The organism is Bradyrhizobium sp. HKCCYLRH3061 (assembly GCF_051168015.1).
GTDB lineage: Bacteria > Pseudomonadota > Alphaproteobacteria > Rhizobiales > Xanthobacteraceae > Bradyrhizobium.
Map to the genome: position 1 here is coordinate 508,662 of NZ_JBNPUE010000002.1, position 55,846 is coordinate 564,507.

Here is a 55,846-nt window from a genome sequence, read left to right on the forward strand (position 1 = left end):
TTTCGGCAGGATCATCTGCTCCATCTCGAAGCTGACGATCGCCGCGGGATCCTCGCCCTCGGAGACGCGCGGCACCTTCATCAGGATGGGCCGGTCGATGTCCGGATGGGTGACGCTCCACAACGTCGCCATGCCGCCGGAATGCACGCATTCGCCGACCGTGAAGCCGTCGATCACGACGCCCGGCTTGAGCTTTGATTTCGTCATGCTCTAGCGCCCCATCGAGAGCCGCTGCGCCAGCCAGGGCGGCAGGCCGTTGTCGCGAATGCGCTGCGCCGCCGCCTCGACGTCATAGGGCACGCGGCAATAGGTCAGCTCGCGGGTCTTGGTGTCGAAGGTCACGAACGACGCGGCCGGATCACCGTCGCGCGGCTGGCCGACCGAGCCGACCACGGCCAGCCATTGCCGGCCGCGCAACAGCTGAATGGGCATGTTGGCGGTCGGGGTAAAGCTCGTCATTTTGGCGGTGGCGGACATCGAGTACAGCGCCGGACGGTGGATGTGGCCGCAGAACGTCACCTGCGCCTCGGTCGCGATCATGCTGCGCGCGGCATCGGCCGACGACTGGACATAGCGCCAGCGCGGCGGACTGGACGCTTCCGCATGCACGAACAATCGGTCGTCGTCACCGATGCTCATCGGCAGTTCGGCGAGAAAGCGGCGCTGCTCGGCGCTGAGCCGGCCGCGCGTCCACTCCATCGCCGCCTGCGCCTCGGCATTCATGGTCTCGCTCGCGACCGAGACGGCATTGTCGTGGTTGCCGCGCACCGCCAGCCCGCCCTCGGCGACGATCGCCATGACCGTGTCGACCGACCATTCCGGATCGGCGCCATAGCCGACGATGTCGCCGAGGCAGATGAGACGATCTGCGCCACGCGCACGCGCCGCCTCCAGGCAGGCCGCAAAGGCCTGCCGATTGGCATGGATATCGGTGAAAATCGCCAGCAGCACACGTGTCCTCCCGGTTCCACCGTACAAGTGGGCTTCGCACGGAATTTGAGCAACATCAAACCAGGCGGATCGGAGCAAGGAGTATTTCGGCGCGGCCGATCCATCGGCGTCACGACGTCGCGTTCTCGCGGCGGACCTCGCCCGAGCTGTGCGATCGCTGTGCCCCATCGAACGAGCGAGAGGGCGCGGGGAATGCCGGGTGAAGGCCTCACCCATGGCCCGCCTGCAGAAAAAAAGCAGGCGGCAGTCACCACAGGTTCAGCCGAACATCCGGCATTCCCCGCGCGACGGTTTTAACGCTTATATCGTGATCTCCCCGGGGACCGGCTTGTTGACCCCGTCATTGACGCAGCGCGCGAGCGCTGGCGTCAGCTTGACCTCGGCACCGGGAGGCCAGGACGACACGACTTCACGTCCGCAGGCCAAGCGCTCGTCTCACGCCAGCCCAGCGTCCATCGCTTCCCCGCCCCACGTGTCGTGACGATCGCGCGCTACGCCCCTCTGCTCGGGACGGGATGGCGGCGTATAGCATGATTTCTGAAAAAAGGAAACAAATATTTCGTCCGGTTCACCTGTCGTCGCAGGTGGAGAGATGGCGTTAGCCATGTCGTAGCCCGGATGAGCGCAGCGATATCCGGGGTCTCACGCGCTATGTCGGTGAACCCGGATGTGGCTGCTGCGCTCATCTGGGTTACGTCGCGATGGACTCATTGCCGACATCATGGCCGTCATCTAATCTGAATCATCCGTGTAAAGGACCGGACATGGAAGAGCAGCACAGATTGCGCCTCGTCGGCGGCCGTGATGGTGAGACAGCGGTCTTCACCTTGCTTGATAATGACGACCTCTGTCGGCTCAGTTGCGACTACAGGGATCGGAGCATCGAAAGCACTGCGACCGATTTCTTCCAGGCGCTTTGCGACTTGCGGAGCGTGCTGGCCGAAGATGACCTCATGCCATTCTGCTATGGCGCAAGTCTGAACGTGTACCCGTCGGGGATGGCGCGAGACATGGGTCAGGGCCTCAAGGCCTACCGGATGACCATGGGCCGACACGCCCGAAGGGAAGATCTCGTCGACATCTTTTCCGAGGGGCCGGATGTCGTCCCAGCTTCGGTTACGGCGCAGGAGCAGTTTTGGCGGGACTGGCTCGCGACGCCGCGAGCCTAGCGAGCTTCGTAGCCCGGATGAGCGCAGCGATATCCGGGGCCTCACGCGCTGTGTCGGTGAACCCGGATGTCGCTGCGCTCATCCGGGCTACGTTCCTGGCTGGCCGACAAAGTCAAGAAGGCTGGATGCAGCCGAGCAAATCGAGCGAGGCTCCGCGATCTCTTCTCTCACAAACACCGCTTCTCGCCCATCCCCCTCGATCTGGAAGGCAAAGATCGGATTGTTGTAGACAAAACCTCCGTGTTCGGTTGCGACCACCCATCTGTTGCTCCGGCGCCAGATGAAGATCAAGCGGCGAAATTTGCCGGTCAAGACCACGTCCGTGGCGTCGAACCATGCGCCAACAGGCGCGATCTCGCCGACGCGTTGCGTCAGAGCACGGACCAGCTCCGGAGGCACATCATCAAATCGACGAAACGCCGGCACGCCCGCGGGCGACGGGCATTTCGGCAGTGCAATCGGGTCCCAAGGCAACATGAGAACCACACCAACAAACGCTGTTGGAACGAGCATGAGGACGATGATGGCGAGAACGATCTTCTTCACACGATGGCTCCCAGGTCTCCGGGCTACGCGCGCAACTGTCATAGTCCCCGCCTCGCATGGTCGATGAGCGCGCGGAGCTTGGGCGCCAGGTTCCGGCGCCTTGGAAAGTACAGGTAGAATCCGGCAAACGGCGCGGAAAAGCTTTCGAGCAGAGGCACCAGTTCGCCACGCGCGACGTAGGGCTGGAACGTCTCCTCCATGCCGAAGGTGATGCCGCCGCCCGCGCATGCGGTGCGGATCATCAACAACATGTCGTTGGTCGTCAGGCTGGGCTTCACCTCGACATTGAAGTCCCTGCCCGCTTCGGTGAACTCCCAGCGATAGGGAGCGGCCAGCGGCGCGGGCCGCCAGCCGATGCAGGCATGATGGATCAGGTCGCGCGGGTGCGCCGGCGCGCCGTGCGCTTCCAGATAGCTCGGTGCGGCAAAGGCCAGCTGCCTTTGATCTCCGGACACCGGGACGGCGATCATGTCCTGCGCGATGACTTCTCCCAGGCGCACGCCGGCGTCGTAGTGCTCGGCGACGATGTCGAAGGTGTCGTCGGTGATGGTGATGTCCAGTTCGATCGCGGGATAGGTTTGCATGAACGAGGACAGCAATGGCCCGGAGATGAAGCGCTCGGCGATGGAGGACACGGCCAGCCTCAGCAGGCCGGACGGCGGCCCGGCCTTGTCGCCGATCTGCTCGGCGGCGGCATTCAGCGCGCCGATCGCCGGCGCGACATCGGCATAGAAACGGCGTCCCGCCTCGGTCAGGCTGAAGCTGCGGGTCGTCCGGCTGACCAGGGAAATCCCGAGATGGTCCTCCAGCCTGCCCATGGCCTGGCTGACGGCAGACCGCGTCACGCCCAGACGGTCCGCGGCAAGGCGGAAGCTGCCGGCATCGGCGACCGCCACGAACAGCTCGATCATGTTCTTGTCGATCCGCATTGGTTAGACACGCTTACCACCGAGACAATTATTGGGCAAATTGTTGTGACAATCCCGGCAAACTAGCTTCCGTCCGTCACCAACCGACGGGAGTTGAACATGGACAAGGTCATCCTGATTACCGGGGCTTCGAGCGGCATTGGCGCGGGAATCGCACGCGAGCTGGCCGCCACGGGCGCGCGGCTGCTGCTGGGCGCGCGCCGCCTGGATCGGCTGGAGGCGCTGGCCGCCGAGCTGCGCGCGGACGGCGGAACCGCCGAGGTGCGGGCGCTGGATGTGACCGACAGCACCGATGTCGCGGCCTTCGCCGAGGCCGCGCGTGCCTTGTGGGGGCACGTGGACGTCATGATCAACAATGCCGGCATCATGCCGCTGTCGCCGATGGCCGCGATGAAGGTCGACGAGTGGGATCGCATGGTCGACGTCAACATCAAGGGCGTGCTGAACGGCATCGCGGCGGTGTTGCCAGGCATGCTGGCGCGCGGCTCCGGACACATCATCAACATCGCCTCGATCGGCGCTCTGCAGGTCGTGCCGACCGCCGCAATCTACTGCGCGACCAAGCACGCCGTGCGGGCGATCTCGGACGGGCTCCGGCAGGAAAATGACAAGCTGCGCGTCACCTGCATCCATCCGGGCGTGGTCGAGAGCGAACTCGCCAGCACCATCACCGACGAGACCGCAGCCGAGATGATGCGCAGCTACCGCGCGATTGCCCTGCAGCCGGACGCGATCGGCCGCGCCGTGCGCTATGCCATCGAGCAACCCGACGATGTCGACGTCAACGAGATCGTCGTTCGTCCGACGCGGGCGCCGTGAGGCGCAGGCGGCTCTACCGCAGCACCACCTCGAGCAGGTTGGCGAGCCGCGCCGCGGCAAGCGCGGCCTGCTTGCGGGCGAGGTCGCGGGCGTTGGTCTCGTACTCGCGGGTCAATTCGACCGGCTGCTTGTCCGTGCGAACGGGAGAGGCATAGGCCACCGTCTTGGCGAGATCGAAGCTCTCTTGCGCCCACACCGCGGGGTCGATGATCTGCGCCTTGCCGGCGTCGGGCGTGACGGTCGACAGGCCTCCGCGCTGGTCGGCGTCGAAGATCGCGCCGAACACGGTCGAATAGCCGCCGAAGATGCCGTCCCAATAGGCGTGCAGATTCTGCGTCTCGCCGTTGGCGGCGATCACCTGCTCCTCATTGCCGCCGCGGTCGCCGCCTTTGTCGGGAAGCGCGGACGAATAGCGGGCGATGGCGTGCAGCGGCTGGTGCAGATCGCCGACGAGGTGGATGCTCCAGCTGAGGCTGTACGAACGCAGCGGCTCCGAGGCGTCGGTGTTCGCCGGCAGCTTGGCGATCATCAGCTTGAGCTGCGACACCGCATCCACAGCATCAGGGCGCGGCAGCGGCGTGTCGTCGGCCGAGAACAGCGCGTCCTTGTAGTGCCAGTACTGATGCTTGAGGTGGCCGTACGGCACCAGCTGCTTCGCTGTCGAATCCGTCACCTGATCGTCGTAATAGTCCGGCTTCATCTTGATGTCGTCCGGCCAGGTCGCCGCATGCACGAAAGCGTAGAGCTTCTCCTGTCCCGCAGGCGCGCCGGCAATCCAGCTGGCGTAGTCGGGATTGAGCTTGAGCAGCGCATCGGCCCGGTCCCGCGTCGCCGGGGATAGCTTCTTGTAGGCCAGATAGGCGATCTGCATGTGGCCCTCGTCCCACCAGGCCAGAGCCGGTCCGGCCGGCCACAACATCAGGGCCAAAAACGCAATCATCAGCTTACGCATCGCGAAGCCCCCCTCGAGATTCAATCAACAAATGAAACGCGCATTCGGCTGGATTGCTAGACGATCCTGAGCCTAGCTTGAATGGAGAAAGTTGGCAATTTCACCGCTTGCGCCGCGGTCATTTTCCGCCGTCATTGCGGGCGCAGCGAAGCAATCCAGGGCTGCGAACTGGACCCTGGATTGCTTCGTCGCTTCGCTCCTCGCAATGACGGTGGCGAGTTATCGACTCTCCGCTGGGAGGTTCTTCCGCGTCGCCCCGTTCACTGCTCGTCCTTCGGCGGCATGCGCGGCGGCAGAAGTGGCGTGAACGAGACGCCGTCGCCGGCGTTCTTGGCGGCCTTGAACTCGCCGGTGGAGGGATCGCCGCCAGCGGTCTCGATGATGGTCTTCGGCAGGATGTATTCGCGCGCGGCGTCGATGACGCCGCCGTCGCCGGTGCCGAAATCAGCGGCGCGGCCGCCCTGCGGATGGCCCGCCGCGATCTGGTCGGCGGCGTGCTGGGCCTTGTCGGCAAGTGTGTCGCTGTAGGGAATGCGATAGGCGCGCGGCACGCCGCTCGGACGGTTGTCGTCGTCCAGCGCCTCGACCCACAGATAGACCGCGCCGGGATCGCCCTCGACGGAGTGCGGATCGACGATCCGCACCTGCAGCACCTTGAAGCTCCGCGGCAGCCGGTCGACGCTGGCCCAGCCGAGCAGGCCGCGGGCGCCGACGAAGCTGCCGACATAGAACGCGCTGGTGACGATCACTGCGACCGCCTTCACCTGCCACGGCAGCCTTGCATAGACCAGCACCAGCAAGAGCAGCGCGCCGATCAGCGCATAGCACACGGACAGCGTGACGATGACGGTCTGCAGATTGCTCATCATCGCCTGATCATCCTGACGCCGGTCTTGGGATCGAGGTCGGCGCCGTTGGCGCGGACATTCCGGAACGTCTCCAGCAGCGATTTCGGCCGCCGCTGGACGTCGATCACCTTGCCTTCCGCATTGAGCTTGAAGCGCAGCGCGGTCTTCTCGTCGCCGGAATGGTCGAGCACGACCTTGTCGTCGAAAATGACCTGGGCCGTCGGGTTGAGCTTCTGCACCTTCACGGTGGCCTCGACCGGCGCGCCGCTGACGTTCTGGAAATGCGAGATGTTGACGGTGTATTCGCCGGCGACGATGCCTCTGATCGTGACGATCTCCTCGCGGATCGGCGACGGGATCTTCAGGCCGTTGACCAGGATGAAGTCGTTGGCGCCGCCGCGGTCGTCGCGGTCGAGGGTGAGGAAGCCGGCCTCGCGATGCCGGTACCAGGCGATGTTGCCGACAGGGTCCTGCACGAACAGGTCGAGATCGTCGGGATGGTTATCCGGCCAGTCCATCGTGATCAGGAACTCGGCCTTCGAGTCGACCTTGCCGTCCTTGGCGTCCGGCGAGATCGCGAGCACCGCGATGAAGAAGAAGAACGCGACGATCTGCAGCGCCTTGAACAGCATGACGCTGAACGGGTCGAACTGCTCCTCGCGCGGATAGAGCCCGAAATCGTCCATCATGCGCCCTGCTCCGGCGCACGATCCATCGCGCGCTCGAGCCGCGGCGTCACCCGCGTCTCGGTGAGCATGACCGCGTCCGAGAACACGCGCCCGGTCGCCGCATCCAGCATGTAGTACTGGATGCGCACCAGGATCGAGCCGACGAGGCCGGCGAGCGTCGTGTACATCGCCACCGCCATGCCGTCGCTCATCAGCCCCATCGAGGATTTCATCGCCAGCTTGTCGTTGACGTCGAGGCCGGCAATCGGCGCCAGCATGATGATGAAGCCGATGATGGTGCCGAGCAGGCCGAGCTTCATCAGCGTGTCCGAGGCGAAGCCGCCGAAGCCGTTGGAGCCGCGCAGGCGGTCGGCGAGCGTCCGCAGCAGCAGCGTCTGGTCGAGGCGCCCTGCCCCCTGCGTTTGCGCCTTGGTGACGAGGCTGCGGATGTGGTTGGTGACCAGCCCATTGGGAAGCAACTGCGCATCAGGTTCGAGCGCGCGCGCCGCATCGGGCCCGATCAGCACGGCGCGGCAGCGCCGCGCCGCATCCGCCTCGCGCGCGATCGCTCTGGTGCGCCAGAAGCAATGGCAGCACGTGGCGACGTAGAGCACGGCGACGACGCTGGAGATGTAGGTGCGGTCGGAGGCGACCATCAGGTGGAAATAGCCGTAGCGGGCGAGCACCACGGCGGCGAATATCGTGAGGCCGGTGAAGATCATCCAGAGCAGCAGCGGCCCGCGCTCGGCTGCGTCGCGCGCAGGTTCCACTCGTTCGGCACTGCTGACCACGCTCATGCATGAACTCCCGATGCGCGCCGTTTCGTTCGGCGCTTCGCACAGGAGTTAAGCAGAGCGGCGGAACAGCGTCCAAAGACATCTGCCTCGAGGCTCTCGGGAAAATTTCCCAACCTTCCGCTTGCTGCAGTGCATTTGCTTGGCGACGGACCATCCCATTGTTACGCTGCGGCAAAGCCGTGGAGAGGATCGCATGCGTCTCGTGCTCCAGCTCATTGCGCGCCTCGCGCTGATCGTGCTGCTGTGTCTGGCCGCCGCGGCCTTATGGGTCACCGTCGACGCCTATCGCAGCGTCGACCGCGCCACCGCGGCATCGGCCGACCGGGTCTCGCAAGCGCTGGAGGCGCTGTATTGGCGCGAGCTGCTGCTGCGCGGCAACCGATCGCGCGAGCGGCTGCTGCCGCTGCCCGACTGGCGCACGACCGAGACCATGAAGCTGATCGCGCCCGGCATCTGCGTACAGTTCAAGCCCGAGGCGGCGTTCGAGAAGCCGCTGTGCGGCCAGAGCAAGGGCCTCGGCGCCGCGCCGCCGCGCTGGTTCTCAGGCGCCGTGGAAGCCATCCTCGGCGATCACGCGGCGGTCGCGCAGCCGATCAGCGCGCGCGCCACCACGGCGGGAACCGTCTCGGCGATCGCCGATCCCGATGCGGCGATCCAGCTCGCCTGGCTGCGCATCCAGGACAGCTTTGGCGTGGCGCTGGCGATGGCGGTCGCGATCGGCGTACTGGCCTCGCTGGCGATCGCCCATGCGCTGGCGCCGGCGCGCAGCATCGTCTCGGCGCTGCAGCGGATGGCCGAGGGCGACCACCGCCCCTCACTGCCGCGCTTCCGCTCGATGGAGCTCGCGATGATCGGCCGCGCCGTCGGCGAGCTCGGCGACCGGCTGGCGCAGGCCAACGAGCAGCGCGCCGCGCTGACCGAACGCCTGCTCGACATCCGCGACGAGGAGCGGCGGGCGCTCGCCCGCGAGCTGCACGACGAGTTCGGGCAGAACCTCACGGCGATCCTCGCCTTTGCCTCGACGATCGAGAGCGCCGGCCATGGCCGCAACGATCAGGTCGCCCAGGATGCACGCATGATCACGCAGTCCGTCAGCCATCTGATGGCGTGCCTGCGCGGCACCTTGAGCCGGCTGCGCCGTCCGCTCACCGAGGAGCTCGGCCTCGCCGCAGGCCTGATCGCGCTGACCGAGAACTATCAGCATGCCGCGCGACCGGCGATCCGGCTCGACCTCCACGGCGATCTCGCCGACATCCAGGGCCCGGTCGCGGTCACCGCCTACCGGATGGCGCAGGAGTGCCTGACCAACGCCCTGCGCCACACCAGCGCGAGCGAGGTGTCGTTGCGGGTCGAGCGGCGCTCCGGGCCTGACAGTGCGCTGCTGATTTCAGTCGAGGATGACGGCGGCGGCGATGCGACATTGCTGGCGCAATCGCGCGGCTTCGGCCTGACCGGAATCCGCGAGCGCATCGCCGCCGTCGGCGGCTCGCTGTCGATCGGAGCGGCCGCGCGCGGGCTCAGCGTCTCCGCGACAATTCCACTGGCCGCCTGAATTACGGGGATGCCCGAGCGCACAGGCATTTCGATCCTGCTGGTCGACGACCACCCGGTGGTCCGGCAAGGCTATCGCCGCGTGCTGGAGAGCCAGGACGGGTTTCGAGTCATCGCCGAGGCCGACAGCGCCGCGGCGGCCTATGCCGCCTTCAAGGCGCATGCGCCCGACGTGGTCGTGCTCGACATCTCGATGAAGGGCGCCAGCGGGCTGGAGGCGATCCGCAACATCCGCGCTCGCGACAATCGCGCCTGCATCCTGGTGTTCTCGATGCATGGCGACGCGCCGCTGGTGAAGGCGGCATTCGCCGCCGGCGCGAGCGGCTTCGTCACCAAGAGCAGCGAGCCGTCGGCGCTGGTCCGTGCCATCCGCATGGTGATCAGCGGCGGGCGCGCGCTCAGCGACGACGTCGCCCATGTGCTGGCCGCCGACAGCCTCGATCCGCAGCAGACCGTGCTGGACCGGTTGGGCGAACGCGAGATCGAGATCCTGCGCCAGTTCGCCTCGGGCCTGACCACCGAGCAGATCGCCGCGAACCTGCACCTCAGCGTCAAGACGGTGCAGAACTATCATTATCTGGTGAAGGCCAAGACCGGATTGCAGACGGATGCACAGCTCGTGCGGCTGGCGGTGACCAGCGGGCTGACGGATTTGTAGTCCGGATGAGCGCAACGATATCCGGGGTCTCACGCACTCCGCGTCTGAACCCGCATGTCGCTACGCTCATGCGGGCTACGCTTGGCTAACGCGCCGCAAGCCCGCGCAACAACAAGGTCAGCACCGCATCGGCCCGGGCCTGACAGGTGCACTCGCCCCACTCGTCGGCATGGGCGGGATGATGAAAACTTCTCGTCGCATCGAAGATCGCGGCGGCCGCGGTCTTGGGATCAGCGACATCGAACGCGCCCTGCGCGACGCCCTCCGCGATCATGCCCTCGACCTGGGCGATCAGGTTCTGCTTGTGCGCCTTGACCACCGAGCACGCCTCGCGCGCCAGGGTGAGATAGGTCGCGAACATCTCCGGATCTTCGCAGACCCTCTTCTGCTTGGCGCCGAACAGCTCGCGCAGCCAGCGCTCCAGCTTCGCCGGCGCGGGGCCCGGCTCCGCCGCGATCTGCGCCAGCGGCGCGCTGACCCGCTCGAGCCAGCGCTTGGCAACCGCCTCGCGCAGCGAGGCCTTGCTGGGAAAGTGACGATAGACGGAGCCGTGGCTGACATCGAGCGCTCTCGCGACGTCGACGACCGTCGCTTTGGCGAGCCCGTACCGGCGCAACACATCCTCGGTGACTTCGAGGATGCGCTCGGATGTCAGAACCACGGCCTCATTCATGCGTGCACCATATCGGCGTCGGACGTATGCGCCTTGATCTGGATCGTCTCAGCCCGATCGGCGGACGACGGCGCGCGGAACTTGGCGGCCTGGGCCTCCAGGTGACGTGCGACCTGGAGATTCAGCCAGTCCTGAAATTGTGAGTGCAACAATCGCTTTTCAATCTTCATCGAAGCGGTCCTTCGCAGTTGAAACCGCTGAACCCAAGGTCAGACAGTGCAGGTTGGTCTTAAGCAAGATGGCAAAATGGATATACACCATCGCGCTGACAGATTTCAATATCTGTCAGCGCGATTTTCAAAAAATGGTATTATGATCCTGAGCCGGCAAGCCAACCGGCCGGAAAGACCGCCGTTTGTGTCGATCCGGCCGCTCTGGTAAAGCGCGGCGTAAAATGCCGGCGTGGACGCTTGGTCCCGCCCACCTTCCCTCCCGCCTTGGAGCGCCGTCGATGATCCCCCGCTATAGCCGTCCCGAAATGGCCTCGATCTGGGAGCCGCAGACCCGGTTCAAGATCTGGTTCGAGATCGAGGCGCATGCGGCGGACGCGCTGGCCGAACTCGGCGTGATCCCGAAGGACGCGGCCAAGACGATCTGGGCCAAGGCCAAGGACGCCACCTTCGACGTCGCCCGCATCGATGAGATCGAGCGCGAGACCAAGCACGACGTCATCGCCTTCCTGACCCATCTCGCCGAGATCGTCGGCCCCGAGGCGCGTTTCGTGCACCAGGGCATGACCTCCTCCGACGTGCTCGACACCTGCCTCAACGTCCAGCTCACCCGCGCCGCCGACCTGCTGCTCGCCGATCTCGACCGCGTGCTGGCGGCGCTGAAGACGCGCGCCTTCGAGCACAAGATGACGCCGACCATCGGCCGCTCGCACGGCATCCACGCCGAGCCGGTGACCTTCGGCCTCAAGCTCGCTTATGCCTATGCCGAATTCTCCCGCGCGCGCGAGCGCCTGGTCGCCGCGCGCAAGGAAGTCGCGACCTGCGCGATTTCCGGCGCCGTCGGCACCTTCGCCCAGATCGATCCGCGGGTGGAGGAGCACGTCGCCAAGGCGATGGGCCTCAGCCCCGAGCCGATCTCCACCCAGGTGATTCCGCGCGACCGCCACGCGATGTTCTTTGCGACCCTTGGCGTCATCGCTTCGTCCGTGGAGCGCCTGGCGACCGAAGTGCGCCATCTGCAGCGCACCGAGGTGCTCGAAGCCGAGGAGTTCTTCTCGGAGGGCCAGAAGGGCTCGTCGGCGATGCCGCACAAGCGCAACCCGGTGCTGTCGGAGAACCTCACCGGCCTCGCCCGCATGGTGCGCGCCTATGTGACGCCCGCGATGGAGAACGTCGTGCTCTGGCACGAGCGCGACATCTCGCACTCCTCGGTCGAGCGCATGATCGGCCCCGACGCCACCGTCACGCTCGACTTCGCGCTGATGCGCCTCGCCGGCCTGATCGAGAAGCTGCTGGTCTACCCGGCCAACATGGAGAAGAACCTCGACAAGCTCGGCGGCCTCGTGCACTCGCAGCGCGTGCTGATCGCGCTGACCCAGAAGGGGGCGAGCCGCGAGGACTCCTACAAGCTCGTCCAGCGCAACGCGATGCCGGTCTGGCGCGGCGAAGGCGACTTCCGCACCTTGCTCAAGGCCGATGCCGAGGTGAAGAAGTATCTCACAGATGCCGAGATCGACGAGCAGTTCGACCTCGGCTACCACCTCAAGCACGTCGACACGATCTTCAAGCGCGTGTTCGGGGAGGCGTGATCCCGTGTCGGGCAGGCGGACGTCGCGTCAGTCCGCCCCCTCGCACTTGTCCTGCTTGACCTTGAACATCTTCCGAAACTGAGTCTCGAGCGCGCTCCGCATCGCCTCCATCTTCGTCTCGCCGGTGTTGCGGAGGTTGTAGTTCACAGCGCAATTGGTCCAGCCGAAATTGACCAGATAGATCCGCATGCGCTCCTGCCCGTCCGGCTTCTGCGCTTCGGCGGCGTACCGGGCGACGCACGCCTTCGGGCTGGCGTTGTCGGCACAGCCCTTGTCCACGGTCTGGCGAAACATCTGCTGCAGGTCGGTCTTGCCCGCGATCGCGTCGACGAAGCGTGCGCAGGCGGCGGCAGGCTGATAGTCGCGCAATGCCGAGGGCGTCTTGAAGCCGCGGGTCTGGGCCAGCTCGAAATCGCAGCTGTCCTTCAGCTCCGCGATCTTGGCGCGGCGGTAGTCGTCGACGCCGGGCAGCGCGATGAACTCCAGCCGGGCGGCGACGTCGAGCGCAGCCTTGCAGGCGCGATCGATCTTGTCGGGGTCGAGCGCGGCGACCGCCTTCGGCTCGAACGCCGGCAGCGTGCCGGGGGACTCGAAATCGGACGGGCCGAACAGCAGACGCGTGGTGTTGCGCAGCCGCGTCTCGTCGTACTTGGCGGGATCGTACCGGACCGTGAAACGACAGCCGCTGTCCCAGGACATCGTCCGCTCGGCTGCATTGGCGCTGGCGGCGGCGAGCGTGACGGCGGTGAGCGCCAGGCTTGCGATCCATCCGGTCCAGCTTCGTCGGGTCATGGCACTCCTCGCAGGCGACCTTTGCCTGCATCCTACCCAGTCCCGACGCCAACACCAACCCGTGCCGCGCAGCATCCGCAGCGTGACGTCGTCACGCTCGACGCGGCGACTCCAGAGCTGACGGCGCGCCCAGCTACAGCTTCTTCAGCGAGACGACCGCGTTGCCCTTGTTGTTGAAGTAGAATCGATACAACAGCAGCCAAGGAAGCAGGATGGACGTGTCGTTGACATAGACGAACACTTCCCCATCGCTGCGGGCCGTGAACCTGGCTGTCCAGCGGCGGCTGCCGGGCGTTTCCTGCTGGAAAGCCGGGAGATGCTCCTCAAGCCCGGTGCTGCCCACCCGCACGATCGGCGCGAACCAGTTCGACCAGATCAGACGCTTGAACGGGACGCCGGGCAGTTGGGTCCAGGTGCCGTAACCGAAGCCGGCCGGAGTCGCAGGGATGCCGCCGTCGCTCCATGCCTCCCCGACGTCGAGCACGATCTGATAGGTCTCGCCCTGCGCCACGGTCAGCGCCGTCGGATAGCAATGGTGACGCGTCTCGAACACTGGCCGGATGCTTCCACCAGGGTATGCGCCGATCTCTGTCTGCTCGACCTCGGTCGGCCTCAACGTCTCCTTGCAGAACAGCCCGGCCGTATTGGCCGCGCCGAACCCCAGCCACCAGAACAGCCAGAACATGATGGCGAACGGGAAGATCCACGTTTTGAGCAGATAGAAGCCGGCAACATACCAGCCCTGGCGACGCAGCGAATAGACGGTCGCGCGCCAGCCGGTCACCGGCGTGTGCCGTGACGGATCGTTCCAGGCGATGCGTGCGGCGTCGCGGATCGTTCGCTGCAGGGAGGTGCCCCACGCCGTCAGGCCGAGGGCCACGGCTACTCCGATCAGCAGGAACCCTGGGGAATCCCGGAATGCGACGAACCAGGGATCGAGAAACTTCGGCAGGAACGCAGCGGCCGCGTTGACCACCGGATCGCCCACCACGTGCAGCGGGACGTAGAGGAATCGCGGCCAGTAGATGACGAAATAAGGGATCGCCGCGACGAACAGCAGCGCGAACATGGTCGTGAAATAGACCACGCGGCGCAGCCACACCCAGCTCCAGACATCGTCCTGGACACGTATCCGCGCGCGTCCCTGATCGCACGGATGCAGCGCATCGACTGATGTGCCCGAGTCGTCGGTCACGCGGTAGCTGGCCGGCACGACGACCGGTGCATAATGATCGGTGCCCGACCGGATGCGTTCGAAGACGGTGTGGTGGATGACAGGCTTCGCCGGCGGCAACGGCGGCTGTGGCAGGCTCGGATGCAGATCGCCGGCCAGAAGCTCCGTCTGCGGCTTGAACGGCGAATGCAGCAGCCATTTCATGCGCCTGATATCGTAACGCAGCGATAGCTTGTACGGCGGCGCGTCGTAGATCTCTCGCAGATTGCGCGGCTTGTAGCGGTAGTAGGCCGCAAGCCCCTTGCGGGAGTCGTTGAGCTTATCGAGCGGATCGATCTCGGGGTCGTAGAGCAGGCTGCGCCGCTCGTCGAGATAGACGAGACCATAGGCCTGAGCCCGGTCCAGCATCCAGTCGAGCGTCACATAGGACAGACCATCCTGCGGATAGCCGCCGCCGATGTCGGAGTGCACGCCGGTGAACCACACCTGGCTGATGCGCTCGCGGTCACTGGCCGGCAGATCGGTGCGCAGATGCGGCGGCGGGTCGGCGCGTTTCGCGGCCTCGCTGCGTGGATCGTGATCGATGCCGAACAGCCAGTCCTTCTTGTCACTCCGGCCGGGCACCGCCTCGTCACGCCCCCACACGTAGCGCTCGTCCCAGATCACCGGGCGGAACGCATCGCGCTCCTCCTCGATCGCGAGCGCATGGCAGGCGCGATGGATCTTCGAGCTCATGAATTGGTCTGGCATCGACAGCGGCCAGATCCAATAATCGATGGCACGGGTCATCTCCTCGATCGGACCGCCATAGGCGTCGACCGTGTCCCAGATGCCGACGAAATGGATGCTCTCCACCTCAATGGGCGGCGGCTCGGGGGGCAGGTTACGCCAGCTGCGCAGCTCGCGGATTCCCCAATCGCGGATCCCGCGGAGATCGAGGCCGATCCTGCCGAGATAGCGGAGGATGCCGCTGTTGTAGCGCCGGCGGTAGCGGCGATAGGCATCGGCGGCGAACCGTGCCAGATCAGCGTCATTGTTGTTGTAGGGAACGAGCCCCTGCCCCGCGATCATCGCCGCCACGATGCGGATCGTGAAAGCGCCGCGGCTGAAGCCGAAGCAGTAGATGCGATCGCCAGGCCGGTAGTTGCGGCAGCAGAAGCTATAGAGCGCAATGACGTTGCGCTTCAGGCCGAATCCGAAGATGCCGCCGAGCGCAGCGAACAGCTTGAACGACGAGGTGCCGACGCCGTCGTCGTAAAACGCGATCTGCCGGCTGGGATCGCGCAGATCGAGCAGTTGGAACAGCCGCCAGACATTCGTCTTGAACAAGGCCTTGGCACTGTTGCCGGTCCCATCCGACAGCAGCACGATGTTTCTCGCAGCAGAGTTGGACATGAGGCCCCCCGACCAGAATGCCGGAGCGGAGCTTGGGACCCAATTGTAATAAAAGCAAGGCGCAATCCCCGCGCGAGCGACTTGGGCTGCTCGGCCTGTCAGATTGCTCTCGGGATCGCAGCAGCGACCGTCTCCGCGCAGCTCGCATCACCCAGAAATGATCGAGAGAGACCCTCATCCAGTTGTCGTGCGAGAGGACGTCGACCTCTGATCCTTCGACATCGCGCCAGCGTGGTCTTATGCAGGCCGCTCCTTTGCGCGTGCGAGACCCGGATATGATCGAGACGACGACCGCCTATGATCCCCTGCTGCGATGGATTCACTGGGCCACCGCCCTGCTCTTCATCGCGGCCATGCTGATCGGCCTGTATTGCGGGCTGCAGCCGGCGGGGACGTCGCCACGGCGCGAACTCCTGGAAATCCACAAGTCGCTCGGCATCACGCTGTTTCTGCTGGCGATCGCCCGGCTGATCGTGCGGGCCCGCACCAGTGCCCCGCCCGCACCCGCGGCGTTCGGTCCGGTTGTCCGCGCGCTGTCGCAGCTCAATCACTGGGCGCTCTATGCCGTGCTGCTGGTGATGCCGGTGACCGGCTACATGTTCTCGTCGGCCGGCGGCTATTCGCTGCGTTATTTCGGAACCTTCAGCTGGCCGCGGCTGTTCGCCGGCGACAAGGCGATCGCCCATGCCGGCGAGGTCACGCACGATACGCTGGCCTATCTGGTCTATCTCGTGGTCGGCCTGCACATCGCGGCCACGCTCTGGCACGCGTTCGTCAAGAAGGACGAGACCTTGGCCCGGATGTGGCCGCGGCGGTGAGCGTAGGCGCGTCGCATCTCGTCGTAGAATGATCACTCTCGCCCGTCATGCTCATCGATCAACCGACGAGCAGGAGACCCATTAGATCGGCTTCGCTGCCACGACGAGATCGCCGGCGCGCTGGTCCTGCTTCAGCAGCGTGGCCAATTCGCTCTCATCGAGCGTCTCCTTGACCAGCAGCCGGCGCGCGGCGCGCTCCAGGACGTCGCGCTTGTCCTGCAGCAGCTTGCGGGTGCGCTCGAGCGCTGCGGTCACGATGGTGCGCACCTCGGCGTCGATCGCGTCGCCGGCCGCCTCGCCATAGTCGGCGCTGCGCGAGGCGCCCGGCGCCAGGAACGACTGGTTGTCGCGCTCATAGGCGACCGAGCCCAACTGCTCCGACATGCCGTAGCGCGTCACCATCGAGCGGGCGATGTCTGTGACGCGGCGGAGGTCGTCCGCGGCGCCCGTCGACAGATGGCCGTAGACCACGAGCTCCGCGGCGCGGCCGCCGAGCAGCACCGCCATCTTGTTCTCGAGCTCCTCGCGCGTCATCAGGAAGCGGTCCTCGGTCGGACGCTGGATGGTGTAGCCGAGCGCGCCGACGCCGCGCGGAATGATCGAGACCTTGTGCACGGGATCGGTGCCGGGCAGGCTCATCGCCACGATCGCATGCCCCATCTCGTGATAGGCGACGATCTCGCGCTCCTTCGGATTGAGCAGCCGGTTGCGCTTCTCGAGCCCTGCGACGATGCGCTCGATCGCGTTGTTGAAATCATCGAGCGTCACCTCGTTAGCGCCGCGCCGCGTCGCCAGCAAGGTGGCCTCGTTGACGAGGTTGGCGAGATCGGCGCCGGTGAAGCCCGGCGTCAGCGCCGCCACCTTCTCCGGATCGACATCGGCGGCGAGCTTCGCCTTCTTCAGATGCACGTTGAGGATCTGGATGCGGCCCGGCTTGTCGGGACGGTCGACCAGCACTTGGCGGTCGAAGCGGCCGGCGCGCAGCAGCGCCGGATCGAGAATCTCCGGCCGGTTGGTCGCCGCCAGCAGCACCAGGCCGGTGGAGGAATCGAAGCCGTCGAGCTCGACGAGGAGCTGGTTGAGGGTCTGCTCCTTCTCGTCATGGCCGCCCGCGAACGGGCCCATGCCACGGGCGCGTCCGAGCGCATCGAGCTCGTCGATGAAGATGATCGCCGGCGCCTTGGCGCGCGCCTGCTCGAACAGGTCGCGCACGCGCGCCGCGCCGACGCCGACGAACATCTCGACGAATTCGGAGCCCGAGATCGAGAAGAACGGCACGCCGGCCTCGCCCGCCACCGCCTTGGCGAGCAAGGTCTTGCCGGTGCCGGGCGGGCCGACCAGCAGCACGCCCTTGGGCATGCGGCCGCCGAGCCGGCCATAGGATTTCGGATCCTTCAGGAAGGACACGATCTCGCGCAGCTCGTCCTTGGCCTCGTCGACGCCGGCGACGTCCTCGAAGCGGACGCCGGTGTTGGCCTCGACATAGACCTTGGCCTTGCTCTTGCCGATCTGCATCAGGCCGCCGCCGAGCCCACCAGCGCCGCCCATCATCCGCCGCGAGAGCCAGTACCAGACGCCGAAGAACAGCGCGATCGGCATCACCAGCGAAAGGATGTCGCCGAGGATGTTGCTCTCGACCCGGCCGGTGAAGGTGACATTGGCCTTGGCGAGCTCCTTGGCGAACTCCTGGTCGACGCGGGTGGTCGCGAAGCGCGTCTGCCCGCTCGGCAGCGGCTCCTTCAGCGTGCCTTCCAGATAGTTCTCGGAGACGCCGACCTCCTTCACCTTGCCGGCGTTGAGCAGATCCTGGAATTGGCTGTAGGGAATGACGGCGACCTGGCGATAGCTCGTCCACGCATTGTGGATCATCATCGCGACGAAGATCGCGACAACAGCGTACCAGAGATTGAAGCGGGTCTGCTTGGTCATGGGTCTCTCGATCGGTGATCAGTCGAAAACGGGCGGCCGCAACCTGCGGATCATCCGGCGCCGCCCTCAGGTGCGGTCCTGCGCTGCGGCCTTGGGCACGAACACCGCCACCGCGCGCGGCAGCACGGAGAAGCGCGCCGGCGTGAAGGTGACGAGCTCGCCGTCGGCATTGATCGGGCGCGGCCGCCGGGTGCGGATCTCGAATGATGTGTCGCGCGATGCGCGCACCTCCTGCCACAGGCCGTGGCGGCCCCTGCGGAAGTCATAGGCCATCGCCAAGAGCTTCCAGACGCGGCCGATCTCCAGCGAATAGAGATCGAGGTGGGAATCGTCGATCTCGGCACGGTGGTCGACCGCCATGCCGCCGCCGTAGTAGCGGCCATTGCCGACCGCGATCTGCAGCGTCTTGACGCGCACCGCGCCGTCGGACGACACGATCATCGCGCGGAACGGCCGGGCATTGGTCAGCACCTTCAGCGCCGTGACCGCATAGCCGAGCCGACCGAACCTGCGCTTGGTCTCCTTGGTCAGTTGACGCGCGAGCTCGGCGCTCAGGCCGAGGCTGGCGACGTTGAAGAACGGATGGCCGTTGACCTCGCCGAGATCGATCCGGCGGCGATGGCCGGCGGCGATCACGTCGACCGCGGCCTCCATGTCCTGGGGCAGGCCGAGCGTACGGGCAAGGTCGTTGGCGGTGCCGGCCGGAATGATGCCAAGCGGCAGGCCGGTCCTGACCAGCGCCGGCGCAGCCGCGTTCAGGCTGCCGTCTCCCCCGGCGACGACGACCGCCTCCGCGTCGTCGGCATGGGCCTCGATCCACGGCGCCACCTCGCGCGGACTATGCGGTGCCGAGATCACGAGATCATAGCCGGCCGCGCTCAGCCGCGACACGGCAATGCCGGCCGCCTCGCCGCCGGAGCGGCTGCCGCGGTTGATGATCATCAGGAGGCGGCGCGTTGCCACGGCGGGGCGCGACGGCGGCGCCTTCGCGATCGATACCTGGTCACCCCCCGTGGTCACGATTGTCTCCCGTACACAAGATGCCAGCGCGCCTCGGCGCGCGGGTTCCATACAAAGTGGCGAGCAGGCACTCCGGTTCCATCACGATCCCGGCCCCAACCGGAGGATTCCGGAAGGCACGCGGATGACGATTGTCTGGATGGTGAAGTGGGGGGCGAGAGCCGCGAGGGCCGATAGCTACAAGCGACGCGTGTGGCCGCATCTCGTCAAACTCCTCCGCGCTCCAAAGCGCGCAATACCGTCAGCGGTATCGGTCATGAAAGAGAGTCCGACATCATAGTCCCGGGGACTATCAGAGGGGCCCGGATCTCCGGTCCTCTGGAATTAGTTGACCGACGCCCGCCTGCAAGACGCCTGCCGGGGTGGCAGACACTCTGTCGCACCTCGCCGTTCATCTTGCTGAACGTTGACGCAAACCGCGGGCTCTTGAAAACCAATCGGCACACACCTACGTCCGTCGCCTACCCCTGGTCCGGGCCCCTCTGGTGAAGCTGCCGGTGCGCTCACGATGTCGGACCTGACATCAATCTCACCGGCCTGATTAAGAGGACCCGTCGTGGAATTCCTGTTCATCGCGTTTGCCGGCAAGCCCGTCTGGATGTGGCTCGCCTTCCTCGCAATCGTGCTCGCCCTCCTCGTCTTCGACCTCGGCATCCTCCATCGCAAGACGCGCGAGATCTCGGTCCGCGAGAGCCTCGTCATGAGCGCCGTCTACATCATGCTCGCCCTGGCCTTCGGCGCCTGGGTGTGGTGGCAGCTCGGCGCCGAGGCCGGCACCGCCTATCTCACCGCCTTCACGATCGAGAAGGCGCTGGCGATGGACAACGTCTTCGTCATCGCCATGATCTTCAGCTATTTCGCGATCCCGCGCGCCTATCAGCACCGCGTGCTGTTCTGGGGCATCGTCGGCGTGATCGTGCTGCGCGCGATCATGATCGGCCTCGGCGCCGCGATCGTCGCCCAGGCGAGCTGGGTGCTGTATCTGTTCGCGCTGTTCCTGGTCGCGACCGGCGTCAAGATGCTGGTGTTCAAGGACAAGCCGCACGACGTCGGCGCCAATCCGGCGCTGGCCTGGATGCGCCGCCGCTTCGACGTCACCGACCGCCTGCACGAGGAGCGCTTCTTCGTGCGCCAGCCTGACGCGCGCGGCAAGCCGACCTGGTTCATGACGCCGCTGTTCCTGGCGCTGATCCTGATCGAGTTCGCCGACGTCATCTTCGCGGTCGACTCGGTGCCCGCGATCTTCGCGATCTCGACCGACCCGTTCGTGGTCTACACCTCGAACATCTTCGCGATCCTCGGCCTGCGCGCGCTCTATTTCGCGCTCGCCGCGATGGTCGATCGCTTCCAATATCTCAAGCTGGCGCTGGCGGCGGTGCTGATCTTCATCGGCTCGAAGATCTTCCTGGCCGACCTGCTCGGGCTCGAGAAGTTTCCGCCCGCCATTTCGCTCGGCATCACCTTCGGTCTGCTCGGCGCGGGCATCGCCTACTCGCTGTGGAAGACGCGGCCTGCGGTCGAGCCGATGAAGTGAGGCAGGTCAGAGGACATGAGGTTGCTGCGTGGCAATGAATGATGTCACATCCGACGATGAGGACTCCTCGGCGCCGCGCCGTCACAACGGGCCGATCAGCCGCCGGCTGCTCGCGATCGCCCGCACGGTGCGGTCCGAGGAGCCGTCGATCGGCGAGTTGTTCGACCGGCTGGAGTCGGAAGGTCTCGGCCTGACCCTGCTGCTGCTGACCCTGCCGGCGCTGATCCCGTTGCCTGGCCCATTCGGCATGGTGTTCGGCACGTTTGTCGCGCTGGTCGCGTTGCAGATCCTGTTCGGCGCCGAGCGGCTATGGCTGCCCGAGCAGTTGCGCCGCCGGCCGGTGCCGCAGCGGCTGCTGCGCAAGATCATCCGCGCCGGGCTGGACTGGGCGGGCTATGCCGAACGCGGCCTGCGCGAGGACCGGCTGGTCTGGCTGACCGGCCGGCCGGCGCGGATGCTGCTCGCGCTGCCGCTGCTGCTGATGGCCGTCACCATCATCCTGCCGATCCCGATGGGCAACGTGATGCCGGCGCTGGCGCTGATCGCCGCCTCGATCGGCTTCATGGCCGGCGACGGCCTCGCGGTGCTGGTGTCGATCCTGATTGCAATGGCCGCTGTGGTGTGGACGGCCGTTCTGCTCTACACCGGCGCCGCGGCGGCCGATTATGCCGCAACTCTCCTGGCACGGCTTGCGGTGCAACTGCGGGCCATGCTGGAAAGCATCGGTGTCGATCTCGGCTTTGCCGCCGGCGTGACAACCGTGTTTGCAGTGGCAACCGGCATCGCCGCGCTGGCCCTCTGGGTGCAGGCGGTGCGCCACCGCCGCAGCCGGCGCGCATCCTACGATCCGGCGCAGGATCCCCGCGAGCGCTCCCGCGCGCTGGCGCGTCGCGGCCGCGGCCTCGTGGCCGCCGCGAGCATTGCGACCACCGCAGCCGCCGTCTTCGTCGCCACGCGCTTCATGCTCACCGGCTCGATCTGAAGTTCCCGCTGTGGCAGCGCGGCCGCGCGACGGTGCATTGCGGCTGCGACGGACATATCTCCGTGAGCGCCTGTCCGCGCAAGCGCGAGCACTTGTCATTGAAGCGGCAACAAAAAATGCGACCGGTAAGCGCCGACGCGTCGCGTATCATCGACGCCCTGCGAGAAATGCCACTGTCCCTTTGTGCCGGCTGCAGCTATACGAGAGATGACTGTCACTAAACGGTTACAGAATCGACACATGCCCGATTCGAACGCACCGGCGTCGATCCACGGCGATGGCCATGCGGTCGGCGTGCGGGAGGGGGGTGAGTCGGCGAGCAGCGATCCCGGCGGCGCCGCCGACAGCTTGACTGCGCAGCACCTTGCCGATCATGCGGTCACGCAGGGTGATGCCACGGCGCCCAGCGTGGACGCCGCGGCGCCGTCCTTGCCGGATCCGGCGGCCGGCAGCGGCCACGAGATCGAGCTGAAGCTTCTCGTCCCACCCGATCAGCTCGCCGGCTTCAACAACGCGCCGGTCGTCATCGCGCATGCGCGCAACAAGGGCTCGCGCAAGCATCTGACCTCGGTCTACTACGACACGCCGAAGCGCACGCTGTGGAAGAACGGCTTCACCTTGCGGGTGCGCCAGAGCGGCTCGCGCTTCGTGCAGACCGTGAAGGCGCAGCACTGCGACGATCCGCTCAAGCGCGGCGAATGGGAGGCGAATGTGTCTTCGCTGGCGCCCGATCCGGCGCTGGCGGCTGCGCTGCTGCCGGAGGAGCTGCGCGCGACGCTGGCCGATGCAACGCTCGAAGCGGTGTTCACGGCCGACGTGCATCGCCATGCGCGCATGCTCGACGTGCCCGGCGCGACCATCGAGATCGCGTTCGACAGCGGCGTCATCAAGGCCGCCGAGCACAGCGAGATCGTGAGCGAGATCGAGCTGGAGCTCAAGAGCGGCAACCCCGCCGCCATCTACGAGATCGCACAGCGCATCGGCGATCACGGAGCGATCCGGCCTTCGATCCGCAGCAAGTCGGCGCGCGGTTTCGATCTCGCCACGGGCAAGGCTCCCGGCGCCGAGAAGCCGCGCAAGCCGTGCCTCGATCCAGCGGTGTCGCTGGACGAGAGCTTTGCGATCGTCCTGCGCGGCAGCCTGCATCATCTGTTGCAGGCGATGCCTGCGGCGGAGGACGGCCGTGATCCGGAAGGCGTGCATCAGTTGCGGGTGGCGCTGCGCCGCCTGCGCGCCGCGCTGCATCTGATGCGGCCGCTCGGGACCTCGGCGAGGCTCGACGGCCTCGAGGCGGATGCGCGCTGGCTGGCGCAGAGCCTCTCGGCAGCGCGCGACCTCGACGTGTTCCTGACCGATACGCTGCCCGAGATCGCCGAGGCCTGCCCGACGGTCGCAGGCTTCGACTCGCTCCGGGCGCTCGCCGAGCGGCGGCGCGAGCTCGCCTATCGCACGCTGCGCATCGCGATTGCCGAGCGCCGCTGCGCCGCTTTCGTGCTCGGCCTCGGCGAATGGATCGAGACCCGCGGCTGGCGCAACGACGTCTCCCCCGACGATCTCCGACGCCTCGCCGCGCCCGCGATCGATTTCGCCGGGCCCGTCCTGTCGGAGCGCCATCAGAAGGTGCTCAAGCGCGGTCGCCGCTTCAAGAAACTGCCGGCCGAGCGCCGCCACCGGCTGCGTCTTGCGCTGAAGAAGCTGCGCTACAGCATCGACTTCCTGCTGCCGCTCTACGGCGCCAGCAAATCGGCGAAGAAATACGCGAGAACGCTCGCCGGCTTCCAGGAGCAGCTCGGCCACTACAACGACATGGCGGTCACCGCCGGCGTGATCGAGACCCTCGGCACCACCTCCACCGACGCGGCGATCGCGGCCGCCGCGATCACCGGCTGGCAGTCGCATGCCATGGCGGGCGTGGAGGAGCCGCTGCGCGAGGCGTGGCGCGCCTTCACCAAGGCGCCGACGCCGTGGGAGGCCGAGGAGGCGTGACGACCGGAGGCCGATGACGTCGATTCATGGACCGCATTGATCTGGTTCAAGACATCCGGGCGAGAGATGTAGGAGCGTGATCCCATGAAGATATCCAGCGTGACGTGTCCTCATTGCCGTGCCGCCTACGAGATCGCGGAATCGACATCCGCGGTCGGCTCGGCCGGCCGGTTCGACTGCGGCGTCTGCGGGACGCCATTGGCGGCGTGGGACGAGCCGAAGCTGCGGGCCTTCCGGCTGGAGGTGCCGCCCGAGCACAAATACCCGCGCGTGCCGGCCCCCGCTCCGCTCGCCTGACTCCCGTTCCGAAATCCGGAACGACCGGCATGGTCGGTCGAGATGACCGCGCATCTGCGCATGGCACCATGGCCGGGCGCAACTTGCCTGGCTTTTTTGACCGGGTCATAGTCGGTGACAGCGCGGTGCTGCCGGCCGGTCTGGCCGCATCACTGCAGCGTCCCATTCCACTTCAGCGAGTCATCCGGTCCTCATGCCCATCCTCAACAGCATTGCCGCTCTCTCCGACGAAATGGCCGCCTGGCGCCACGATTTCCACGAACATCCCGAGCTGCTGTACGAGGTGCATCGCACCGCCGGCATCGTCGCCGACAAACTGCGCGAATTCGGCTGCGACGAGGTCGTGACCGGCATCGGCCGCACCGGCGTGGTCGGCGTGATCCGCGGCCGCAAGTCGGCCTCCGGCAAGACCATCGGCCTGCGCGCCGACATGGACGCGCTGCCGATCGAGGAGACCTCGGGCGTGCCCTACGCCTCGAAGACGCCGGGCCTGATGCATGCCTGCGGCCATGACGGCCACACCGCGATGCTGCTGGGCGCCGCGAAATATCTCGCCGAGACTCGCAACTTCGACGGCACCGCCATCGTCATCTTCCAGCCGGCCGAGGAAGGCGGCGCCGGCGGCAAGGCGATGGTCGACGACGGCCTGATGACGCGCTGGGGCATCCAGGAGGTCTACGGCATGCACAACATGCCGGGCGTCCCAGAAGGCCATTTCGAGATCTCGCCCGGACCGATGCTCGCCTCGGCCGACGCGATCCACATCAAGGTCACCGGCAAGGGTGGCCATGGCGGCGCCGGCCCGCACCGGGCGATCGACAGCATCCTGATCGCCTCGCAGATCGTCAACGCGCTGCAATCGATCGTCGCCCGCAACGTCGACCCATTGAAATCCGCCGTCATCTCGGTCTGCTCGATTCACGGCGGCACCACCTTCAACGTGATCCCCGAGACGGTCGAGATGCTCGGCACCGTGCGCACGCTCGATCCGGAGATCCGCGATCTCGTCGAGAAGCGGATCGTCGAGGTCACCGAAGCCACCGCGCGCGCCTATGGCGGCTCGGCGGAAGCGATCTACGAGCGCAAATATCCGGTGACGATGAACCACCCTGCGCAGGCGGCTTTCGCCGCCGACGTCGCCCGCGAGATCGCTGGCCAGGAGCGCGTCAACGACCGCGCCATTCCGCTGATGGGCGGCGAGGACTTCGCCTTCATGCTGGAGGCCCGCCCCGGTGCGTTCGTGTTCCTCGGAATGGGTCCCGGCAACGAGTGCCACCATCCGGCCTACCGCTTCAACGACAACATCCTCAGCGCCGGTGCGTCGTACTGGGTGAAGCTGGTCGAGAAGAGCATGCCGGCGAACTGATCGGCTGACGAAAACGTAAGGTGGGCAAAGCAGCCGCCGAAGGCGGCAGCGTGCCCACCGTCGCGCGGCATTCTCCGCGGCGAGATGGTGGGCACGGCGCCACCACGATCTCACGCGACGAAACAGCACGGCCGCGCCTTTGCCCACCCTACAGACTGGATTCCTTCGCTCGCAATGACGCCGGTGGTGGGCACCGGAAGCCCTCCAAGCTCCGACATCGCGAGCGCCAGCGAAGCGATCCAGGGGCGCAGTGCGCGAACCAGACTGGCGTGCGCTTCGAACTCCAAGGGAACAGTTCGCTCCCTATCGAAACGTCGCGCGCGGCCAGCGGCTAGGAGAAGGGCTCCCTCTCCGTCCGCGAGGCCCATATGCAGCGCAGCTCCGACCTCCTCCGAGACCTCGCCCTCCTGCTTCTGCTCTCCACCCTGTGGGGCGCCTCCTACACCCTGATCAGGATCGGCGTCGAGACGATCCCGCCACTGACCCTGATCGCCGCGCGCACGCTGATTGCGGGGCTGCTGCTGGCCGCGATCATCCGCAGCCGCGGCCTCGCCTGGCCGCGCGAGCGCAGGATCTGGCAACGCTTTCTGATCCAGGCCGGCCTCAACAGCGTCGTTCCATTCACGCTCATCGCGTGGGCCGAGCGCACCATCGAGGCAGGCCTCGCCACGATCCTGAACGCGACCTCGCCGATCTTCACCTTCCTTCTGACCGCGCTGGTCACGCGCCACGAGCCCGTCACGCTGCGCAAGCTGATCGGCGTCGCGGCCGGCCTCGCCGGCACCAGCCTCATCGTCGGCGTCGAGGCGCTGCACGGGCTTGGCCAGCAATTATGGGCCCAGCTCGCGATCGTCGCCGCCACCATCTGCTATGCCGGCGCTGCGATCCTGGGCAAGAGCTTCAAGGGGCTCGATCCGATGCTGCCGGCCGCGGGATCGCTGCTGTCGGGCGCCGCGGTGCTGATACCAGTCGCGCTCGTCGTCGACCATCCATGGGCGCTGGCACCGTCGCTGCGCTCGGTGCTGGCGCTGACCGCGCTCGCGACCGTCTCGACCGCCGCCGCGATGGTGATCTATTTCCGCCTGGTGCAGACGCTCGGCTCGATCGGCGCGACCGCGCAATCCTATCTGCGGGTGCCGATCGGCGTTGCGATCGCCGTCGCCGGCCTCGGCGAGCACCTCGCGCCGACGGCGTGGATCGGGCTCGGCTGCATCATCATCGGCGTGCTCGCAATGACGATGCCGGTGCGCAAGGCGGTCACGAAAGATCGGGAAGCGTCGTAGCCCGCATGAGCGCAGCGACATGCGGGGACGGTTGCCCGGGGTCGCTTCGCTCGCCCGGGCTACGCGGAGCGAGCAAACCACGCCTCACCCGATCGCGATCGCGACCTTCCCGAGATGCGCGCCGCTCGCCATGTAGTGGAACGCCTCGCGTGCCTCGCTGAACGGAAACACGCGATCGACCACCGGCTTCACCTGATGCAGCGCCAGCGCGTTCGCCAGCGCCTGGAGATCATCGACCGCGCCGACCGTGACGCCCTGCAGCCGCTGCTGCTGCATCACCATCAGCGGCAGCCGCAGCTCCGAGGCCGGGGCGCCGGCAAGCACGCCGATGAAGGCGATGGTGCCGCCGATCCGGGTGGCGCGGATCGATTCGTTCAGCGTGCCGACGCCGCCGACCTCGACCACGAGATCGACGCCCTGCCCGGTGATCTCGCGCGCCTTCTTGCCCCAGTCCGGCACCTGCTTGTAGTTCAGCGTCACGTCGGCGCCGAGCGCCGCCAGCCGCGCGATCTTGGCCTCGCTCGACGACGTCGCGATCACCCGCGCGCCGGCCATCTTCGCGATCTGCAGCGCGAAGATCGAGACGCCGCCGCTGCCTTGCGTCAGCACGGTCTGGCCGGGCCCGATGCCGCCGAGCTTGATCACCGCACTCCAGGCGGTGACGCCGGCGCAGGGCAAGGTCGCAGCCTCGATGTCGGTGAGATGCGCCGGCGTCCGCACCAGCGCCTGCATCGGAAACACCCGATACTGCGTCAACGTGCCGTCGACGGCGCCGCCCAGCGCCGCGCGCATCTTCGCCTCGCTCGGCTCGCCGCCGGTCCAGCTCTCGAAGAAGCTGCCGATGACACGGTCGCCGGCCGCGAACGCCGCGACGCCCTCGCCGACCGCCTCGACCACGCCCGCACCGTCGGACAGCGGCACCAGCGGAAATTTCTGCCGCGAGCCGTAGCCGCCCCTCACCGTGAGCAGGTCGCGATAGTTGATGCTCGCCGCCGTCAGCCGCACCAGCACCTCGCCTCGCCCCGGATGCGGCACGGGCTTGTCGACCAGCGCCAGCGCATCGATTCCGCCGGGCCCCTGCAGCTCGTAACATTGCATCGGATGTCTCCCGCCCCTGCGGCGCCGCCTTGTTGTTCTGACGGGAATGGTGAAGCGTTTCGTGCCGGCGATCAAGCCGAGTGCGTTCCGCGCGACGGACAAACGACGCGGCCCTCAGTCATCGATCAGCGGGATCACGACATGGTTCAGCACATACTCCGTGCCAACCCAGGTGATGGTGATCGAGAGCAGCAGCAATCCAGCCAGCAGCAGCATGTCGCGTCGTTCCATCGAACACATACGCGGCAGCGCTGCTGCGCGTTTCGCATCGCAGCCATGCCGCGCGCCGCGAGACATGCGACGCCTGCGAGGAACCGCACACCGACCGACGACACTCCGTCACATCGCCGCTTCGAACCTGATCCGGCAGACCAGACCTTCGTCGCGATAATCCTGCTCGATGCTGCCGCCGATCGCCGCAAGGCTTGCCCGGATCATGCGCGTGCCGAACCCCTCTTTCCCGGGCGGCTCGATCGGGTGCGGACCGAGTTCGCGCCAGGCCACGGTGCCCCGGCCGCCTTCCTGCGCAATCTGCAGCTCGAGCCGTCCGCCCGGGCCGCGCAGCGCGCCGTATTTGACGGCGTTGGTCGCGAGCTCGTGAAACACCAGCGCGAGGTTGCGCACCGCCTCCGGCCCCAGCGGCATGTCCGGCCCCTCGACCGTCACCGCGCCGGAGGCGCGATACGGCTGCAGCTCGACGTCGAGCAGCATGCGCAAGGTCATCAGGCGGTGATCCGACCAGGCCAGACTGTTGGCGCGCGCGACGGCATCGAGCCGCAGCGCGATCGCTTCTCCCTTGGCGCGATCCTCGCCCGACAGGCTCGATCTGACGATCGCCTGAAACAGCGCGAGCTGATTGTTCACGCGGTGCCTCAGCTCGCCGAGCAGCAATTCGCGCGCATGCTCGCTGCGCTTCAGCTCGATCAGCGCGCCGCGACAGAGATGCGCAAGCCAGATGATCAGCGCCGCAGTGCTCAGGAACCCGACGAGGTTGACCGCCTCGGTATGATCAGGACGGTCGGTGAAGCCCACCAGCACCACCGTGGCCGAGAGCCAGGCGGCAAAAATGGCCGCGGGAATGCCGCCGAGCAGCGCGGCGAACACGACCGCGGGATAGAAGGTCGCGTAGGGCAGCGTCGCGCCGGCGAAATCCAACCCGATCCGGCCTGCGGTCGAAATCGCGACAGCAAACGTGGTGAGCAGAAACGTGGTCGCCGACCACTGTCTGCCCCGACCGATCCAATCTGAGAAACGCTGACCCACTCGCACGACTGACCCCGAGCGCAACGTCTATCGCCCGACGCCGCCGGGAACAAGCTGAAGGAACTGCCACTCAGGTGCAAAAATTTTAGGAACTTTTGCGGTGTCGTTGCGTTCAGCCGTCCCTTTTACCATCGCCGGACCGCATCATGCCGCGCCGTGGGAGAAGCCACCATTCAATCGTGACAGACATGCGTCACTGCATAGCGTGAAGCGCGCTGCATCGGGGCTGCTCGAGGGCATCGGTGCTACTCCGCGTCGCGTCCGAGTAGCACGAATGCCGGACGTTGCACGATCAGTTCGTCGCAGGCCGCGCCGACGAACTGATTGGCGATGGTATCGGAGCGCTGCACGTAAGAGAGCTTGTATCCAGCGCCTCTTGTTGCGCTAATCCTAGCGGCTTGCCGCTGAGCGCCGCAGCGTCGATCATGCGACCATGACGACGAAATCGCGCGAGAGACTCTACGGTGCCGGCATCCGCATCGCGCAGGAGCAGGCCGCGCGCGCACGCAAGGAAGCGGATCGTCTGGCCTGCGACGCCTGGAACAAGCGCATGCTCGGCTACAAGGGACCGGCGCAGCCGTCGCCGCTGCTCGGCGATGCGCTGAACGCGGGCTACTACTATCTCGAAGTGCGCTGCCTCGGCTGCGACACCAATCAGACGGTCGCGCTCGACGTCATCAGGCGCGCCAAGACGACGCCGATCCATGAGCTCGAGCGCTACATGCGCTGCCAGGACTGTTCGCGGCTTCGCGGTCATCCCTACAAGCGCAGCGCGCTGGTGGCATTGCGCGAGACCAAGATCTCGGCCGCACATCCGGCCTCGACATGGTGGCCCGGTGAACGATAGACAGTCGAACCGCGCGCGTCGTGTGTCGCCTCTGATCCGCGGAGGTACTCCGATCAGGACCGAGCGCCGCACTCGCAAAAATACATCGACACCCGGAACAAACATGAAGATCCACCGTTCTGAACTGTTGCCGGCGCGGCAGGGAAGCGGAACATGTCAGAGTTTATGACCCAGCCGGACAAGCTGCGGGCCGACGCGGCAGAATGCGCCCTCATTCGTGATCTCGCCACCGACCGCGACAAGCGCGAGCTGTTCGCGCGCCTGGCCGAGCATCTGAGCATGCTCGCCGCCGAGGTCGAACGCGCGGCGCGCGCACCCGACAGCCGCGCGGACGCCGGCCTTCGCTGAACCGCTCTCGCGACGACCTGCTCCGATTGCGCTCCGCTGCTGTCGCGGTGCTCGCCACACAATCGCGCAACTCCACTTCGCTATAGATCGGGATGATCCGCGATCGATTCGCGCAGCGAGCGATCACGCCCCTCTCAGCGCCACAGGTGCCGATCTTGCGACGTCTCCTCCCCCGCCTCGCCTGCCTCGTTCTGCCGCTTCTCCTCAGCTTCCCCGCCGCAGCCGCCGAGCTCGTCGGCCGCGTCAGCATCGTCGATGGCGACACGCTGGACATTCATGGCGAGCGCATTCGCCTGTGGGGCATCGACGCGCCCGAAAGCGCGCAGCTCTGCCGCGGCCGCGACCGCAGGCCATATCGTTGCGGCGCGCTGGCCGCCAACACGCTGGACGCGTTCACGCGCGGCAAGGTTCTGCGCTGCCTGCCGGTCGATGGCGATCGCTACGGCCGCATCGTCGCGCGCTGCGCAGCCGGCGCGACGGATCTCGGCCAGTTCATGGTGGCGCGCGGGCTCGCGGTCGAGGAGCCGCAATATTCGCGCGGCGTTTACACCGCCGATCAGCGCGCCGCCCGCCGCGCCGGCCGCGGCATCTGGTCGGGCCGCTTCACCGAGCCGCCGCTCTATCGCAGCTGCATGCATTCAGGTGGAACGACGGCGGTGTGCTCGGACGGCGGGATCGGCTGGCGTTGAGTGGCGCCGCCTTGTCCACCGGCACAACAGCTCAATTGCCACGCCTCGACGTCTCGCTGTACGGTCGCGCACCGCAAGGACCAGGGCTGGACGAGGACGATGACAGAGACAAAGACGCGCGTGGCGATCCTGTTCGGTGGGCGCTCGGCGGAGCACGACGTCTCGCGCGCCTCGGCGGCCAACATTGTCCGCTCGCTCGATGCCGGCCGCTACGCCGTCACGCTGATCGGCATCACCACCGACGGACGCTGGGTGCTGGCCGACGCCGCGAATGACGGCACAGGCGCGGCCCTGACCGTGCCCGCGGACGGCCCGCAGATCGTGCTGCTGCCGGCCGGCCAGGGCCGCGCGCTGGTCATCGGCGACGGCGCCTCGCGCGAGCTCGCCTTCGACGTCGTCTTCCCGGTGCTGCACGGTCCGAACGGCGAGGACGGCACCGTGCAGGGCGCGCTGGAGCTCGCCGATGTTGCCTATGTCGGCGGCCGCGTCATGGGATCGGCGGCGGCGATGGACAAGGACGTCGCCAAGCGCCTGCTGCGCGACGCCGGCCTGCCGATCGTGCCGTTCGTCACCATGACCGCCGCATCGGCGGTGAGCTATGAGGCGGCGGTCGCCGCGGTGGGCTCGCCCGAACTGTTCGTCAAGCCGGCCAATCTCGGCTCCTCGGTCGGCATCTCCAAGGCGCGCAACGAAGCGGAGTTCGACGCTGCCTGCCGCCTCGCGCTGCGCTTCGACGGCAAGATCCTGATCGAGCGCTGCATCAGCCCGGTGCGCGAGATCGAATGCGCCGTGCTCGAGCATCCCGACGGCAAGGTGGCGGCTTCCGAGCTCGGCGAGATCGTGCCCGCCGACAGCCACGGCTTCTATTCCTATGAAGCCAAGTACACCGACGCATCCGGCGCCTCGCTGCACGTCCCGGCGCAGGTCGAACCTGCGCTCGCCGCGCGCATCCGCAAGATGGCCACCGAGGTGTTCGGCGTGCTCTGCTGCGAGAGTCTCGCGCGCGTCGACTTCTTCGTCCACGGCGAGGAGGTCTACGTCAACGAGGTGAACACCCTGCCGGGCTTCACCAACATCAGCATGTATCCGAAGATGTGGGAGGCCACCGGCCTGCCCCAGCCGGCGCTGATGGACAGCCTGATCGCGCATGCGCTGGCGCGTCATGCGCGGCTGAGAGAATTGGCGTCGCAGCGCTGAGGAACGCTTCTGCGGCGGCCGCAGGTCAGCGTGGCGCCACCTTGACGCCGGCGGCGACCCGGTCGCTGGGATAGATGATCACGACATCGCCGCTGGCGACGCCGTCGGCCACGGCGGCGAACCGGCCCGAGCGCCGGATGAGCCGGACGGTGCGCAACTCGGCGCGCCCATCCTTCAGCGCGAACACCGACCAGTCGTCACCGCGCTTGAACAGCGCGCCGGTCGGAACGATGGTCGCGTCCTCCTGCGTGAAGACGACGATCTGCGCATCGAGCTGATAGGCATCGCCGAGCCGCTGCCATTGCTCGGCCGGCGAGACGATGTCGATCAGCACGTTGACGCGCTGCTCCTCGACGCCGAGCGTGGAGATCTTCGTGAAGGCCGCCGGCTCGACCCGGCGAACCCGTCCCGACAGGCGGCCCGCCCCGCCCCAGCGATCGATCGTGACCTCGGCGCCGGGACGGATCTCGACCGCGTCGGTGCTGAGCACGTCGATGACCACTTCGAGATCACGGGGATCGCCGAGCTCGAGCAGCGCCGCGCCTGGCTGCACCGTCGTTTCGCTTTCCTGGGTCACCTTCAGCACCAGCCCGCCGACCGGTGCGGTCACGTTCCAGCTATCCGCGGGCGCGTCGGTATCCGTGTTGCTCCCGTAGCGCGCCAGCATCGCCCTGAGCTGGCTGAGCTCGTGCTCGGCGGCATGGTCGGCATATTCGGCGGCGCGCAGGTCACGTTCGGCAATCCGCATCGCGAGCTCGGCGCGCTCCCGCGCCTGCGCCGTCGCAGCGCCGCTGGCGGCCAGCGCCGTCGTGCGCGACAGATCGGCGCTCGCCTGCGCGCTCTGCGCCTGCGCCCGCGCCACCACCTCCTTGGCCCGCTCGACATTGGCTTCGGCCGCGCCGAGCTGCTCCTCGACCTCGCGGCGGGAGCGCGGATCGAGCAGCGGTGCCGGCGCCGGCGTGATGGTGGCGACGACGTCGTCGGCCTTGACCTGGTCGCCGGCCTTGAAGCGGATGCGCCCGAGACGGCCGGCGAGCGGCGCCGCCACGACGTAGCGCTGGCGCACCCGCGTCTTGCCGTCGTCATCGACGGTGGCAACGAACCGCCCTTTCGTCACCGCGGCCGTCTCCACCGGGACCGGACCCGGCATCACCATCCAGGCGATGATGCCGGCCGCGGCCAGAACGCTCGATACGATGACGACGCGGCGCAAAACGGGGGGCATGCTCATTCCCTGGTCTTGAGGGCCGCGACCAGATCGAGCCGATCCACCCTCCTGCGAACGATGATGGCGCTGATCGCGGCGCTGGCCAAGACCACCGCGGTCGCGATCAGGTAGGTCCGCGGCGCGATCACACCCGGGATCTGAAAGCTCTCGCTGGAATGCAGCCGCGCGATCAGCCCGATGATGGCGTGCGACAGCAACAGGCCGAGCGGAATCCCGACCGCGATGTCCAGCGCGAACTCGCCGAACAGGATGCCCGCGACCTCGCCGCGGGTGAAGCCGAGCACGCGCAGGCTGGCGAGCTCCCAGGCGCGCTCCTGCAGGCTGATGCGGGCGCTGTTGTAGACCACGCCCACGGTGATGATCGCGGCGAAACCGGTGAGGATGCCGGCGGTGACGAACACGAGGCCCGCGATCTTCTCGATGAAGGATGCGAGGGTGTAGGCCTTCATGGTGACGGATTCGATTTTCGGCATGCTCTTGAACCTCGCGCCGAGCGCGGCCAGCGCCGCCGGCTCGACATGGAGGCTCGCCGCCGAGATCACCGCGCCTTCGCCGGTGAAGCGGTTGAGCGTGTCGATGTCCATGTAGGACGCCATGCCGATCGCCTCGTCGACGATGGCGCTCACCGGCAGGTCGCGCCGCCGCCGGCGGCCTTCCATCGCCTCCACCGTCACGATCTGCCCCGCGCTCAGCGCCAGCCGCTCGGCGAGGCGTCGGGTCAGGGTGATGCCATCGGGCGCCGCGACGATCGGGCGACGTGCGGAATCGTGCGGCCGGCGCAGCTCGTCGGTGGCCGCCAGTCCGATCACCGAGGTGAGGTAGCTCTGATGCCCGGCCCGCAGCCGCACCGGAACGATGCGCTGGCCTTCGATCGCGAGCACGCCGGGCTGGCGCGCCAGGTCACGCAGGATCGCGCGGTCCATCGGATGGATGAACGTGATCGTGGCGTTGCCGCGCTCGACCAGGTTGAACTGCAGCTCGATCATCTCGCCGATGGCGTCGCGCCAGAAGATCCCGAGCACCATCATCGGCACCGCGAAGGCGATGCCGATGATGGTGAACAGCGAACGGAACGGCCGCCCCGCGACGTTGCGCAGCATCATCATCCGCCGCGCGCCGAACGCCGTGCCGGGCACGATGCGCTCGATCCAGGAGCGGCGGAACCCCAGCGGCATCGCGGGCCGCATCGCCTCTGCCGGCGCAAGGCCGACGACCTCCTGAAGCGCCGTGACCACGCCGAGCGCGCCCGCCGCGACGCTGATCGCGACGCCGGCCACCGCCGCCCAGGGCGCCAGCCGGAATGGCAGCTCGGGCAGACGGAAGAATCCCTGATAGCTCGATATCATGGCATGGCCGAAGCCGACGCCGCCGGCGATGCCGAGCGCCGATCCGATCAGCACGATCACCAGCATCAGCTTGAGATAATGGAAGGTGAGCCGCAGCGTCGGAAAGCCGAGCGCCTTCAGCGCCGCGATCTGCTCGCGCTGCGCGGCGACCAGCCGCCCGAGCGCGCCGTTGAGCAGGAATGTGGCGACACCGAAGAAGATGATGGGGATGGTGATCGACATCACCTTCTGCTGGTTCAACTCGTCCTCGAGAAAGCGGTTCGACGGCTGGTCGCGCCGCGCGATCGCGCCGATCGAGCCATAGGGCTCGAGCAGCCGGTCGAGCTCCTCGATCACGGGCTTGGGATCGACGCCCGGGGCGAGCGCGATCACGGCGTCGTTGAACGCCCCTTTCATATCGAAGGCGGCCTCGGCCGCGCTCCGGTCGACCCACAGGATGGCGTAGAGACGATCGTCGGGGATCGGCAATCCCGGCTTCACCGCGTAGACATATTCCGGCGACAAGGCGATGCCGGAGACCCGGAAGCCCTGCACGCGGCCATTGAGCAGCACGCGGATGTCGTCGCCCGGATTGACGCCATTGGCCTCGGCAAACGCCTCATTGACCGCGGCGCTGCGCGCGGTCCCCGGCTCGGGCGCCGTGCCGCGCCGCAGATGCAAACGCGCCAGCGCTTCGTCGCCCGCGCGGCTCAGCGACACCAGGCGCGCCGAGACCGGCTGCGACGCCGCCGGCCAGTCGACGATCACCTCGCGCACGATGCGCGGCTCGACCGCGACCACGCCGGCGATGGAGCTCAGTCGCGGCACCAGCGCCAGCGGCGCCCGCTTCAGCGTGACGAAGATCTGCGGAAACCGGCCATCGGCATAGAACTGCTCGCAGCCGTCGCGCAGGGACAGATAGGTCGAGACCGAGCCTGCGAACACCGCGACGCCGGCCGCCACCAGCAGCGCGATCGTGATCACCTGCCCGCGCATCGCACCGATGTCGCGCCACAGCTTGCGGTCCAGCAGGCTCACCAATGCACCTCCTCGGCCGACAGCCGCCGTGCATTGCGCTCCTCGCCGACGATGCGCCCGCCGCCGAGCCGCAGCACGCGATCGGCCATGCCGGCGATCGCCGCATTGTGCGTGATGATGATCGTGGTCGTCCCGAGCTGCGCGTTGGCGCGCGCGATCGCGGCGAGCACCACCTTCCCGGTCTCGTAGTCCAGGGCGCCGGTCGGCTCGTCGCACAACAGCACGTCGGGCGCCTTGACCATGGCGCGGGCCACCGCGACGCGCTGCTGCTCGCCTCCGGAGAGCTGCGAGGGAAAGTGGTCGATCCGCCGCTCGAGCCCGACGAGCTTGAGCACCTCGCGCGGATCGAGCGGCCTGTCGGCAATCTCGGTGACCAGCGCGACGTTCTCGAGCACCGTCAGACTCGGGATCAGGTTGTAGAACTGGAACACGAAGCCGACATGTTCGCGCCGGTAGCGCGTCAGCTCGGCATCGCCGGCGCCGACCAGTTGATGATCGCGCCACTGCGCCTCGCCCGAGGTCGGGCTGTCCAGCCCGCCGAGAATGTTGAGCAAGGTCGACTTGCCGGATCCCGAGGGGCCGAGCAGCACCACGAACTCGCCCTCGTAGATGTCGAGATCGACGTCGCGCAACGCATGCACCTCGACCTCGCCCATGCGGTAGGTCTTGGAGAGCTTGCGGGCGCGAAACACGGGTGCGGCACCCGGATGCTCCGGACGCGCGGCAGCGCTCGCGTCGTTGATCGTGGTCGGACTCATGAGGCCGCAGTTCCTGTCCGGCGACGGCCTACGCAGAACGCCCGAGATACCTCCATGCCATCGAGGCCGGACGACTTCATAGCCCACAATCGGTCAGCAGCCGTCTTTGCCGGTTGATGCATATCAAGCGACCGACATCATCGGGGCGCGTCACACATCTGCTCACGTCCATCCCAACGTCGAGACCTCGTAGATCAGCACGGCGGCCCCGAGACAGCGGCGCCAGGGATTGACGCCGCGCACGAGCTCATCGACGGCCCAGACGACGAGACCGGCCTTCACCAGACAATCCAGATTCGCGCCCGTCCGACCCGGCGGGTGCAAGGCCCAGCCCACGAGGCTTCCCACCAGCACGATCCACAGCGCCGGGTTCGGCATCTGGGCGATCGTGATCTCGCCGGTCGCGCGATTGCGGAAGAACCAGTTGAGAAAGCGCGACATCGTGCCGCCAGCCTGCCCGGTCACGCTCCGCGTCCCTCCTGCTTCCCATGCTGCAGGATGCGGCCCAGGCCGCGCGAGATCAATGGCCGCACGGGAAGAAACAGCCTGTAGCCGAACTCCAGGACCGCCAGCGCGCCCGGCATCGAGGCCACACGCGCCGCCCAGCGCCAACGCGGCAGACGGCGCCAGATCTCGACGAACGCCGCAGCGCCCGAGAGCAGGCGCCCGTCACTGGCACGCACATGAAACCGCGCCATCGCCTGTTGCTGGGTCACGCCATCCGGCGTTTCCGCGCCTGGTTTGGAGACGTCGACGAAACACAGCGCACCCGCCTGATCGGTCCGGCCGTAATAGCCGATCTCCGCCCGACACAGCGGACAGGATCCATCGAAGTACACGGTCGACTGCGCACACTCTGGCGCCATGCGGATCTCCTCCAAAACACCAGCTCAAACCTCAGAGCCCTGAACGTCCGCGCCGGCGCTTCGGGTCTGTGGCTCGTCAAATTTCATTGGGAGGAGCGGGTGATAGTCAAGGCTATCGCATTTGAAGAATGGACCAGGCGGCCATAACGACCGTCCATTTGTTACTCCGTCATGCCCGGGCTTGTCCCGGGCATCCACGTCGTTCGGAGCGCGCAGGACGACGTGGATGGCCGGGACAGGCCCGGCCATGACGATTCGGAAACGATCCGCGCAACACCTCAAGCGCAGTTGACGAGAGCTTTGCGGTGGCAATCCAGCCTCGTCGCCGCGGCGCCCCACTCACCGCGGCGGCATCGTCTCGAATTTCGGCAGCGCCGGATCGAGGTGATCCCAGGGATGTCCGGCGGCGGTCCACGACACCAGTTGCGGTCGGTAGCGGCTGGGATCGTCGAGGCTTGCGGGCGTGACGATGAACACATCGGGCATCGCCGGAAACGTCAGGTGCATCGACGAGCCACAGGTCGGACAGAACGCGCGCCGCTTGACGGTGCCGCCGTCGCCTGTGGTCTGCCAGTGCGACACCTCGCCGTCGACCTTCACCTCCGCCGCGACGAAGGTCAAATGCGATTGATGCCCGGTGCCGCTGTCGCGCTGACATTGCCGGCACTGGCAGTCCAGCATCACAGCCGGCTCGCCCGTGATCTCGTAGCGGACTGCGCCGCAGGCGCAGCCGCCGGCAAAGGAATTCGTCATGTCGCTCTCCTTGTTCAATGCGGCCGCTGCGATGACGCCTGCTCGGCGACGATCTGATCGAGCTTCTCGACCACCGTCTTCCAGCCCTCGCCCATCTTGCGATACGCCGTCTCGTTGGCCGGCAGCACGAAGCCGGAATGCACCAGGCGAAGGCGCGTGCCCGTGTCGGCCCTGGTCAGGCTGAAGGTGACCACCGTCTCCAGCTTCGCGCCGTAGCCGACATTGCTGTCGTGGCCACCCCTCCACGCGTAGGACAGCCGCTCGTTCGGCACGACCTCCAGCACCTCGCAGTGAATGGTGCCGTCCCATTGGCCCGCCGGCGTGGTCTGAAACGTGAAGCGATTGCCCGTGACGGGCTCGAAGCCCTTGGGCGCCATCAGCCAGCGGCCGATCAGGTCGCCATTGGTCAGGGCTTTCCAGATGATCTCCGGCGCATGAGGAAAGATGTCCTCGACGACGATGGCCTGCGTCTTGGCATTCACGGCTTGGTTCATGGATCGATGTCCTTCAGCAGGTTTCTCAGATTGGCGAAGCGGTCGCGCCAGAACACGCCGTAATGGCTCATCCAGTCGGCCAGCGGCTCCAGGCCGCGGGGCTCGGCGCGGTAATAGACCTTGCGCCCCTCGGGGCGCTCGCAGACCAGGCCGGCCTGCTTCAGGGATTTCAGATGCTGCGAGATGGCGCCCTGCGTGACGGTGCTGCCGCGCGTGAGCTCGACGACGGTGATCTCGTCGGAATTGACGATGCGCTCGAACACCGCGCGCCGCGTGGGGTCGGCCAGCGCGCGCATGACGGCCGTAACGGTTTCAGGCTGGATCATAGGAAAAGAATAGCAACCACTAATCAATTAGTCAATGCTAATGTAACTGAAAAATCGCCGTGGCCTGACGCCGTCTCGGCTCATCCCACCCCGGCCGGATGGTGCCGTCAGTAAATCCGAATTTTTCTCTTCCGTTTTTCAGAATTCAATGTTATGGTGTCGCATCCCGTCCCACTTGAGGGGCGCATCGCGATCGTCACGAGCGTTGGGTGCGGGATGCGGTGGGCGTATCGGGTTGCAGCGTGAGCGATCATGCCGACGAACGATCCGATGCGTACGGCGAAGTCGTGTGGTCCTGGCATCCCGGTGCTGATGCCAAGCTGGCGCTGCAAGTTCGACGAGCGCGCTGGCGACGGGGGCAAGAAAGCCGATCCCCGGGGAGATCACGTATAAGCCGTTCAAACCATTGCGCGGGGAAGGCCGGGATGATCCGGCCCGTACCTGTGGTTCCTGCCGCCTGCATTTTTTTCGCAGGCGGGCCATGGGTGCGACCGGCACCCGGCCTTTCCCGCGCCCTCATTGTTAGGAGGGCGACCAGATGAGCAACACTCGGACGCGAAAGCGGGTGCGAGAATGAGAATGCATGTTTTGCCCATGTCTCACCGCCGTCCTTGCGAGGAGCGCAGCGATTGATCTGCGCGACCCCACAACTGTCAACTATGTCCCCGAACACCCGTCAGCGACGTCTCCGGGCTGAACACTGCGCTCGCAATGTCGCTTTCATTTCCGCTGTCGTCCGGCAAGCTGCGGCAACGCGCAAGCGTTGGCGCGGCGCCGACCCGGGACCCCTACGCCGCGGCGGTTGTTTGAGGCACGCTGGAGCGGACGGCCTTGGCGCCAATTTCCGCCGGTGGTCATGGATCCCGGCGTTCGCCGGGAGGACATCGGTTTCTGGATGGCCAGCTTGGCCCACATGCGCGTTTTTGAACCTTCCCTTCTGCCGCTGGAACACACCCAAGCGCCTCACTGCCGCCAAACCCCGCAGAAAAACCGACTGAATCGCCCCTCCCATTCCGGTACACTCGCCGCGTGACCCATCGCCCTACGATTCTCGTGTTCGACTCCGGCCTCGGCGGCCTGTCCGTGCTGCGCGAGGTGGTGCGGGCGCGGCCTGACGCCCACTACGTCTATGTCGCCGACGACGCCTTCTTTCCCTACGGCCATCACAGCGAGCGGGCGCTGGTCGCCCGCGTGGTGCCGCTGATGGGCGAGCTGATCGCCGCGCACCGGCCCGACCTCGTCGTGATCGCCTGCAACACTGCCTCCGTGCAGACGCTGGCGCCGCTGCGGGCCGCCTACCCCACGCCCTTCGTCGGCACCGTGCCGGCGATCAAGCCGGCCTGCGCGCAGTCAAAGACCAGGCGCGTCTCCGTGCTCGGCACCAAGGCGACCGTGCAGCGCGAATATACCCACGCGCTGATCCGCGATTTTGCGCAAGGCTGCAACCTCACCCTGGTCGGCTCGCCGGAGCTTGCGTCACTGGCGGAGGCCGCGCTCAGCGGAACGCAGGTCAGCGACGCGGCCATCGCCGCCGAGATCGCACCCTGCTTCGTGGGCGACGCCGCCGATCCCGCTGATCGCACCGACACGGTCGTGCTCGCTTGCACGCATTATCCGCTGCTGCTCGACCGGCTCGAACGCCTGGCGCCCTGGCCCGTCACCTGGATCGATCCGGCACCGGCGATCGCGCGCCGCGTCGTCGACCTGCTGGGCCCCCCGGCTGGCGACGCCGACGATGGCGGCGCCACCATGATCTTCACCTCGAACAAGCCACATCAGCTCGGCCGCGCGCTCACGCCCTATTTCGGCGGCCGCGTCCCGGCCTGACGGAGACCGCCGATGTCCGCACCGCCCCAACGGCTCAACCGCCTCAAGCAGGCCTGGCGCGACAAGCGGCCGACGTTCGGCGCCATCGCCACCATCCCGAGCATCCAGACCGTGCGCATCATGGCGCAACAGCTCGACTGGATCATCGTCGACCTCGAGCATGGGCCGATCGATCTCTCCACCGCGCACGCGATGATCACCGCCACCGCGGGCACGCCCTGCGTGCCGCTGGTGCGGATCGCCGCCAACGAGCCGCATCTGGCGAAGGCGCCGATGGACCTCGGCGCGCTCGGCATCAACTTCCCGATGATTTCGAGCCGAGCGGACGCCGAGAAGGCGGTGCGCAGCGTGCGCTACCCACCCCGCGGCGACCGCCTGTGGGGTCCGTTCCACGCGCCGTTCCACTGGAACGTGTCGATGGCGGATTACATGGCGACGGCCGATGACGACATGATCTGCATGGTCACGATCGAGCATGTCGAAGCGGTCGAGCGCATCGACGAGATCATGGCCACGCCCGGCATCGACATCGCGGTGATCGGCCCGGGCGATCTCGCGACCTCGATCAACAAGCGCGGGCAACTCGATGATCCCCTGGTGAAATCCCTCATCGCCCGCGCCGAGGCCGGCATCCTCAGATCGGGCGTGCCGATCGGCGGCGCCGCGCGCAGCGCCGATCAGGCCAATGCGATGATCGCGCGCGGCTACGTCGCGCTGGCGCTCGGCTTCGACTGGTCCCTGTTCCAGCGCGGCATTGCCGCAAGCTTCGAGGGGATCAAGCGCTGAGTCCGTGCCGCTTCACGTTCCAAACGAAAAGCAGGATTGGAGGCGAAGCCCATGACGAAGAAGACGATTTTGGGCGTGGCACGGGCCGTGCTCGGGCCGCCGGCCGCACCGGCACCCTAGAGCGGCGCTTCCGTAACCCGGCCTGCGGTGTTAACAGCAGCCGCCGCCGGGGAGCCGGATCAGGCCAAGCAGAACGAACGGGAGCGACAGGTCCAGGATGCGCGGAACGACCAGGCCGATTTCGCTGCACCGCCGTCTGATCATCGATCTGATGCATGCCTCGCGCGGCGTGCCGTTCGTATCGCTGGCCCGGACGATCCAGATCGGTCCGCTGCTGGAGGCCCGCGCCGCGGCCGTCCACCCGCCCGGTTTCGCCGCGATCTTCGTCAAGGCGTTCGCCCTGGTCGCCCGTGACGAGCCGGTCCTGCGCACGCTCTATACCGGCTGGCCGCGGCGCTGCCTTTACGAGCTGCCGCGCAGCGTCGCCACCGTCACCATTGCCCGGGTCGAGAATGGCGAGGATTGCGTGCTGCCGCAGCGCGTCTCCGCCCCCGAAGCCATGTCGCTGGCCGAGATCGACGCGGTCATCCGGCAGGGCAAGGAGGCGCCGGTCGGGGACGTCGCCATGTTCCGTAAGATCATGCGGGCGACCCGGCTGCCGCTGCCGCTGCGCCGGTTCGCCTGGTGGGTCGGGCTGAATTTCGGCCGCCAGCGCGCCAACTGGTTCGGCAATTTCTCGGTCACCAGCGTCGCCGCGTGCGGCGGCGGCCAGCTCCTCGCCCTGAGCCCGGGACCGTTCATCATCAATTACGACGTCGTCGGGCCGGACCAGACGATTGCCATCCTGATCCGCTGGGATCACCGGGTTACCGACGGTGCCATGATCGCCCGGACGGCGATCCGGCTCGAACAGGTGCTGAACGGGGAGATCGCGGCCGAACTGCGGGCCCGCCCGGTTCCCGGGCGCGGGCCGGCGGAGGCTGACCCGGGATGCGAGGCGGGGCGGCGGAAAATGACCGTCCTGAAGGGGCCGAAAGGGTGATTTTGCCGGCAAAAGCGGCGGTTGCGGTTTGACAAGCCGGCAGTTTCTCGCCTAAGAACCCCCTGCTCGCGGGCCGCTTTCGGCCCGCGTTGCGTTTCGCGACCCGTGGCCTTCTCCCTTCATGCTTTGGGGAGGGGCCTGTCGGTGGACCGGGTTTCCCGGACACACAGGAGGGCGCGTTTCCTCAATCCCTAACTTGATCGAAGAGGACGCGATGACTAAGCGCAGTGAGGCGAAGTACAAGATCGATCGCCGCATGGGCCAGAACATCTGGGGCCGCCCGAAGAGCCCCGTCAACCGTCGTGAATACGGCCCCGGCCAGCACGGCCAGCGCCGCAAGGGCAAGCTCTCCGACTTCGGCGTGCAGCTGCGCGCCAAGCAGAAGCTCAAGGGCTATTACGCCAACATCTCCGAGCGCCAGTTCCACGGCATCTATGTCGAGGCCGGTCGCCTCAAGGGCGACACCGGCGAGAACCTGATCGGCCTGCTCGAGCGCCGTCTCGACAGCGTGGTGTTCCGCGCCAAGTTCGTGTCGACGATGTTCGCCGCCCGCCAGTTCATCAACCACGGCCACATCAAGGTGAACGGCCGCAAGGTCAACATCGCGAGCTACCAGGTCAAGCCGGGCGACGTGATCGAGGTCAAGGAAGCCTCGAAGCAGCTCGCCGTGGTGCTGGAAGCGAGCCAGCTCGCCGAGCGCGACGTCCCCGATTACATCGAGGCCGATCACGGCAAGATGACCGCGAAGTTCATCCGTATCCCGGCGCTGTCGGACGTGCCGTTCGCGGTGCAGATGGAGCCGCATCTGATCGTCGAGTTCTACTCGCGCTGATCTTGACGGAGCTCTGCTCCGATCACATCTGATAATCCGAAGGCCCTGGCACGCGCCGGGGCCTTTCTTTTTGGGCTTCCTTTCGGATGGGGCGAACCGATTCCCGAATGCCACACCTGCCACGAAATCGCCCCAACCTGGGCTGACAGCGAATCCGTCCCGTGATTCACTGTCTGCAGTTGTAAAGTAGCGGGGCGTTCGCCATGGAGTTCAACAGGCGCAATATCATCTTTGGTGCGTTGCCGACCGATGCGGTCGGCGCCCCGCCTCTGCCGCCGTTGCGGGCGCCGCCGCTCACCGCTCCGCCGTTACGCGCACGGACCTCCGGCGTCCGCTATCGCTTCAACGATGGCGTCTATCCCTCGACTGTCTTCGACATCCTCGAACGCTCCTGCTGGCACGTCCAGTCCGATGCGACAGCCCATGTGATCCGCCATGTCGGCACCGGGCTCACCTTTGCCGACGCGCAGCTTCGCCATGATCCCTATGCGCTCGAGCTCCTCCACTGTTTCGACGACTCGCGCGAGCTCACCGACGAATGGCACACCATGCTGGTCGGCTGGGCCGCGGTGAACATGGGCTGGAACGTCAAGCGGCAGCGGCCGGGCGCAGCGCTGCTTCTTTCACCGTCGCGACAGAGCCCGATGGACCCCTGGGTGTTCGACTGCACCGAGGCGCCGCCGCTGGTCGCCGAGCCAATCGAGAACAAGCCGTTGCGGCGGCCGGACATCTGGCTTAACCCGCCGCGCGCGGCGTAATCGAGCAGGCGTTTTGCGGGGAGGACGCGAGTTGGGTAAGGTCCGGTCGTGATAAGCGAACGAGGACTGCCGATGTATTACACCCCGCCCCCGCGCGATCCCAAGGCGCCGCCCGTGCGCGTCAATCTGCTGTCGGACACGCAGACCCGCCCGACACAAGCGATGCGCGAAGCGATGGCGCGGGCCGAGGTCGGCGACGAGCAGATCGGCGACGATCCGACCGTGCACGAGCTCACCGCCCGCGTCGCTGCGCTGCTCGGCAAGGAGGCCGCGGTGCTGATGCCGTCGGGTACGATGTGCAACGTCGCCGCGACGCTGGTGCATTGCCGCCCCGGCGACGAGATCCTGGCGCATGAGACCGCGCACATCATCTCGCGCGAGGGCGGCGCGCATGCGGCGCTCGGTGGTTTCCAAGTGACGCAGCTGAAGGGCCCCGACGGGCAGTTCACGCCGGAGACGTTTCGCGCCGCGCTGCATCCGCGCAGCCGCTATCAGCCGCCGCAGACCGTGGTGAGCGTCGAGCAGACCGCCAATATCGGCGGCGGCACGATCTGGAAGAAGACTGATCTCGACGAGATCGTGCAGATTGCGAAGTCACAGGGCATGGCGACGCATATGGACGGCGCCCGCCTGCTCAATGCCACTGTCGCCACCGGCATTCCGGCGGCCGAGATGGCCGCCGGCTGGGATTCGGCCTGGATCGATTTCTCCAAGGGGCTGGGCGCGCCGATCGGCGGCGTGCTCGCCGGCAGCGCCGCCTTCATCGACGAAGTCTGGCGCTGGAAGCAGCGACTCGGCGGCGCGATGCGCCAGGCAGGAATCGTCGCAGCCGCCTGCATCTACGCGCTCGATCATCACGTCGACCGGCTCGCCGAGGATCACGCCAATGCGCGGGCGCTGGCGCGCGGGCTGTCGCAGATCCAGGGTGTCGAGGTCCAGGAGCCCGAGACCAATCTGGTGTTCTTCAAGCCCGACGGCGCCGGCGTCGCCGGCGACAAGATGGTGAATGAACTACGCAAGCGCGGCGTGCTGCTCGCGATGATGGACGGCCGCATCCGCGCCTGCACCCATCTCGACGTGAGCGCGGCCATGATCGAAGAGACAGTCGGCCACGTCAGGGAGATCGTTCGCGGCGCATGAGGATCATGGCGCGAGCGTCTCTAAATCAATCGGTGCGCATCGCTCGCGATGCGCGCCGAGCTCGGCGGCCGTCTGCTGAGCAAAGACCAGTTCACGGCGTTGATGATGGCGTCAACGCCGTGTTGTCTGCTGGTGCGGTGCGGAGCTCAGGCGGAGGCCGCCGTGCCGACCGGGATGCCCTTGTCGGTGAACAGCTGCTGCAGCTCGCCGCTCTGGAACATCTCGCGCACGATATCGCAGCCGCCGACGAACTCGCCCTTCACATAGAGCTGCGGAATCGTCGGCCAGTTCGAGAACGTCTTGATGCCGTTGCGCAGCTCGGCGGATTCGAGCACGTTGAGGCCCTTATAGCCGACGCCGACATGGTCGAGGATCTGCACGACCTGGCCGGAAAATCCGCATTGCGGAAACTGCGGCGTCCCCTTCATGAACAGGACGACATCGTTTGACTTCACTTCATTGTCAATGAATTGCTCAATGCTCATCTTCGCTTCCTCTAGGGCGCCTCAAGGAACGCCTGGGGCTCGGTGCGCGCTGATCGCCACCGGACGGACTTCGTCCGCGGCCGACCGTCACTTCTTTATATGTAGCGCAAACCGTTGTTCAACCAAAGTAAAATGCCGAGGATCGGCCCGCGCCCCGGGCCCCCGGCCGGACCATAGGCTGACGGCAGCAATATTATAGCCGCCACGAGGGTTTCATCCCGTAACCAAGCCCCTATTTAGGACGAACTGTCGAAAGGAACTTGTTCCGTCGAACATCGTTTTCTGCTGGCAAACGGAGACTCTCGTGACCAGTTCTGCCTCCGCTACGGCCCCGATCCCCGTCACTGATGCGCTTCAGACCAGGTCCGGCTCCCTCGCCGGGCGCCTGATCGAGGCGTACCTCGCCGTTCGGGGCGAGACCGAGCGGCGCTCGGCGCCGCTGAGCCCGGAGGATCAGGTCATCCAGTCGATGCCGGACGCCAGTCCGGCCAAATGGCACCGCGCCCATACGACCTGGTTTTTCGAGCAGTTCGTGCTGGGCGAGCACTGCCGGGGATATACGCCTTTTCACGCCGATTACGCGTACCTGTTCAATTCCTATTACGTCAGTGCCGGCCCGCGCCACACGCGGGGCGAGCGCGGCCTGATCACCCGTCCGGGCGCGGCCGACGTCACGGCGTATCGGCGGCATGTCGATGCGGCGATCGTCGACTTCCTGGGCAGCGCCGAGCCTGCCACATTGGCCGCGGTGGCGCCGCTGGTGGAGGTCGGTCTCAACCATGAGCAGCAGCATCAGGAGTTGATGCTCACCGACATCCTGCATGCGTTCGCGCAGAACCCGACGGCCCCAGCCTACGATCCATCCTGGATCTTCCCTGCGCCAGCGGCAACGGGCGAGGATTGGGTTCGCCTGCCCGAGGGCATCCATACGGTCGGGCACGCCGGCGATGGTTACCATTTCGACAATGAGGAGCCAGCCCATCGCGCGCTCGTCGGGCCGGTGGGGATCGCGCGCAATCTCGTCACCAATGCCGAGTGGCTCGCCTTCATGGATGACGGCGGCTACCGGACCGCCACGCTCTGGCTCATGGACGGCTTCGCCGCCGCCAGCCGCGAGGGCTGGCAGGCTCCCGGGCATTGGTACAAGGTCGAGGGCGAATGGCGCATCATGACGCTGGGCGGACTGCGGCCGGTCGATCCGGATGCACCAGTGTGCCACGTCAGCTACTACGAGGCCGACGCGTTCGCGCGCTGGCGCGGCAAGCATCTGCCGACCGAGATGGAGTGGGAGGTCGCCGCCCGCGCCAACCAGCTCAACGATGCCTTCGGCATCGTCTGGCAGTGGACCCGCAGCGCCTACAGCCCCTATCCCGGCTATCGTGCCATGGAAGGCGCGCTCGGCGAGTACAACGGCAAGTTCATGGTCAATCAGCTGGTGCTGCGCGGCTCGTCGCTCGCGACGCCGGCAGGCCACAGCCGCGTCAGCTATCGCAACTTCTTCTATCCGCATCATCGTTGGCAGTTCACCGGGCTCCGGCTCGCGGACTACGCCTGAGCCATCAGCATTCGTTGCCCGACAGTCGCGCGTGTGTGCGCGTCCAGGAGAGTATCATGAACGTGCACGTCAACGCGCTGCTCGACGCCCATCTCCCCGACGACAAGACGTCGGCCTTTGCGACAGACGCGGTCGCAGGCCTCACCCGGCAGCCCAAGCAGCTATCGCCGAAATATTTCTACGACGCCGCCGGATCCGACCTGTTCGAGCAGATCACGCGCCTGCCGGAGTACTATCCGACCCGCACCGAGCTCGGCATCCTCAGGGATCGCGGTGCCGAGATCGCTGCGATCATTCCCGACGACGCCGCGCTGGTCGAGTTCGGCGCCGGAGCCACCACCAAGGTGCGGCTGCTGCTGGAGAGCTGCCGCTTTGCGGCCTATGTGCCGGTCGATATCTCCGGCGAGTTCCTGACCGCACAGGCCGACAGCCTGCGCCGCGACTTCCCGCAGCTTGCCGTGCACCCTGTCATCGCCGACTTCACCACGGCGTTCAAACTACCTGACGCCATCGAAGGCAAGCCGAAGGTCGGCTTCTTTCCGGGATCGACGATCGGCAATTTCGAGCCGCACGAGGCCTGCCGCTTCCTGCGCTCGGCACGCGAGATCCTCGGGACCGGCGCGCTGATGATCGTCGGGGTCGACCTCGAGAAGGACGAACGCGTCCTGCATGCCGCCTACAACGACGCCGCCGGCGTGACCGCGCGCTTCAATCTCAATCTGCTGTTGCGGATCAACCGGGAGCTCGGCGGCAATTTCGACCTCTCCGCCTTCGTTCACCGCGCGATCTACAATCGCGAGCAGCACCGCATCGAGATGCATCTGGTCGCCCGGAAGCCGCAGACCGTGCGGTTGCTCGGCACCACCCTCTCGTTCCGGGCCGGCGAGAGCATCCACACCGAGAACAGCTACAAATACAGCATCGAGCGCTTCGGCGCGCTGGCCCGCGGCTCCGGCTGGAAAGTCCAGACCGTGTGGACGGATGCCGAGAAGATGTTCTCGGTTCAGGCGCTCGTCGCCGAAGCGTGAGGCTCCGGCTTCGACCGCAACGACAGCGTCTCCCACAGCGCGACGATCGCCAGTAGCGCGCTCGTCAGCGCCGAAAGCACGAGCGGCGACAATTCGGTCGCGAACCAGCCGAGCCCGATCAGCGCCAGCAGGCCAGCGCCGTGCGATAGCTGCAGGAAACCGCGGATGTTGAACTTGAAGAGGATGGTCCCGAGCAGAAACACGAACGGACCGCCGATCGTCGTCGCCGCCGCATTCAGGTCGGTATGCCCGAGGGGGTGCTTCAGGACGATCTCGTCCGACACCGCCGAAACGATGATGCCGGCGACAATCGGCATGTGCAAGTAGGTGTAGGCCGAGCGCGCCATCAGCCCGGATTGCGCCGACTGCGAAATCACCTCCGATCCCGCCTCAGCGCCGCGGTTGAAATACACCGCCCACATCGCCACCGTGCCGATGAAGGCGCTGGCAAAGGCGGCAATGTTGGCTGCGGTCCAGTCGAGCTCGGCAAAGGTCGCGCCGGTGACGACGATGGATTCGCCGAGCGCGATGATGATGAACAGCGCACAGCGCTCCGCCATGTGGCCGCCTTCGACCATCCAGTCCTCGACGGTGGATGCACCGAGCCCGGGGACCCAGAAGCGGACGGCTGGTGACACATATTCCAGGGTGAGCGCCGCCCCCCACAGCCCCATCCGCGCCGGCCCCTCGGCAAGGCCGCCGAGCAGCCAGAGCACGGCGGAGGCACTGAGCCAGGAGAGAATGCGGGCGGCGTTGCGGCGGACGGCCAATCGCTGCGGCGGCGTCGCGGTCAGCCAGAACGCGGTCCGGCCGACCTGCATGGCGGCGTAGGCCATGGCGAACCACAGGCCGCGGTCCTCGAACGCCCGCGGGATCGACATCGACAGAACGAGGCCCGCAAGCATCAGCGCGAACAGGAGACTTCGGACCAGCGCCTTCTCGGGATCGAGCCAGTTGGTCACCCAGGCGGTGTAGACCCACACCCACCAGACCGCGAGAAACAGAACGGCCGTCTGGGCGGCGCCGAGCGGCGAGAAATGGCCGATCAGATAGTGCGAGATCTGCGTGACCGCGTAGACGAAGACGAGATCGAAGAACAGCTCGACGAACGTGACCCGGCTGTGCCGGTTCGGCTCGATGACGCGAAACAGCGCACCACGCGGATTGTCCACCGCCATCTCCCCCGGATGCGTGCTGCGCGATCTGCCGCTGAATGGTCAGTGCTGGTCCGGTACCCCGGTCTGCAGCGCCAGAGCATGCAGCACGTCACCCATCTGGCCACGCAGCGATTGATAGACGAGCTGGTGCTGCTGCACGCGGGATTTGCCGCGGAACGATTCCGAGATCACCGTCGCGGCGTAGTGGTCGCCGTCGCCAGCGAGATCGCGAATCGTCACCTGGGCGTCAGGGATGGCAGACTTGATCATCTGCTCGATATCGTGGGCATCCATGGGCATCCCAGTGCATCTCCTTGTGTCGGGCAGCGCGGCATCCCGTGGACGATGTAGCCCGCAGGGCCGCGGCTTGGCTGCAGCTCCCATCAGTGGCCCGCCGAGCACGGCGAATCAAGGCGTTCTCGCGGGACCGTGATAGTGAAATCTAGCGCGAACTGCTTTCGAGGTCACGCGCGGAACCACTATATACCGGGATCAGATGACATACGTCGACTGGGTGACGCACCCAAGAGGCCGAATCGTGAGGACGACGACATGAAGCTTCCAGGACCGGATCATCCGATCACCGTCACCCCCAACCCGAAACGCGTACGAGTGATCGCCGACGGGGTCGTGATTGCCGACACCACCCGCGCGTTGACGCTGAAGGAAGCGAGCTACCCCGCGGTTCAATACGTGCCGCGGGCCGACGCCAACATGGCGGCCTTGCAGAAGACTGATCGTGTCACCCATTGTCCGTACAAGGGGGATGCGAGCTATTTCAGCGTCGTCGCCAACGGCAAGACATTGGACAATGCGATCTGGAGCTACGAGGCGCCCTTCCCGGCGATGACCGAGATCTCGGGCCACCTGGCGTTCTATCCGGACAAGGTGCGGATCGAGGAGGTCGCAGCTGATTGAACCCGGTGACAGCCCGCCGCGCGGCGGGCGCGAGGCCATACCGGCGCGGCGGTCGTTTCGATCACTGACCTGATGGCGTGCTACACTCTGAAAATCGTAAGCCCGAGAATCAGGAGCACGAGGAAGATCACCAGGAAGATATAGAACAGGATCCGCGCAATGTCGGCGGAAGCTGCCGAGATGCCGGTGAAGCCGAGAATACCGGCCACCACCGAGATCACGAAGAACAGCAGCGCCCATTTGAGAAGTGTCACGGTATGGTCCTCCGGTTCTGCGCCGTGCCGGCGCGGCGCCTCACTAACGATGAGGCGGGGAACCGGTTCCTTCGGCCATCGGTCCCGGCGCCGAAGAAATGCGCAACCCACGACCGTCCCGGCCGTAACTTCATAGGTCGTCGGTTCGTAAGGATATCGGGAGCGGAAATCGGCATGTGTGAGAAACCGGCTTGCGGACCGCGGCACTTGCTGATTTGCAGCACCAAAGACGACATCTGGTAGTCCGGCGCCGTCATTCGCCCGCTTGCGGGCGACTCCAGCGAATGACGGTGCCATAGGTCACACGAGCTCATCCACTCATTCCGGCTCGCGCAGCCTTGGACGACGTTTGCATGACGCCCCGCGGCGAGGGGGATGCGAACGTCCCATCCGCTGCACGGGCCGGGCAGCAGCGACGCCGGGGGGCGTATGGTCATATCGGTTACACAATCGGCGGCGGCCGCGAAGATCGAGCTTCAGGCCCGCCCGCGCGCCCGGGCGCGCAACGCCGCGCTCGATCACGCCCGGACATTCCTGACGCTGGTGGTGCTGCTCCACCACGCCGTGATTCCCTATACCTATTTCGGGCACACCGATCCGACGTTCTTCCTCGGCTTCGATGCCATCGTGCTGGCCACCGACAGCTTCTTCATGGCCATGTTCTTCTTTCTGTCGGGCCTGTTCGTGTGGTCGGGCCTTGCTCACAAGTCGACGCTGCAGTTCCTGCGTGACCGGCTATTGCGCCTTGGCCTGCCGTTCGCCATCGCAGCCCTGACCGTCATTCCGCTTGCCTATTACGCGATCGAGCTGCGCGCCAATCCGGACGCCACCTTCGCTGCCTTCTGGTGGAAGACGGTCACGGTCGGTCCATGGCCGAGCGGGCCGATCTGGTTCATCTGGGTGCTGCTGGCGTTCGACACCTCGGCAGCCCTTTTGTACCGCGTCTCGCCACGCCTGCTGGATCCGATCAATCGGCTGTCGCAGCGCGCCTTCGAGCATCCGCGCGACTTCTTCTTTGCCTTCCTGCTGATCACAGGCGGACTCTACATCCCGTCCCGGCTCTATTTCGGCCCGACGTTCTGGTTCGAAGCCGGACCGCTCTCGGTGCAGGCCAGCCGCGTCCTGCTCTACGCCGCCTATTTCTACGTCGGGGCTGGCATCGGCTCGGCCAATGTCGAACGTGGCCTGCTGGCCGCAGAAGGGCAGATGTCGCAGCGCGGACTCGGGGCCTGGATCGTGGTTACGCTGGTGCCCTATGCGCTGCTCTGGGTGCTCATCACGATCAAGCGCCAGGTGCTGGGCAATCCCCCCGTGTTGCCGCAATGGTACGAGGCAGCCTATGGCTTCCTGTTCGTCATCTTCAGCGCCGCGATCCTGTTTGCGATCCTGTCCTATTTCCTCAACAACCGCCGCTCGGAATTCTCCGTGCTCGATCGCATGCAGGCCGACGCCTATGGCATGTTCCTGGTGCACTATCCGATCGTGCTGTGGATCCAGTACTGGCTGTTCGACTTCGGCCTGCCCGCCATCGCCAAGGCGACGATCGCCTTTGTCGGCAGCATGCTGCTGAGCTGGGGCGCGACCTGGGTGCTCAGGCAGATTCCGGGGGCGAAGAACGTGTTGTAGGACGGTCCTGCCTCCTCCGTCATTGCGAGGAGCGCAGCGACGACGCAATCCAACCTCCCGCCGGAGCTCTGGATTGCGTCGCTGCGCTCGCAATGAGCGCGTGGAAAGGCACCGCGCTGACAACGTACTCCGCTGTCGTCCTGCGAACGCAGTAACCCATAACCGCAAGATCTTGTTGTTGGCGCAGGTCAACGACCAGTCCCGCCGACTACTCCGTACACCGAGTGGGTCCCGGATCGGCGCCACGTCGGCGCGGTGCGCCGCCGTGGCTTGTCCGGGACGACAACGGTGTGTCAGGCAGCCGCCCCGCCCATATATTCTGGTAGCCAGCTCTCGAACCGGCTCTTCAGCGTATCCACTTCCACCGAGGCCTCGCCGGCGATCGCCAGCGCAGTGCCGCCTGTCGTGCCGATGCGCGTGCACGGCACGCCGGCGCCGCGCATCTTGGCGAGCACGCGGCCAGCCTCGGTCTCCGGCACCGTCACGAGATAGCGCGCCTGGTCCTCGCCGAACCAATAGGCATGTGGCACGATCGAGGCAGGCGCGGCCAGCAGCCGCGCGCCGACGCCGGAGGCCATCGCCATCTCGGCGAGCGCGACGAGCAGACCACCGTCGGCCAGATCATGCGCAGCCGTCGCCGTGCCCGCATGGATCATGCCGCGCACGACATCGCCGATGCGCTTCTCCGCGGCCAGGTCGACCGGCGGCGGAGCGCCCTCCTCGCGGCCGCAGACGTCGCGCAGGTAGACCGACTGGCCGAGCCAGCCATGGGTCTCGCCGATCAGCAGGATCGCCTCGCCCTCGGCCTTGAAGGCGATGCTCGCCGACTTGGTGAAATCATCGAGCAGGCCGACGCCGCCGATCGAGGGCGTCGGCAGGATCGCGCGGCCGTTGGTCTCGTTGTAGAGCGAGACGTTCCCGGAGACGACGGGGAAGTCGAGCGCGCGACAGGCCTCCGAAATGCCCTTCAGGCAGCCGACGAACTGGCCCATGATCTCGGGCCGTTCCGGGTTGCCGAAATTGAGATTGTCGGTGATCGCAAGCGGCCGGCCACCGACCGCGGTGATGTTGCGCCAGGCTTCGGCGACGGCCTGCTTGCCCCCCTCGAACGGGTCGGCCTCGCAATAGCGCGGCGTGACGTCGACGGTGAGCGCCAGGCCCTTCGGCCCGTCCTGCACGCGCACCACGGCGGCATCGCCGCCCGGGCGCTGCACGGTGTTGCCGAGGATGACGTGATCGTACTGCTCCCAGATCCAGCGCTTCGAGCACAGATCCGGCGTCGCGATCAGCTTCTCCAGCGCCGGGATGATGTCCATCGGCGGCTTGACCTCGCGGGCATGGATCACCGGCAGCGCAGGCGAGGCGACATGCGGGCGGTCATAGAGCGGCGCCTCGTCGCCCAGCTCCTTGATCGGCAGGTCGGCCATGACGTCGCCGCCATGCTTCACCACGAACCGCTTGCTCGGCGTGGTGTAGCCGACCACCGCGAAATCGAGGCCCCATTTGCGGAAGATCGCTTCCGCCTCCTTCTCCTTCTCCGGCTTCAGCACCATGAGCATGCGCTCCTGGCTTTCGGAGAGCATCATCTCGTAGGCGCTCATGCCGATCTCGCGGGTCGGCACGCAATTGAGATCGAGGTCGACGCCGAGGTCGCCCTTGGCGCCCATCTCGACCGCCGAGCAGGTCAGGCCGGCCGCGCCCATGTCCTGGATCGCGATCACGCAGTCGGCGGCCATGATCTCGAGGCACGCCTCCAGCAGCAGCTTCTCGGCGAAGGGGTCGCCGACCTGCACCGTCGGGCGCTTCTCCTCCGAGGAGTCGTCGAACTCGGCCGAGGCCATCGAGGCGCCGTGGATGCCGTCGCGGCCGGTCTTGGAGCCGAGATAGACGATCGGCATGTTCACGCCGGAGGCGGCCGCATAGAAGATCTTGTCAGCGTCGGCGAGGCCGACCGCCATCGCGTTGACCAGGATGTTGCCGTCATAGCGGGTGTGGAAGCGGGTCTGGCCGCCGACCGTCGGAACGCCAAACGAGTTGCCATAGCCGCCGATGCCGGCCACCACCCCGGACACCAGATGCCGCGTCTTCGGATGCTCCGGCGCGCCGAACGACAGCGCGTTCAGGCAGGCGATCGGGCGTGCGCCCATGGTGAACACGTCGCGCAGGATGCCGCCGACGCCGGTCGTGGCCCCCTGGTACGGCTCGATGTAGCTCGGATGGTTGTGGCTCTCCATCTTGAACACGACCGCCTGGCCGTCGCCGATGTCGATCACGCCGGCGTTCTCGCCGGGGCCCTGGATCACCCAGGGCGCCTTGGTCGGCAGGCCCTTGAGATGGATGCGGGACGATTTGTACGAACAGTGCTCGTTCCACATCGCCGAGAAGATGCCGAGCTCGGTGAAGGTCGGGACCCGCCCGATCAGCTTCAGGATGCGCTCATATTCGTCGGGCTTCAGGCCGTGGGCGGCGACGAGCTCGGGGGTGATCTGCGGTTCATTGCGCATGGAGAAATGCCTTTGCCCCGTGGGCCGCTGGTCCCTTAAACCCTGCTTCATAGATACAGAGGCAGAAGCGGAAAAGGCCTTTTACGGCCCTATTCCGCCCTGTCCAGAGCTTTGGCCCGGACCCGCCAAGCGGGATATTTGCAGATTGGCGGCCAATCGGATTTAAGACGGTAAATCAACAGTTAAAGGCCCTTGCACGTGCACGATCTGACCCGTTCCGCCTTCGAGAACCGCCCCGGCATCCATATCGCGACCGACGGCGAGTTCGCCGGCTGGCGCACCTGGATGCGCGACAGCTACGAATCCCATACCGGACCGTTCTGGCACCGGATGGAGGACGACGGTTCGATCCGCTGCGCCTTCCGGGTCGAGAAGAAGCATTTGAACGGCGGCGGCAACGTCCATGGCGGCTGCCTGATGACCTTCGCGGATTACTGCCTGTTCGCCTTCGCCGCGCCGATCATGCAGGGCCCGGGCGTCACGGTCTCGTTCTCGTCCGAATTCCTCGACGCCGCGCGCGAGGGGGAATTGATCGAGGCCACCGGCGAGGTCACCCGCGCCGGCGCGTCGCTGATCTTCCTGCGCGGCATGCTGCATTCCGGCACCAAGCCGCTGTTCTCGTTCTCAGGGACCATCAAGCGCGTCAAGCGGCGGACGCCGGAGGCAGCGAACTCGCCGTAGCCTGATTTGATTTGTAGCCCGGATGAGCGCAGCGACATCCGGGATCTCACGCGCTCCCTCGGTGAACCCGGATGTCGCTGCGCTCATCCGGGCTACGGCCTCACCCCGCGAGCTGCTTCTCGGCGAT

At 66.5% G+C, this 55,846-nt stretch carries 57 protein-coding genes (2 of these 57 only partly in view); 27 read left to right on the forward strand and 30 right to left on the reverse strand.

The annotated features are described in order from the left end of the window. Together ACQR2C_RS06245 and ACQR2C_RS06250 are read right to left on the reverse strand one after the other, a co-directional pair. Positions 1–207, reverse strand: partial view of a protein kinase domain-containing protein gene (locus ACQR2C_RS06245; protein WP_434880705.1) — the 5' portion only. 1,251 nt of this gene lie to the left of the window's left edge; 207 of the gene's 1,458 nt are visible here — the first part of the coding sequence; the start codon lies at positions 205–207; the stop codon falls past the left edge of the window. A 3-nt stretch (positions 208–210) separates the two neighbouring features. Then, positions 211–951 (reverse strand): metallophosphoesterase family protein, encoded by a 741-nt coding sequence (locus ACQR2C_RS06250; RefSeq protein WP_434880706.1) that lies wholly within the window; start codon positions 949–951, stop codon positions 211–213. Between the two features lie 764 nt (positions 952–1,715). Here ACQR2C_RS06250 and ACQR2C_RS06255 point away from each other — a divergent pair. Further along, positions 1,716–2,120, forward strand: a complete 405-nt coding sequence (locus ACQR2C_RS06255) for a hypothetical protein (protein WP_434880707.1) — start codon at positions 1,716–1,718, stop codon at positions 2,118–2,120. An 87-nt stretch (positions 2,121–2,207) separates the two neighbouring features. Here the strand turns inward: ACQR2C_RS06255 and ACQR2C_RS06260 are convergent, their stop codons facing one another. Beyond that, positions 2,208–2,666: a hypothetical protein gene (locus ACQR2C_RS06260; protein WP_434880708.1), complete on the reverse strand. Its 459-nt coding sequence runs from the start codon at positions 2,664–2,666 to the stop codon at positions 2,208–2,210. A gap of 38 nt (positions 2,667–2,704) precedes the next feature. Then, entirely contained in the window at positions 2,705–3,595 is an 891-nt protein-coding gene (locus ACQR2C_RS06265) for a LysR family transcriptional regulator (protein WP_434880709.1), read from the reverse strand. Between the two features lie 99 nt (positions 3,596–3,694). Between ACQR2C_RS06265 and ACQR2C_RS06270 the strand changes: the two genes are divergently transcribed. After that, positions 3,695–4,414, forward strand: a complete 720-nt coding sequence (locus tag ACQR2C_RS06270) for an SDR family oxidoreductase (protein WP_434880710.1) — start codon at positions 3,695–3,697, stop codon at positions 4,412–4,414. Positions 4,415–4,427: 13 nt separating this feature from the next. Here ACQR2C_RS06270 and ACQR2C_RS06275 read toward each other — a convergent pair whose 3' ends face one another. The 4 genes from ACQR2C_RS06275 to ACQR2C_RS06290 form a co-directional block, all read right to left on the reverse strand. After that, the gene (locus tag ACQR2C_RS06275) at positions 4,428–5,366 is read right to left on the reverse strand and encodes a S1/P1 nuclease (RefSeq protein WP_434880711.1); all 939 of its coding nucleotides are present in this window, start codon (positions 5,364–5,366) and stop codon (positions 4,428–4,430) included. 260 nt (positions 5,367–5,626) lie between these two features. After that, complete coding sequence (locus tag ACQR2C_RS06280; protein WP_316183107.1) at positions 5,627–6,235, reverse strand: hypothetical protein; 609 nt, start codon at positions 6,233–6,235, stop codon at positions 5,627–5,629. Beyond that, positions 6,232–6,903 (reverse strand): hypothetical protein, encoded by a 672-nt coding sequence (locus ACQR2C_RS06285; protein WP_316183106.1) that lies wholly within the window; start codon positions 6,901–6,903, stop codon positions 6,232–6,234. The genes ACQR2C_RS06280 and ACQR2C_RS06285 overlap by 4 nt, the downstream gene beginning before the upstream one ends. After that, positions 6,900–7,679: a MotA/TolQ/ExbB proton channel family protein gene (locus ACQR2C_RS06290; protein ID WP_434880712.1), complete on the reverse strand. Its 780-nt coding sequence runs from the start codon at positions 7,677–7,679 to the stop codon at positions 6,900–6,902. Before ACQR2C_RS06290 ends, ACQR2C_RS06285 begins: the two co-directional genes overlap by 4 nt. Before the next feature lie 193 nt (positions 7,680–7,872). Here ACQR2C_RS06290 and ACQR2C_RS06295 point away from each other — a divergent pair, with 193 nt between their 5' ends. Both ACQR2C_RS06295 and ACQR2C_RS06300 read left to right on the forward strand, forming a co-directional pair. After that, a complete protein-coding gene (locus ACQR2C_RS06295; RefSeq protein WP_434880713.1) occupies positions 7,873–9,231 on the forward strand; it encodes a histidine kinase in 1,359 nt (452 codons plus the stop codon). Positions 9,232–9,240: 9 nt separating this feature from the next. Further along, on the forward strand, positions 9,241–9,888 hold the full coding sequence (locus tag ACQR2C_RS06300; RefSeq protein ID WP_434880714.1) for a response regulator: 648 nt from the start codon (positions 9,241–9,243) through the stop codon (positions 9,886–9,888). Between the two features lie 85 nt (positions 9,889–9,973). On the opposite strand, the gene ACQR2C_RS06305 is transcribed toward ACQR2C_RS06300, so the two are convergent. Further along, positions 9,974–10,561 carry a TetR family transcriptional regulator gene (locus ACQR2C_RS06305; protein WP_434880715.1) on the reverse strand — a complete coding sequence of 196 codons (588 nt, stop codon included), beginning with the start codon at positions 10,559–10,561 and terminating at the stop codon, positions 9,974–9,976. Beyond that, positions 10,558–10,731 (reverse strand): hypothetical protein, encoded by a 174-nt coding sequence (locus ACQR2C_RS06310; RefSeq protein WP_315801167.1) that lies wholly within the window; start codon positions 10,729–10,731, stop codon positions 10,558–10,560. Before ACQR2C_RS06310 ends, ACQR2C_RS06305 begins: the two co-directional genes overlap by 4 nt. A gap of 281 nt (positions 10,732–11,012) precedes the next feature. On the opposite strand from ACQR2C_RS06310, the gene purB reads away from it, so the two are divergent. Beyond that, positions 11,013–12,320 carry an adenylosuccinate lyase gene (purB, locus tag ACQR2C_RS06315; protein ID WP_434880716.1) on the forward strand — a complete coding sequence of 436 codons (1,308 nt, stop codon included), beginning with the start codon at positions 11,013–11,015 and terminating at the stop codon, positions 12,318–12,320. A gap of 27 nt (positions 12,321–12,347) precedes the next feature. On the opposite strand, the gene ACQR2C_RS06320 is transcribed toward purB, so the two are convergent. Both ACQR2C_RS06320 and ACQR2C_RS06325 read right to left on the reverse strand, forming a co-directional pair. After that, entirely contained in the window at positions 12,348–13,112 is a 765-nt protein-coding gene (locus ACQR2C_RS06320) for a hypothetical protein (RefSeq protein ID WP_434880717.1), read from the reverse strand. A 133-nt stretch (positions 13,113–13,245) separates the two neighbouring features. Further along, a complete protein-coding gene (locus ACQR2C_RS06325) occupies positions 13,246–15,681 on the reverse strand; it encodes a DUF2235 domain-containing protein (RefSeq protein WP_434880718.1) in 2,436 nt (811 codons plus the stop codon). 275 nt (positions 15,682–15,956) lie between these two features. Here ACQR2C_RS06325 and ACQR2C_RS06330 point away from each other — a divergent pair, with 275 nt between their 5' ends. Then, positions 15,957–16,499: a cytochrome b gene (locus ACQR2C_RS06330; protein WP_316183097.1), complete on the forward strand. Its 543-nt coding sequence runs from the start codon at positions 15,957–15,959 to the stop codon at positions 16,497–16,499. Positions 16,500–16,580: 81 nt separating this feature from the next. On the opposite strand, the gene ftsH is transcribed toward ACQR2C_RS06330, so the two are convergent. Both ftsH and ACQR2C_RS06340 read right to left on the reverse strand, forming a co-directional pair. Next, complete coding sequence (gene ftsH, locus ACQR2C_RS06335; protein WP_434880719.1) at positions 16,581–18,428, reverse strand: ATP-dependent zinc metalloprotease FtsH; 1,848 nt, start codon at positions 18,426–18,428, stop codon at positions 16,581–16,583. A 66-nt stretch (positions 18,429–18,494) separates the two neighbouring features. After that, positions 18,495–19,448, reverse strand: a complete 954-nt coding sequence (locus ACQR2C_RS06340; protein WP_315801173.1) for a lipid kinase — start codon at positions 19,446–19,448, stop codon at positions 18,495–18,497. Between the two features lie 556 nt (positions 19,449–20,004). On the opposite strand from ACQR2C_RS06340, the gene ACQR2C_RS06345 reads away from it, so the two are divergent. The 6 genes from ACQR2C_RS06345 to ACQR2C_RS06370 all read left to right on the forward strand — a co-directional run bounded on the left by ACQR2C_RS06345 (position 20,005) and on the right by ACQR2C_RS06370 (position 26,896). Continuing rightward, entirely contained in the window at positions 20,005–20,982 is a 978-nt protein-coding gene (locus ACQR2C_RS06345; RefSeq protein WP_316183096.1) for a TerC family protein, read from the forward strand. A 28-nt stretch (positions 20,983–21,010) separates the two neighbouring features. Next, complete coding sequence (locus ACQR2C_RS06350; protein ID WP_316183095.1) at positions 21,011–21,964, forward strand: exopolysaccharide biosynthesis protein; 954 nt, start codon at positions 21,011–21,013, stop codon at positions 21,962–21,964. Between the two features lie 240 nt (positions 21,965–22,204). Further along, a complete protein-coding gene (locus ACQR2C_RS06355; RefSeq protein WP_434880720.1) occupies positions 22,205–23,950 on the forward strand; it encodes a CHAD domain-containing protein in 1,746 nt (581 codons plus the stop codon). Between the two features lie 84 nt (positions 23,951–24,034). After that, positions 24,035–24,247: a hypothetical protein gene (locus tag ACQR2C_RS06360; protein ID WP_315801177.1), complete on the forward strand. Its 213-nt coding sequence runs from the start codon at positions 24,035–24,037 to the stop codon at positions 24,245–24,247. A 193-nt stretch (positions 24,248–24,440) separates the two neighbouring features. Beyond that, positions 24,441–25,613, forward strand: coding sequence for a M20 aminoacylase family protein (locus ACQR2C_RS06365; protein WP_315801178.1), 1,173 nt, complete (start codon positions 24,441–24,443; stop codon positions 25,611–25,613). Between the two features lie 368 nt (positions 25,614–25,981). Next, complete coding sequence (locus tag ACQR2C_RS06370) at positions 25,982–26,896, forward strand: DMT family transporter (protein ID WP_434880721.1); 915 nt, start codon at positions 25,982–25,984, stop codon at positions 26,894–26,896. 84 nt (positions 26,897–26,980) lie between these two features. On the opposite strand, the gene ACQR2C_RS06375 is transcribed toward ACQR2C_RS06370, so the two are convergent. Next, positions 26,981–27,994: a zinc-dependent alcohol dehydrogenase family protein gene (locus ACQR2C_RS06375; protein ID WP_434873129.1), complete on the reverse strand. Its 1,014-nt coding sequence runs from the start codon at positions 27,992–27,994 to the stop codon at positions 26,981–26,983. A gap of 339 nt (positions 27,995–28,333) precedes the next feature. Next, positions 28,334–29,281, reverse strand: coding sequence for a sensor histidine kinase (locus ACQR2C_RS06380; protein ID WP_315801181.1), 948 nt, complete (start codon positions 29,279–29,281; stop codon positions 28,334–28,336). Between the two features lie 409 nt (positions 29,282–29,690). Between ACQR2C_RS06380 and ACQR2C_RS06385 the strand changes: the two genes are divergently transcribed. The 4 genes from ACQR2C_RS06385 to ACQR2C_RS06400 all read left to right on the forward strand — a co-directional run bounded on the left by ACQR2C_RS06385 (position 29,691) and on the right by ACQR2C_RS06400 (position 32,338). After that, positions 29,691–30,104, forward strand: coding sequence for a hypothetical protein (locus ACQR2C_RS06385; protein WP_315801182.1), 414 nt, complete (start codon positions 29,691–29,693; stop codon positions 30,102–30,104). A 153-nt stretch (positions 30,105–30,257) separates the two neighbouring features. Continuing rightward, a complete protein-coding gene (locus ACQR2C_RS06390) occupies positions 30,258–30,452 on the forward strand; it encodes a hypothetical protein (protein ID WP_316183092.1) in 195 nt (64 codons plus the stop codon). A gap of 152 nt (positions 30,453–30,604) precedes the next feature. Next, on the forward strand, positions 30,605–31,141 hold the full coding sequence (locus ACQR2C_RS06395; protein ID WP_316216114.1) for a thermonuclease family protein: 537 nt from the start codon (positions 30,605–30,607) through the stop codon (positions 31,139–31,141). Between the two features lie 99 nt (positions 31,142–31,240). Then, positions 31,241–32,338: a D-alanine--D-alanine ligase family protein gene (locus ACQR2C_RS06400; protein ID WP_434880722.1), complete on the forward strand. Its 1,098-nt coding sequence runs from the start codon at positions 31,241–31,243 to the stop codon at positions 32,336–32,338. 25 nt (positions 32,339–32,363) lie between these two features. On the opposite strand, the gene ACQR2C_RS06405 is transcribed toward ACQR2C_RS06400, so the two are convergent. From ACQR2C_RS06405 to ACQR2C_RS06440, 8 genes are all read right to left on the reverse strand, one after another. Next, positions 32,364–33,563 carry an efflux RND transporter periplasmic adaptor subunit gene (locus ACQR2C_RS06405; RefSeq protein ID WP_434880723.1) on the reverse strand — a complete coding sequence of 400 codons (1,200 nt, stop codon included), beginning with the start codon at positions 33,561–33,563 and terminating at the stop codon, positions 32,364–32,366. 2 nt (positions 33,564–33,565) lie between these two features. After that, positions 33,566–35,932, reverse strand: coding sequence for an ABC transporter permease (locus tag ACQR2C_RS06410; RefSeq protein WP_434880724.1), 2,367 nt, complete (start codon positions 35,930–35,932; stop codon positions 33,566–33,568). Then, complete coding sequence (locus ACQR2C_RS06415; RefSeq protein WP_315801187.1) at positions 35,926–36,687, reverse strand: ABC transporter ATP-binding protein; 762 nt, start codon at positions 36,685–36,687, stop codon at positions 35,926–35,928. Before ACQR2C_RS06415 ends, ACQR2C_RS06410 begins: the two co-directional genes overlap by 7 nt. Positions 36,688–36,849: 162 nt before the next feature. Then, entirely contained in the window at positions 36,850–37,128 is a 279-nt protein-coding gene (locus ACQR2C_RS06420; protein WP_315801380.1) for a hypothetical protein, read from the reverse strand. A gap of 20 nt (positions 37,129–37,148) precedes the next feature. After that, complete coding sequence (locus tag ACQR2C_RS06425) at positions 37,149–37,553, reverse strand: thiol-disulfide oxidoreductase DCC family protein (protein ID WP_434880725.1); 405 nt, start codon at positions 37,551–37,553, stop codon at positions 37,149–37,151. Positions 37,554–37,892: 339 nt separating this feature from the next. Next, positions 37,893–38,306: a GFA family protein gene (locus ACQR2C_RS06430; RefSeq protein WP_434880726.1), complete on the reverse strand. Its 414-nt coding sequence runs from the start codon at positions 38,304–38,306 to the stop codon at positions 37,893–37,895. A 14-nt stretch (positions 38,307–38,320) separates the two neighbouring features. Continuing rightward, positions 38,321–38,800, reverse strand: coding sequence for an SRPBCC family protein (locus ACQR2C_RS06435; protein ID WP_434880727.1), 480 nt, complete (start codon positions 38,798–38,800; stop codon positions 38,321–38,323). Then, positions 38,797–39,126 carry an ArsR/SmtB family transcription factor gene (locus ACQR2C_RS06440; RefSeq protein ID WP_434873125.1) on the reverse strand — a complete coding sequence of 110 codons (330 nt, stop codon included), beginning with the start codon at positions 39,124–39,126 and terminating at the stop codon, positions 38,797–38,799. Before ACQR2C_RS06440 ends, ACQR2C_RS06435 begins: the two co-directional genes overlap by 4 nt. Positions 39,127–40,155: 1,029 nt before the next feature. On the opposite strand from ACQR2C_RS06440, the gene murI reads away from it, so the two are divergent. The 6 genes from murI to ACQR2C_RS06470 all read left to right on the forward strand — a co-directional run bounded on the left by murI (position 40,156) and on the right by ACQR2C_RS06470 (position 45,511). Continuing rightward, positions 40,156–40,953, forward strand: coding sequence for a glutamate racemase (murI, locus tag ACQR2C_RS06445; RefSeq protein ID WP_316215935.1), 798 nt, complete (start codon positions 40,156–40,158; stop codon positions 40,951–40,953). A gap of 12 nt (positions 40,954–40,965) precedes the next feature. Then, positions 40,966–41,739, forward strand: a complete 774-nt coding sequence (locus ACQR2C_RS06450; RefSeq protein ID WP_316215934.1) for an HpcH/HpaI aldolase family protein — start codon at positions 40,966–40,968, stop codon at positions 41,737–41,739. Between the two features lie 217 nt (positions 41,740–41,956). Next, positions 41,957–42,781 (forward strand): acyltransferase, encoded by an 825-nt coding sequence (locus ACQR2C_RS06455; protein ID WP_434880728.1) that lies wholly within the window; start codon positions 41,957–41,959, stop codon positions 42,779–42,781. Positions 42,782–42,995: 214 nt separating this feature from the next. Further along, positions 42,996–43,613, forward strand: coding sequence for a 30S ribosomal protein S4 (gene rpsD, locus ACQR2C_RS06460; RefSeq protein WP_434880729.1), 618 nt, complete (start codon positions 42,996–42,998; stop codon positions 43,611–43,613). A 203-nt stretch (positions 43,614–43,816) separates the two neighbouring features. Next, positions 43,817–44,371, forward strand: a complete 555-nt coding sequence (locus ACQR2C_RS06465) for a hypothetical protein (RefSeq protein WP_434880730.1) — start codon at positions 43,817–43,819, stop codon at positions 44,369–44,371. 72 nt (positions 44,372–44,443) lie between these two features. Continuing rightward, positions 44,444–45,511, forward strand: coding sequence for a threonine aldolase family protein (locus tag ACQR2C_RS06470; RefSeq protein ID WP_434880731.1), 1,068 nt, complete (start codon positions 44,444–44,446; stop codon positions 45,509–45,511). 146 nt (positions 45,512–45,657) lie between these two features. Here the strand turns inward: ACQR2C_RS06470 and grxD are convergent, their stop codons facing one another. Beyond that, the gene (grxD, locus tag ACQR2C_RS06475; RefSeq protein ID WP_006609190.1) at positions 45,658–45,996 is read right to left on the reverse strand and encodes a Grx4 family monothiol glutaredoxin; all 339 of its coding nucleotides are present in this window, start codon (positions 45,994–45,996) and stop codon (positions 45,658–45,660) included. 304 nt (positions 45,997–46,300) lie between these two features. Between grxD and egtB the strand changes: the two genes are divergently transcribed. Continuing rightward, entirely contained in the window at positions 46,301–47,551 is a 1,251-nt protein-coding gene (gene egtB / locus ACQR2C_RS06480) for an ergothioneine biosynthesis protein EgtB (RefSeq protein WP_434880732.1), read from the forward strand. Between the two features lie 56 nt (positions 47,552–47,607). Beyond that, complete coding sequence (gene egtD / locus ACQR2C_RS06485; RefSeq protein WP_434880733.1) at positions 47,608–48,579, forward strand: L-histidine N(alpha)-methyltransferase; 972 nt, start codon at positions 47,608–47,610, stop codon at positions 48,577–48,579. Here egtD and ACQR2C_RS06490 read toward each other — a convergent pair. Further along, complete coding sequence (locus tag ACQR2C_RS06490; protein ID WP_434880734.1) at positions 48,555–49,757, reverse strand: low temperature requirement protein A; 1,203 nt, start codon at positions 49,755–49,757, stop codon at positions 48,555–48,557. The two genes, egtD and ACQR2C_RS06490, sit on opposite strands and share 25 nt — an antisense overlap. 39 nt (positions 49,758–49,796) lie before the next feature. Further along, entirely contained in the window at positions 49,797–50,036 is a 240-nt protein-coding gene (locus ACQR2C_RS06495; RefSeq protein WP_431334545.1) for a BolA family protein, read from the reverse strand. 252 nt (positions 50,037–50,288) lie between these two features. Here ACQR2C_RS06495 and ACQR2C_RS06500 point away from each other — a divergent pair, with 252 nt between their 5' ends. Beyond that, positions 50,289–50,654 (forward strand): DUF427 domain-containing protein, encoded by a 366-nt coding sequence (locus tag ACQR2C_RS06500; RefSeq protein ID WP_316183081.1) that lies wholly within the window; start codon positions 50,289–50,291, stop codon positions 50,652–50,654. Between the two features lie 80 nt (positions 50,655–50,734). Here ACQR2C_RS06500 and ACQR2C_RS06505 read toward each other — a convergent pair whose 3' ends face one another. Beyond that, positions 50,735–50,908 (reverse strand): DUF1328 domain-containing protein, encoded by a 174-nt coding sequence (locus tag ACQR2C_RS06505; RefSeq protein ID WP_009031962.1) that lies wholly within the window; start codon positions 50,906–50,908, stop codon positions 50,735–50,737. Positions 50,909–51,337: 429 nt separating this feature from the next. On the opposite strand from ACQR2C_RS06505, the gene ACQR2C_RS06510 reads away from it, so the two are divergent. Then, positions 51,338–52,534, forward strand: a complete 1,197-nt coding sequence (locus ACQR2C_RS06510; protein ID WP_316183080.1) for an acyltransferase family protein — start codon at positions 51,338–51,340, stop codon at positions 52,532–52,534. 293 nt (positions 52,535–52,827) lie between these two features. Here ACQR2C_RS06510 and purL read toward each other — a convergent pair whose 3' ends face one another. Beyond that, positions 52,828–55,038 carry a phosphoribosylformylglycinamidine synthase subunit PurL gene (purL, locus tag ACQR2C_RS06515; RefSeq protein WP_434880735.1) on the reverse strand — a complete coding sequence of 737 codons (2,211 nt, stop codon included), beginning with the start codon at positions 55,036–55,038 and terminating at the stop codon, positions 52,828–52,830. Between the two features lie 198 nt (positions 55,039–55,236). On the opposite strand from purL, the gene ACQR2C_RS06520 reads away from it, so the two are divergent. Beyond that, positions 55,237–55,719 carry a PaaI family thioesterase gene (locus tag ACQR2C_RS06520; RefSeq protein WP_315801205.1) on the forward strand — a complete coding sequence of 161 codons (483 nt, stop codon included), beginning with the start codon at positions 55,237–55,239 and terminating at the stop codon, positions 55,717–55,719. A 100-nt stretch (positions 55,720–55,819) separates the two neighbouring features. On the opposite strand, the gene ACQR2C_RS06525 is transcribed toward ACQR2C_RS06520, so the two are convergent. Then, positions 55,820–55,846, reverse strand: partial view of a tetratricopeptide repeat protein gene (locus tag ACQR2C_RS06525; protein ID WP_434880772.1) — the 3' end only. It continues 711 nt past the right edge of the window; the window shows 27 of its 738 coding nt (coding positions 712–738); the start codon falls outside the window, past its right edge; it ends in the stop codon at positions 55,820–55,822.

What these genes read in the sequence shown, in the direction of transcription:
- ACQR2C_RS06255 (WP_434880707.1), top strand. Translation starts at nt 1,716, where the DNA reads ATGGAAGAGCAGCACAGATTGCGCCTCGTCGGCGGCCGTGATGGTGAG.
- ACQR2C_RS06265 (WP_434880709.1), bottom strand. Translation starts at nt 3,595, where the DNA reads ATGCGGATCGACAAGAACATGATCGAGCTGTTCGTGGCGGTCGCCGAT.
- ACQR2C_RS06270 (WP_434880710.1), top strand. Translation starts at nt 3,695, where the DNA reads ATGGACAAGGTCATCCTGATTACCGGGGCTTCGAGCGGCATTGGCGCG.
- ACQR2C_RS06275 (WP_434880711.1), bottom strand. Translation starts at nt 5,366, where the DNA reads ATGCGTAAGCTGATGATTGCGTTTTTGGCCCTGATGTTGTGGCCGGCC.
- ACQR2C_RS06280 (WP_316183107.1), bottom strand. Translation starts at nt 6,235, where the DNA reads ATGATGAGCAATCTGCAGACCGTCATCGTCACGCTGTCCGTGTGCTAT.
- ACQR2C_RS06285 (WP_316183106.1), bottom strand. Translation starts at nt 6,903, where the DNA reads ATGATGGACGATTTCGGGCTCTATCCGCGCGAGGAGCAGTTCGACCCG.
- ACQR2C_RS06290 (WP_434880712.1), bottom strand. Translation starts at nt 7,679, where the DNA reads ATGAGCGTGGTCAGCAGTGCCGAACGAGTGGAACCTGCGCGCGACGCA.
- ACQR2C_RS06295 (WP_434880713.1), top strand. Translation starts at nt 7,873, where the DNA reads ATGCGTCTCGTGCTCCAGCTCATTGCGCGCCTCGCGCTGATCGTGCTG.
- ACQR2C_RS06300 (WP_434880714.1), top strand. Translation starts at nt 9,241, where the DNA reads ATGCCCGAGCGCACAGGCATTTCGATCCTGCTGGTCGACGACCACCCG.
- ACQR2C_RS06305 (WP_434880715.1), bottom strand. Translation starts at nt 10,561, where the DNA reads ATGAATGAGGCCGTGGTTCTGACATCCGAGCGCATCCTCGAAGTCACC.
- ACQR2C_RS06310 (WP_315801167.1), bottom strand. Translation starts at nt 10,731, where the DNA reads ATGAAGATTGAAAAGCGATTGTTGCACTCACAATTTCAGGACTGGCTG.
- purB (WP_434880716.1), top strand. Translation starts at nt 11,013, where the DNA reads ATGATCCCCCGCTATAGCCGTCCCGAAATGGCCTCGATCTGGGAGCCG.
- ACQR2C_RS06320 (WP_434880717.1), bottom strand. Translation starts at nt 13,112, where the DNA reads ATGACCCGACGAAGCTGGACCGGATGGATCGCAAGCCTGGCGCTCACC.
- ACQR2C_RS06325 (WP_434880718.1), bottom strand. Translation starts at nt 15,681, where the DNA reads ATGTCCAACTCTGCTGCGAGAAACATCGTGCTGCTGTCGGATGGGACC.
- ACQR2C_RS06330 (WP_316183097.1), top strand. Translation starts at nt 15,957, where the DNA reads ATGATCGAGACGACGACCGCCTATGATCCCCTGCTGCGATGGATTCAC.
- ftsH (WP_434880719.1), bottom strand. Translation starts at nt 18,428, where the DNA reads ATGACCAAGCAGACCCGCTTCAATCTCTGGTACGCTGTTGTCGCGATC.
- ACQR2C_RS06355 (WP_434880720.1), top strand. Translation starts at nt 22,205, where the DNA reads ATGCCCGATTCGAACGCACCGGCGTCGATCCACGGCGATGGCCATGCG.
- ACQR2C_RS06360 (WP_315801177.1), top strand. Translation starts at nt 24,035, where the DNA reads ATGAAGATATCCAGCGTGACGTGTCCTCATTGCCGTGCCGCCTACGAG.
- ACQR2C_RS06365 (WP_315801178.1), top strand. Translation starts at nt 24,441, where the DNA reads ATGCCCATCCTCAACAGCATTGCCGCTCTCTCCGACGAAATGGCCGCC.
- ACQR2C_RS06370 (WP_434880721.1), top strand. Translation starts at nt 25,982, where the DNA reads ATGCAGCGCAGCTCCGACCTCCTCCGAGACCTCGCCCTCCTGCTTCTG.
- ACQR2C_RS06375 (WP_434873129.1), bottom strand. Translation starts at nt 27,994, where the DNA reads ATGCAATGTTACGAGCTGCAGGGGCCCGGCGGAATCGATGCGCTGGCG.
- ACQR2C_RS06385 (WP_315801182.1), top strand. Translation starts at nt 29,691, where the DNA reads ATGACGACGAAATCGCGCGAGAGACTCTACGGTGCCGGCATCCGCATC.
- ACQR2C_RS06390 (WP_316183092.1), top strand. Translation starts at nt 30,258, where the DNA reads ATGTCAGAGTTTATGACCCAGCCGGACAAGCTGCGGGCCGACGCGGCA.
- ACQR2C_RS06400 (WP_434880722.1), top strand. Translation starts at nt 31,241, where the DNA reads ATGACAGAGACAAAGACGCGCGTGGCGATCCTGTTCGGTGGGCGCTCG.
- ACQR2C_RS06405 (WP_434880723.1), bottom strand. Translation starts at nt 33,563, where the DNA reads ATGCCCCCCGTTTTGCGCCGCGTCGTCATCGTATCGAGCGTTCTGGCC.
- ACQR2C_RS06415 (WP_315801187.1), bottom strand. Translation starts at nt 36,687, where the DNA reads ATGAGTCCGACCACGATCAACGACGCGAGCGCTGCCGCGCGTCCGGAG.
- ACQR2C_RS06420 (WP_315801380.1), bottom strand. Translation starts at nt 37,128, where the DNA reads ATGTCGCGCTTTCTCAACTGGTTCTTCCGCAATCGCGCGACCGGCGAG.
- ACQR2C_RS06425 (WP_434880725.1), bottom strand. Translation starts at nt 37,553, where the DNA reads ATGGCGCCAGAGTGTGCGCAGTCGACCGTGTACTTCGATGGATCCTGT.
- ACQR2C_RS06430 (WP_434880726.1), bottom strand. Translation starts at nt 38,306, where the DNA reads ATGACGAATTCCTTTGCCGGCGGCTGCGCCTGCGGCGCAGTCCGCTAC.
- ACQR2C_RS06435 (WP_434880727.1), bottom strand. Translation starts at nt 38,800, where the DNA reads ATGAACCAAGCCGTGAATGCCAAGACGCAGGCCATCGTCGTCGAGGAC.
- ACQR2C_RS06440 (WP_434873125.1), bottom strand. Translation starts at nt 39,126, where the DNA reads ATGATCCAGCCTGAAACCGTTACGGCCGTCATGCGCGCGCTGGCCGAC.
- ACQR2C_RS06450 (WP_316215934.1), top strand. Translation starts at nt 40,966, where the DNA reads ATGTCCGCACCGCCCCAACGGCTCAACCGCCTCAAGCAGGCCTGGCGC.
- ACQR2C_RS06455 (WP_434880728.1), top strand. Translation starts at nt 41,957, where the DNA reads ATGCGCGGAACGACCAGGCCGATTTCGCTGCACCGCCGTCTGATCATC.
- rpsD (WP_434880729.1), top strand. Translation starts at nt 42,996, where the DNA reads ATGACTAAGCGCAGTGAGGCGAAGTACAAGATCGATCGCCGCATGGGC.
- ACQR2C_RS06465 (WP_434880730.1), top strand. Translation starts at nt 43,817, where the DNA reads ATGGAGTTCAACAGGCGCAATATCATCTTTGGTGCGTTGCCGACCGAT.
- ACQR2C_RS06470 (WP_434880731.1), top strand. Translation starts at nt 44,444, where the DNA reads ATGTATTACACCCCGCCCCCGCGCGATCCCAAGGCGCCGCCCGTGCGC.
- grxD (WP_006609190.1), bottom strand. Translation starts at nt 45,996, where the DNA reads ATGAGCATTGAGCAATTCATTGACAATGAAGTGAAGTCAAACGATGTC.
- egtD (WP_434880733.1), top strand. Translation starts at nt 47,608, where the DNA reads ATGAACGTGCACGTCAACGCGCTGCTCGACGCCCATCTCCCCGACGAC.
- ACQR2C_RS06490 (WP_434880734.1), bottom strand. Translation starts at nt 49,757, where the DNA reads ATGGCGGTGGACAATCCGCGTGGTGCGCTGTTTCGCGTCATCGAGCCG.
- ACQR2C_RS06495 (WP_431334545.1), bottom strand. Translation starts at nt 50,036, where the DNA reads ATGCCCATGGATGCCCACGATATCGAGCAGATGATCAAGTCTGCCATC.
- ACQR2C_RS06500 (WP_316183081.1), top strand. Translation starts at nt 50,289, where the DNA reads ATGAAGCTTCCAGGACCGGATCATCCGATCACCGTCACCCCCAACCCG.
- ACQR2C_RS06510 (WP_316183080.1), top strand. Translation starts at nt 51,338, where the DNA reads ATGGTCATATCGGTTACACAATCGGCGGCGGCCGCGAAGATCGAGCTT.
- purL (WP_434880735.1), bottom strand. Translation starts at nt 55,038, where the DNA reads ATGCGCAATGAACCGCAGATCACCCCCGAGCTCGTCGCCGCCCACGGC.